The following is a 44,721-nucleotide window of genomic DNA, read 5'->3' on the forward strand; positions in this document are numbered from 1 at the left end:
CGACGTGGACGCCACGATCGCCAAGGCCATGGAGATCAACGACGTCCCGGTCGTCATCGACTTCGTGGTCCACCAGGACGCGATGGTCTGGCCGATGGTGGCGGCCGGCACCGGCAACGACGAGATCAAGATCGCCCGGGACATGGCGCCCGACTGGGAGAACGGTGACTGACTGAGATGAGCAGGCACACGCTTTCGGTGCTGGTCGAGAACAAGCCCGGCATCCTCGCCAGGGTCGCCGCGCTGTTCTCCCGGCGTGGATTCAACATCGACTCCCTCGCCGTCGGCACGACCGAGCATCCGGACATCTCCCGGATGACGATCGTCGTCAACGTCGAGGAGCTCCCACTGGAGCAGGTCACCAAGCAGCTGAACAAGCTGGTCAACGTCATCAAGATCGTCGAGCTGGACTCCTCGGCCTCGGTGCAGCGCGAGCTGGTGCTGATAAAGGTCCGCGCCGACGCCGAGACCCGCTCGCAGGTCCTGGAGACCGTCCAGCTCTTCCGCGCGAAGGTCGTCGACGTGGCCACGGACGCGGTCACGGTCGAGGCCACGGGAAGCAGGGACAAACTGGAGGCCCTGATCAGGGTCCTGGAGCCCTTCGGTATCAAGGAACTGGTGCAGTCGGGCATGGTGGCCATCGGCCGTGGCGCCCGCTCCATCACCGACCGCTCGTTGCGCGCCATCGAGCGCAGCGCGTGAATTTCAGAGAGGCAAAGGCAAGTGGCTGAGATCTTCTACGACAACGACGCCGACCTGAGCGTCATCCAGGACCGCCACGTCGCGGTGCTCGGGTACGGCAGCCAGGGACACGCGCACGCGCTGTCGCTCCGCGACTCCGGTGTGGACGTCCGCGTCGGCCTGCCGAAGGACTCCAAGAGCCGGGAGAAGGCCGAGAACGACGGCCTGCGCGTCGTCACGCCCGAGGAGGCCTGTGAGGAGGCCGACCTCACGATGGTGCTGATCCCGGACCACCTGCAGCGGCAGGTGTACGCCGACGCGATCGCGCCGTCGCTCGTCGAGGGCGACGCCCTCTTCTTCGGGCACGGCCTGAACATCCGCTACGGCCTCATCGAGCCGCCGGAGGGCGTCGACGTGGCCATGGTCGCGCCCAAGGGCCCGGGCCACCTCGTGCGCCGCCAGTACACCGAGGGCCGCGGCGTGCCGGTGCTCGTCGCCGTCGAGCGCGACGCCAGCGGCAACGCCTGGCCGCTCACCCTCTCCTACGCGAAGGCCATCGGCGGCACCCGGCCGGGCGCGCTGAAGACGACCTTCACCGAGGAGACCGAGACCGACCTGTTCGGCGAGCAGGCCGTGCTCTGCGGCGGCGTGTCCGAGCTCATCAAGGCGGGCTTCCAGACCCTCGTCGAGGCCGGGTACCAGCCCGAGGCCGCCTACTTCGAGTGCCTGCACGAGATGAAGCTGATCGTCGACCTCATGTACGAGGGCGGCCTGTCCAAGATGCGCTGGTCGATCTCGGACACCGCGGAGTTCGGTGACTACACCCGCGGCCCGCGCATCATCACCGACCAGACCCGCGAGGAGATGCGCAAGATCCTCAAGGAGATCCAGGACGGCACCTTCACCCGGGAGCTCGTGGAGGAGTTCGACGCCGGCCGGCCGAACTTCCTCAAGCGCCGCGAGGAGGAGCAGAACTCCCCGATCGAGCAGACCGGCGCCAAGCTCCGCCCGATGATGTCCTGGATCCAGGACTGAGCTGCAGGACTGAGCTCGCGGCCTGAGCCTCGACGGCCGATCCTCGCCCCGGCGCGTGCTTCCGCACGCGCCGGGGCGACGTCGTTCGAGGGGTTCGAAACTCGGCAACCGCCGGAGCCTCGCGGGTGGTCAATAGCACTTTGTAAGTCAGTGCTACGAATGCCGATTCAGGACGCGCCTCAACGTGATTCCGGCGCAGACCGGTGGCGGGAAGGAGGATACTGAGGGCGGCGAAATGGGCGGTTTCGACTCCGGTGGCATGGTTGCCCGGAGCCGTGCCGTGAGGCGCGAGAGCGGGACGGGCTCATGCGTAAGACATCTTTAGGATCTCCCAAGACCGAACTTCACGTACGCCGGGCCGACATCGACCCGACCGACTTCATTCCCCTCCTTGCCACCGACTTCGGCGGCATCTACCAGGTCTACCTCGCAGCCTCGGACGAGCGGCTGAAGATGCTCCGGTTCGCGATGAGCCTGCTGGCCGCGCCGTTCGCCGCGGTCGTCGCACTGGCGAGCGCCAAGGTCCTCGACCCGGCCGCGCTGACGTCCTGGCATCGCATCCCGCCGTACGTCTTCGCACTCACGGCGATCTTCGGGGCGATGGGCGTCCTGCCGTACCTCCGCCTGATCGAGGCGACGTCCCGGCACCTGCGCACGGCGCGCGCGGTCAACAACTTCCGGCTGCTGTACGTCGAGGAGCTCCGCGACCACTTCAGCCAGGTCGGCTGGGCGCCTAACCTGCCGGTGGACCCCGCCTACCCGGAGGCGTTCGCGCCGACGTCGAGCTCCGGCCTCACCGCCATCGGGCTCGCGGTCGTCGACGCGGCGTACATCTCGATCGGGCTGCTCGGACTGTCGGGCGCGCGGCCGACCGCGATCGTCGTGACGATCTGGATCGCGGTCACCGCCACGCTGCTGTTCCTCATCTACCACGTCCGTCTCGGCGCGGCCCGGCGGCGCCAGGGCCCGGCCAACCCGTACGGCTTCCCGTCGGTGGAGTCCTGAGGTGGAACGCTGGCACACGTGCGGAGAGGCGTGGATCGGCCTCATGCGGCACGTCTGGACGACGGGGGTGGCCGACCTCGACGACCGCGGCCCGGTCATCGAGGCGCCACCCCGGCTGTTCGAGATAGCGACGCTCGGCTGGGACGATCCGATCGTCCGCGCGTACGGCGACACGGAGGCCGTCGCCCGCTACACGGCGAAGTTCACCAGAACGGACGTCGTGCCGCCGTTCAAGTACAGCTACGGCGCGCGGCTGCGCGACGCGCTCGGCGTCGACCAGATCGACTGGGTGATCGAGCTGCTGCGGTCCCGTCCGTGGACGAAGAGCGGATGGATCTCCCTGACGGTCCCCGGCGAGCGGCAGGACGCCGTGCCGTGCCTCGCCGCCCTGGCGTTCCGCGTGCGGTCCTCGCGCGTCTCGATGACCGCGACGTTCCGCTCGCAGAACGCCTACACGAGCTACCTGAACTACCTGCCGCTGCGCGCGGTGCAGCTCGAAGTGGCCGGGGCGGTCGGCCTTCCCGCGGGGACGATGCGGGTCTTCGTCGACGTGCCGCACGTGTACATCGCCGACACCGGCGCGGTCACCGCCGTCCTGGCCCGTACCGCGATGCGCAGCGTGGCCTGACCGCGCCGCCGACGGGACCCCGTGCGCGGCCCCGCGGCCTGCTCCCGGCGAGCGATCGGTCAGCGCCGGACGACGTCGGCGTTCATCTCGGCGAGGAACTCCTCGCTCTCGGCGTCGGCGACGTGGGCGAACACGGGAACGTCGCTGCTCGGCAGCTTCTCCATGATCGCCTGCAGCAGCTCGTTGGCCAGCTGCGGGTCGGCGCCCTCGGAGAGCACGACGTGCAGCATGATGCCCTCCACGCCGCTCGGCATCCGGACGTCGGAGATCCAGACCCGCTCGACCGCGGGGTAGTCCGCCAGCCGCTCGGCGACGCCCGTCTTCAGGGGCGCGACCAGCTCGTGCTCGCTGGCGCGGAACGCCACCTCGACGTCCTCGTCGACGCCCATGCCCTGGGTGACGAGGTAGCCCTGGATGTCGCTGAACGGGATGAGCGCGGCGTCGTCGCTCTCCGGGTCGATCACCATCGCCTGGACCTCGCCGCTGCGGGCGATCTCCAGCAGCAGGGCCGCGTCGGCGTGCTGGAACTCCTCACTGTCGGACTTCTCGCTGTACGCCTCCGGGCGGGTGAAGGCGGCGAGCGCGACGCTCTCGTCCTCGAGCTGCCCCACCAGGACCGAGCCGTCGGGGTTCGTCACGATGAGGACCCCGCCGTCGACGAGCGAGCGCAGGATCTCCTCAGGTTCACCGCGCTGAGCGAGCACGTCGGCCAGCTTCGGGTTTCCATTAGCCATACGCCCGACACTAGTGCGTGGGGGGTACCCCATGGGCCGATCCTGGCCACGGGACCAGGTATTGGCCCGATCCCACTGGCGTGTTCACCGCCTGTAATTACCATCGTGTAGGGCGAGGTCACGCCGCGCGCGCTCCGGCGGACGCATGCCCCCACGCCGTGCAGCCACACGTAGGGGGTCGTGCCGTGACCGAGCGGGCACAGCACCGTGGTCATGAGGCCGACGAAGGAGGTCTCATGACAAGACCGGTGGTCCTCATCGCCGAACAGCTCTCGCCCGCGGGTCTGGCGCTGCTGGAGCCGGACTTCGAGATCCGCCACGTCGACGGCGCCGACCGCGGCGCGCTGCTCGCCGCGGTGGCGGACGCGGACGCGCTGATCGTCCGCAGCGCGACGACGGTCGACGCGCCGGTGTTCGCCGCCGCGCCCCGGCTCCGCGTCGTCGCCCGCGCAGGGGTCGGCCTCGACAACGTCGACGTCGAGGCGGCGACCAGGGCCGGCGTCATGGTCGTGAACGCGCCGACCTCCAACATCGTGACCGCCGCCGAGCACGCGATCGCGCTGCTGCTGGCCACCGCCCGGAACGTCCCGCAGGCCCACTCCTCGCTGAAGCGCGGCGAGTGGCGGCGCGCCGCCTACACCGGCGTCGAACTGCAGGACAAGACGCTCGGCGTGCTCGGGCTGGGCCGCATCGGCGTGCTCGTCGCGCAGCGGCTCGCCGCGTTCGGCATGCAGGTGATCGCCTACGACCCGTACGTCCAGGCGGCCCAGGCGGCGCAGTTCGGCGCGCGGCTCGTCCCGCTCGACGAACTGCTGCGCGCCAGCGACTTCATCACCGTGCACCTGCCGAAGACCCCCGAGACGCTGGGCCTGCTCGGCGACCGGGAGCTGCGGCTGGTCAAGCCGTCGGTGCGGATCGTCAACGCCGCGCGCGGGGGCATCATCGACGAGGACGCCCTCGACCTCGCGCTGAAGGAGGGGCGTGTCGCGGGCGCGGGCCTCGACGTGTTCGGCACCGAGCCGTGCACGGACAGCCCCCTCTTCCAGCACGACAACCTCGTGGTCACCCCGCACCTGGGGGCGAGCACGCACGAGGCGCAGGAGAAGGCCGGCACGCAGGTGGCGCGGTCGGTCCGGCTGGCGCTCGCCGGCGAGTTCGTGCCGGACGCGGTGAACGTACGCGGCGGCGTCGTCGCGGAGGACGTCAAGCCGGCGCTGCCGCTCGCGGAGAAGCTCGGGCGGATCTTCACCGCGCTCGCCGGCGGGCTGCCCGTGCGCGTCGAGGTCGACGTACGCGGGGAGATCACCGCCCATGACGTGAAGGTGCTGGAGCTGGCCGCGCTGAAGGGCGCGTTCACCGACGTCGTCGAGGAGGCGGTGACGTACGTCAACGCGCCCCTCCTGTCCCGCGCCCGCGGCGTCGAGGTGACGCTGACCACCAGCGCGGACAGCCCGGACTGGCGCAACCTCCTGGCGGTCCGCGGCACGATGCCCGACGGCGCGGTCGTCTCGGTGTCCGGCACGCTGACCGGGCCGCGGCACGTGGAGCGGATCGTCGAGGTCAACGGCTACGCCATGGAGATCGCCCCGGCGGCGCACATGGGCTTCTTCACCTACACCGACCGGCCCGGGATGGTCGGCGTGGTGGGCCGCCTGCTCGGCGACGCGGGCGTCAACATCGCCGGGATGCAGGTGGGCCGGCACGAGAAGGGCGGCCGGGCGCTGATCGCGCTGACCGTCGACTCCGCGCTGGCCCCCGAGCTCGTCGACGCGATCGCCGAGGAGATCGGCGCCGACCAGGGCCGCCGGGTCGATCTTTAGAAGGGAGATCCATCGTCAGGGGAGGGGCGGAAGAGTCTGCAGGTGGCAGGGGATCGCCCGGCAACGTGTCTTGAGATGTGAGATTCCTGGCCGCGACCCGAGACAGGGCGGGGCGCAGCGGGTAGCGTCGAGAAGGTCATGCGGCGCTGCGTACTCATCATTCGCTGCCGCGGCGGGGCCTGATCTTCGGGCAGGCCGGCGACCCGCCGCGGAGTTCGCCGCTGGCCGTGAGTCCCACCTGATCCGTTCGCCCTGATGACCATCTTCACGGAGACGAATCCCATGGACGCCACTTCCGCCTGGACCCCCGCCGACGACGCCGCCGAAGAGGCGGCCAGAGCCGTGCAGACCGCGCTGGACCGCCGCGACAACGGCGGCGCCGCCGGTCGCTAGGGTCTGATCTCAAAGCCCCACCGTCCTCCCACGGACGGGGACTTCGAGACAGGCCCTCGCCCTTCTCACGTGCGGTGCCTCGACGGACCCGCACGCGCCCGTACCCGTGTCCGCGACGGACCCGTACCTGTGTCCTCGACGGAACCGCACGCGCCCGCACTCGTGTCCGCGGCGGAGCGTCGCTCCGTCAGGTCGCCTGGAGGCCGAGCGCGACGGCACCGATCAACGCGGCGTCGTCGACGAAGCGCGCGGCCTCGACCGGCGGCGGGAAGGGCACGGCCCGGTCGACCGCCGCCCGTACGGCCGGCAGGAACGCCTCGGCCATCCCACCGCCGACGACGACGCGCTGTGGGTCGAGGAAGGTCGTCAGGTTGGCGACCGCCATCCCGATCGCCGCGGCGGCGTCGTCGAGCAGCGCCGCCACCGCCGGCTCGTCGCGCCGGGCGAACAGCCCCTCGGCCGTGACCTGCTCGCCGAGCAGCGCGGAGCCGCGGGCGGCCAGGCCGCTCCCGGAGGTGTACTCCTCCAGCGGCGCGCGCCCGTCCGCGTACCCCGGTTCGGCCGGGTCGCGCAGCAGGTAACCGATCTCACCGGCCGCGCCGTGCGTGCCGGGCACCACCCGGCCGCCGACCACGAGCGCCGCGCCGGTCCCGGTGCCGAAGTTGACGTAGAGGCCCACGTCGGCGCCCTGGAGCCGTCCCCAGCGCAGCTCCGCGGCGGCCGCGGCGTTCACGTCGTTGTCGACGCGCACGGCCGGCACGCCGAGCCCGTCCCGGAGCAGGGCGGGCAGCGGCAGGTCATCCCAGCCCGGCACGTTCGGCGCCAGACGGACCCGGCCCTCGCGGATCACCCCGAACGTCGACACGCCGGCCGCGACGAGGCGGCCGGGCGTCTCGGCGATGAGGCCGTGCGCCGCGTCCAGAACGCGGCGCACCACCTCCTTGGCGCCGTCGGCCGCGCGTGTCGGCAGGCGGGTGCCGCGCAGCCGGTCTCCGGTGACGCTCGCCGTCGCGAGCGCCACCTTCGTTCCCCCGAAGTCGATCCCGAGCACGAACTCGCCGACCGACGTTTCCCCCATCGTCATGCGGCGGCCTGCCCCTGAGGCTCGGCGGCCTCGACGAAGGACTCCCGGATCTCCTTCGGCCCGAACGGCCAGGTCCCCTCGGCGCGGGCCCAGATCAGGTAGGCGACGACGCCCAGGGCGAGCCAGCCCAGCGAGAGCAGGATCGGCTTGAGCCCGGCGGCCTGGTAGATGTAGATCCAGCCGGCCAGCGCGACGATGCTCGGCAGCGGGTAGAGCCACATCTTGTAGGGGCGGGGCAGGTTCGGCTGACGCCGCCGCAGCACGGTGAGCGCGACGATCTGCGCCACCGACTGAACGAGCACGAACGCCGTCGTGAGCATGCTGATCACATCGGTGAGGGTGAAGAGCGAGCCGATCGCGGTGATGACGCCCATCGCGTACAGGCCGGCGGTCGGGAAGTGCAGGCGCGGGTGCAGCCGCCCGAACCACGGCAGGAACACCTTGTCGCGCGCCGCGTTGAACGGCACCCGCGAGCCGCCGAGCAGCCCGGCGAACACGGACGCGAAACCCGTGATGATGATGCCGATCGTGAACACCTGGGCGACGCCCTTGCCCCAAGAGCGTTCCAACACCAGTGACGCGACCGAGCTGGACTCCTTGGCCTCCTGCCACGGCACGACGCCGAGCACGCCGACCTGGAGCAGGAAGTACAGCCCCATGATGCCGAGGATCGCGTAGACGATCGAGCGCGGGATGACGCGGCCCGGGTCGCGCACCTCCGCGCCGAGGTAGGCGCTGGTGTTGTAGCCGAGGTAGTCGTAGACCGCGATGACCAGGCCCGCGCCGAGCCCGCTGAAGAACTTCGAGCCCGCGTCGTGCGGGAAGCCGAAGGCCACGCTGCCGTGGAAGTGGGTGAACGCCGCGACGATCACGCCGAGCACCGTGACCAGCATGACGACGAAGAAGACCGAGGTCAGGCGGCCGATGTCGCCGATCCGGCGGTACAGCGCCAGGACGACGAGCACGACCACGCCGACCGCGAAGACGTGGCCGAGGCCCGACAGCCCGTTGCCGTGGACGAGCGCGGGCCACAGGTAGCCGGCGTACTGCACCACGCCGATCGCCCCGGTCGACATGATCAACGGGATGAACAGCACCGCCGACCACACGAAGAGGAACGGCATCAGCCGGCCCGTGCGGTACTGGAACGCCTCACGGAGATAGAGGTACGTGCCGCCGGCGCCGGGCATCGACGCGCCGAGCTCGGCCCACACGAGGCCGTCCGCGACCACGATGATCGCGCCGATCAGCCAGCCGAACATGGCCTGCGGGCCCTGCAGGGCACTGATCATGGCGGGGATGGTGAGGAACGGCCCGATGCCGCACATCTGAGTCATGTTGACGGTGGTGGCCTGGAACAGTCCGAGGCGTCGTTCGAACCCCGGCGCTGTGGGAGACGACATGGGCTCCCCACTCCCTTTCGTGGCGCGTGTTCCGCCTTCTCGCTGGTGAGCGACGTCTCAGAGAATGTAAGAGAGGCTCCCTAACAAATCAAGCCCGAGGGGGCATGGGAGACTCTGTGCAGCAGCCTACGGGGAGAGGATGACGGTGCCCAGCGGCGGGGAGACGGCCAACACCACGAGCGTGTTGCGCATCATGAACGAGCGGGCCGTGTACGAACGGATCCGCCTGCTCGGCCCGGTCTCACGACCGCAGCTGGCCGAGGCGACCGGACTGTCCAAGCCCACGATCTCGCTGGCCCTCGCCGACCTGGAGCGGGCGGCGCTCGTGCGCCCGGTGGGGCACCGGACCGGCAACGCGGGGCGGGCCGCGCTGCTGTACGAGATCCGCCCCGAGGCCGGCTGGGTGATCGGCCTGGACGTCGGCCGGCAGTGGGTGCGCGCCGCCCTGGTCGACCTCGGCGGGGAGATCGCCGTACGGGAGGACGTCTCCGCGCGCTCCGGCGACGCGGGCGAGCTGATCGACCAGCTCGCGGAGATCGTCGACACCCTCGCCGCGGCGTCCGGCGGGCAGATCACCAACATCGTGCTCGGCACGCCGGGCGTGTACGACCTGGACAACGAACGCCTGCACCTCGCCCCGAACATTCCCGGCTGGAACGAGCCGGGCGTCACCGCGAAGCTCGCCGAGCGGCTGCCCGCGCCGTTCGCGATCGAGAACGACATCGCCCTGGCCGCGCTCGGCGAGCAGGGCTACGGCCTCGGCGCCGACCTGCGGCACTTCGTCTACGTGTCGATCGGCACCGGCATCGGGATGGGGATCATCGTCGACGGCCGGCTCTACCGCGGCTCGCGCGGCGCGGCCGGGGAGATCGCGTTCCTGCCGATGGGGGAGACCGACCCCCTCGCGCAGGCCGCGGACTCCCGGCGGCACGGCATGCTGGAGTCGGTCGCCTCCGCGCCCGCGGTGGTCGCCACGGCGCGGCGGCTGGGCATCACCGGCGAGATCACCGCCAAGCGCGTCTTCGACGAGGCCCGCGACGGCGATCCGGTCGCGGTGCGCGCGGTGGCGCGGGAGGCCGACCACGTCGCGCACGCGCTGGCCGGCGTGGTCGCGCTGCTCGACCCCGAGCTCATCGTCCTCGGCGGCGGGATCGGCGGCCACGGCGCCGACGTCCTCCTCGACGAGGTCCGCGACCGGCTGGAGACGATGACCCCGCTGGGGGCGCCGCGCGTCGAGGTGTCGCCGCTGGGCGACGACGCCGTCGTCCTGGGCGCGCTGGCGACCGGGCTGGCGACCGCCCGCGCGCTGGTGTTCGACCGGGCCATCGCCGGCGCGGGCGACGTCCCAGGACGTGCGAATCGCCCATAGTTTGAGACGAGTTCTCATGAGGTGAGACGAACCGCTAAGGTACGTGCATGGCTTCCCGCAGCATCCGGCTGGCCGTCGTTCCGGGCGACGGCATCGGCCCCGAGGTCGTCGCCGAGGGGCTCAAGGTCCTCGGCGCGCTCGGCCTGAAGATCGAGCAGACGGCGTACGACCTGGGCGCGGCCCGCTGGCACAAGACCGGCGAGACGCTCCCCGACTCCGTGCTGGAGGAGATCCGGCAGCACGACGCGATCCTGCTGGGAGCCGTCGGCGACCCGAGCGTGCCGAGCGGCGTGCTGGAGCGCGGCCTGCTGCTGCGCCTGCGGTTCGAGCTCGACCACTTCGTCAACCTGCGGCCGGTCCGGCTCTACCCGGGCGTCGAGACGCCCCTCGCCGACACCCGGCCCGAGGACATCGACATGCTGGTCGTCCGGGAGGGCACCGAGGGGCCGTACGCCGGCGCCGGCGGCGTCCTCCGCAAGGGCACGCCGCACGAGGTCGCGACACAGGAGAGCCTCAACACGGCGTTCGGCGTGGAGCGCGTCGTGCGCTACGCGTTCGAGCAGGCGGCCCGCCGCCCGCGCAAGAAGCTCACCCTCGTGCACAAGAACAACGTGCTGGTCTACGCGGGCGACCTCTGGTCGCGTACGGTCGACGCCGTGGCCGCCGAGTACCCCGACATCGAGGTCGACTACTCCCACGTCGACGCCGCCACGATGTTCTTCGTCAGCCAGCCCGAGCGCTTCGACGTGATCGTCACCGACAACCTGTTCGGCGACATCATCACCGACCTGGGCGCGGCGGTGGCCGGTGGCATCGGGCTGGCCGCCAGCGGCAACATCAACCCGACCGGCGCGGCCCCGAGCATGTTCGAGCCCGTTCACGGCAGCGCCCCCGACATCGCGGGTCAGAGCAAGGCCGACCCGACCGCCACGATCCTCTCCGTCGCACTGCTCCTGGACCACCTCGGCCTGACCGAGGAGGCCCGCAAGGTCGAGCAGGCCGTCGCCGACGACCTCATCGAGCGCCAGGGCGCCTGGGCCGCGCGCTCCACCCGCGAAGCGGGCGACGACATCGCCGAGCGAGTAGCCGGCTAGGGCGCGCCTTTCCCCATAAGGAAAACCCTCCGGGCGCGCCCCACGGCGCGCCCGTTTTGGGCTGCCGTGCGGTAAGGAGACATGAACGCGACATAAGGCGACAATGGGTACGGAGCGGCGACGAGGCCGTACCGCGAGAGGACCTCAGATGAGCATCGAGTTCGACATCCGGCTCTCCGACCACCGCACGCCGGCGGACGAGCGCGAACGACTGCTGGAGAACCCGGGCTTCGGCCAGATCTTCACGGACCACATGATCACGATCCGGTGGGACGCGGAGCACGGCTGGCACGACGCGCGCCTCGAGGCGTACGCGCCGCTGACGCTCGACCCGGCGACGGCGGTGTTCCACTACGCCCAGGAGCTGTTCGAGGGTCTGAAGGCCTACCGCCGGGCCGACGGGTCGATCGTCGCCTTCCGCCCGTACGCCAACGCCGCCCGCTTCAACGCCTCCTGCGAGCGGATGGCGATGCCGCCGGTTCCCGAGGAGACGTTCGTCCGCTCCCTCGAACTGCTCGTCGACGCCGACCGTGACTGGGTCCCGACCCGGGAGGGGCACAGCCTCTACCTGCGGCCCTTCATCATCGCCACCCAGCGTGGCCTCGGCGTGAACAGTCCCTCGTCGTCCTACCTGTTCATCGTCATCGCCTCGCCCTCGGCCGCGTACTTCACCGGCGGGATCAAGCCGGTCTCGGTCTGGCTCTCGGAGGAGTACACCCGGGCCGCCCCCGGCGGCACCGGCGCGGCCAAGTGCGGCGGCAACTACGCCGCCGCGTTCGTCGCCCAGGCCCAGGCCGTCAAGGAGGGCTGCGACCAGGTCGTGTGGCTCGACGCCAACGAGCACCGCTGGGTCGAGGAGATGGGCGGCATGAACCTCTTCTTCGTCTACGGCTCCGGTGCGGACGCCCGCGTCATGACGCCCTCGCTGACCGGCACGCTCCTGCCCGGCATCACCCGGGACTCGCTGCTCAAGCTCGCCCCCGACCTCGGCGTCCCGGCCGCCGAGAGCCGCATCTCCACCGACCAGTGGCGCGAGGGCAACGCCTCCGGCGAGCTGACCGAGGTGTTCGCCTGCGGCACCGCCGCGGTGATCACTCCGGTCGGCCGGGTCAAGAGCGCCAAGGGCGAGTGGCTGATCGGCTCCGGCGAGCCCGGCCCGGTCACCATGCGGCTCCGTGAGGAACTCGTCGGCATCCAGTACGGCGACCGTCCCGACCCGTACGGCTGGATCCACAAGATCGCCTGACCCGGACATCGTTGCGAGGGCGCGCCTCACGAGGCGCGCCCTCGCTCACGTCAGCCGGCCGGTGTCGAGGGTCAGGTCCCACGGCTCCGGCAGGAGCAGCGGCTCACCGAGCCTGACGTCCAGTTCCTGCGCGTACCCGTCCTTGCCCGGGCGGCTGAGCAGCCGGGCCTTCCCCGCGAAGGCGTCGACCACCAGGTAGAGCGGGACGCTCCCACGCGCATTGGAAGATGCGGGTAAGGTGAATTCGCTGGTGAGCGGGCTGCGTCTCGGGGAGTGAGACGGATGTGTCCGTCGCGGCGGGGGTGTGGCAAACTCGGTGTCATCATGCGCAGCAGCCTGATCATTATCGGCTGGCGCGCCGGCACCTAGACGAGCATTACGCCGGCGCGCAGACCTCTCACGTCCCGTGAGGGGTCATTTTGTTTTACGGCGTCGGCGCACCATCGGGACTACCAAGGGGATACGACCCATGCGTGATGACGGCTTCCACGTCTACGACACGACGTTGCGCGACGGGGCCCAGCAGGAGGGCCTCAACCTCACCGTGGCGGACAAGCTGATCATCGCGCGCCGCCTCGACGAGCTGGGCGTCGGATTCATCGAGGGCGGCTGGCCCGGGGCCAACCCCAAGGACACCGAGTTCTTCCGGCTCGCCCGGACCGAACTCGATCTCAAGCACGCGCAGCTCGCCGCGTTCGGCGCGACCCGCCGGGCCGGCGCGAAGGCCGCCGACGACCCTCTGGTGGCCGCGCTGCGCGAGTCCGGCGCGCCGGTCGTGACCCTTGTCGCCAAGAGCCACGACCGGCACGTCGAGCTGGCCCTCCGCACGACGCTGGAAGAGAACCTCGCGATGATCCGCGACACGGTCTCCCACCTGCGTGCGGAGGGCCAGAGGGTCTTCCTCGACGCCGAGCACTTCTTCGACGGCTACCGGTCCAACCCCGCCTACGCCCTGGAGGTCGTGCGTACCGCCGCCGAGGCGGGCGCGGACGTCATCGCCCTGTGCGACACCAACGGCGGGATGCTGCCCGACGAGCTGGCCGACGTCGTCGCCGAGGTCGCGGGGTCCGGGGCGCGGCTGGGCATCCACTGCCACGACGACAGCGGCTGCGCCGTGGCCAACACCCTCGCGGCCGTACGCGCCGGCGTCACGCACGTCCAGGGCTGCGCCAACGGGTACGGCGAGCGCAGCGGCAACGCGAACCTCTTCACGGTCGTCGGCAACCTCCAGCTCAAGCGGGGGTACGACCTCGGCGTCGAGCTGCGGGAGATGACACGGATCGCGCACGCGGTCTCCGAGGTGACCAACGTCGCGCCCAGCTCCCAGCAGCCGTACGTCGGCATGTCGGCGTTCGCCCACAAGGCGGGGCTGCACGCCTCGGCGGTCAAGGTCGACCCGATGCTGTACCAGCACATCGACCCGGAGCTGGTCGGCAACGACATGCGCATGCTGATCTCCAGCATGGCGGGCCGGGCGTCGGTGGAGCTCAAGGGCCGGGAGCTGGGGTACGAGCTGAGCGGCGACAAGGCGCGGGAGGTGGTGGAGCGGGTCAAGGAGCTCGAGTCGGCCGGCTACACCTTCGAGGCGGCGGACGCGTCGTTCGAACTCCTGCTCCGCGAGGAGCTCGACGGAGAGCGCACCCGCTACTTCGACGTCGAGTCCTGGCGCACGATCGTCGAGCGCCGGCCGGACGGCGTCATGGTGAGCGAGGCGACCGTCAAACTGCACGCCAAGGGGGAGCGGATCGTCGCCACGGGCGAGGGCAACGGCCCGGTCAACGCCCTCGACCGCGCCCTGCGGCTGGCCCTGGAGCGGATCTACCCGGAGCTGTCCGCTCTGGAGCTCGTCGACTACAAGGTGCGGATCCTGGAGGGCGCGCACGGCACGGACGCGCGTACCCGGGTGCTCATCGAGTCCAGCGACGCCTCGGGCGAGTGGGGCACCGTCGGCGTCGAGGACAACGTCATCGCCGCCTCGTGGGAGGCCCTCGCGGAGTCGGTGACCTACTGCCTCCTCCGCGCGGGGTACACCGCCTCCTGACGCGCGGCCGGGCGGGTCACTCCTTCGGCGTGGCCCGCTCGACGATCTCGAAGGACCAGAGCTCGGAACCGCTCGCGGCCGGGCCGCCGTGCCCGTGCCCATGCCCGTGTCCTTCTCCGCGCTCCGCCGCGGCCTGGGCGTGTCCCTCCGTGAACGCGCGGCTCTCCGTCCAGCGCTGGAAGTCCTCTTCGCTGCGCCAGCGCGTGTAGACGAGATACCGGTCGGTCCCCTCGACCGGGCGCAGCAGCTCGAAGCCCTCGAATCCGTCGGCCTCCTCGACCAGCCCGGCGCGACCGGCGAACCGGCGCTCCAGCTCCTCCCGCATCGGCTCCGGCACGGTCAGTACGTTGATCTTCACGACGCTCATGGGGAGATCCTCTCTCGGAGTGCCCGCCGGCCCGCGCCAGGGGGCCTCCGAAGGCCCGGCGTGTCGTCCGTGCGGCGCACCTGCCGGAAATTAGAACGTGCTTCTGCACGTGCAAATGAACGCCCGAATGGGGCGGTCGGATCGGCGGTATGTCGGGGTTCCGCCTCTTTGTAGGTCCGTATCATGATCGCAATGGGCGATCGCTCTGAGCGAAGGAACCGTTCGGAATCTAATTTCGTTTCCGGTGGATCGCCGCAGGTGAGATGATCGCCCTTCCGTTAGCGTCTTCGTGAAGAGACCTTCGGGACACGGGAAAGTCACCCGAGGTTGGAGAATCGGTGGCGGACGAAGGTCATTAAGCGCCACACTCTCCCCGTACGGCCAGGGTCGTCGCCGCGGAAAAAAGCGACGGCCCCCTGCTGCAACAGGAGGCCGTCGACTTCGGAAAGTCCGAACTTTATGGAGGTTCAGACAGCCATGACTGTACGTGTCTTCGGCCGCGGTGGCCAGAGGAACGAGGCGACGGAGCCCGGTGAATCGGCGGCTCCGCGCGGCTCGCACTTCTCGCCGCGGACGGGGCTGATCGCCCTGTACGCCGTCGTCATCGCCGTGCTCGCCGGCGTGCTCACCTTCATCGGTGAGCACCGGCCGGCGGCGTCGGTGGCGGCGGGAGGAGTCGCCTTCGCCAGCGCTTTCATGTTCTTCGACAAGATCATCGGCGATTAGGAGGTCGCATGCTTCCCAAGCGACGTACGAACTCGCTGCGGTACGACCGCGACGCCGAGCTACGGCTGATCGCCGAGGCCGGCCACTGGCTGGCGGACGCCGGCCGCCGGCGGCCTGACGCCGTCCGGTCGATCACGGCGATGCTGGACCGGCAGCAGCGGCTCGCCGCCTGCCGGGCCCTCGACCGGCCGCTCGAGTCCTCGTAACCGATGAACCGGCGAGCGCCCGCGCGGAACCCGACCGCGCGGGCGCTCGCGCGTACTGAACCAACCCGGCCCGCCGATCGTCGAAATCCATGAGGAGAGGGAGGTGTCATGGCGATGGGTGACAGGGACGGCGAGGAGGTTCTTCCGCACCTGCGGACGACCGAGGAGATTCAGCGCCCCGCGCGGCCCATACCGGCGACCGACGTCCAGGTCGTGCCGGCGCCCGAGCCGCCGTCGGCCCCGCCCGCCGCGCCGGTGACCGTACAGGAGCGCGTCTCCATCCCGCCGCCCCCGTACGGCGCGCCGCCGACCGTGGAGCAGAGCGTCCCCGTCCTACCGGGCGGACCGCGGCGACCGGCGGGTCCTTCGCGGCCGGGCCGCCGGGTCCCGCGCCGACTCGGCCTGATCGCCGCGGCCGTCGTCGGCGTCCTGCTGGTGGCCGTCGTGGCCCTCCTGACCGTGTCCGGCACGTCGGCCGACGATCCCGATCAGCCGGCGACCACCCCCTGCCGGCACCTGCCGTGCGTGCCCTCGTCGAATCCGAGCACGGCCGCCCCGGCCGCGCAGGTCGCCTACCGCACCGTCGAACGCGACGCGGGCTACTTCGAGGGCACCGTCACGATCGCCAACCACGGGGACCGGCCGATGCCGTCCTGGACGCTGTCCTTCACCTATCCGGGCGCCGACATCCGCAACACGTGGGACGCCGTGCTGCAGCGGAGGGGAACGGAGACGGTCCTCACCGGGAAGACGACGTCGCCGCCGATCGCGCCCGGAGCGACGCTGCAGGTTCGCTTCGGTGGCTCCGGCTCGCCGTCCATGCCGACCGACTGCCGTCTCAACGGGGCGCCCTGCGCGTTCGTCGCCGGCTGAGCAGCCGCTCCCCGGTGACCGGGCCTGGTCGGACCGAGGGCGGGGGCGGTCGCACTGCCGTGGTGTCGATAGCCTCGTATCGTGCGTATCGCGAGGTTCACCAAAGACGGCGGCCTGTCCTTCGGCGTGGTCGAGGACGACGAGACCATCGCCACCATCGCCGCCCACCCGTTCGGTGAGATCCAGCTCACCGGGGAACGCCAGCCCCTGGCCGACGTGCGGTTGACGGCGCCGATCCTGCCGAGCAAGGTCGTCGCGATCGGCAAGAACTACGCCGAGCACGCCCGTGAGATGGGCGGCGAACCGCCCGCCGAGCCGGTCATCTTCATGAAGCCGTCCACCGCGGTGATCGGCCACCGCGAGACGATCTCCTACCCGAGCCTGTCCGAGCGGGTCGACTACGAAGGCGAGCTCGCCGTCGTCATCGGCCGGCTCTGCCGCGACGTTCCCGCGGCGCGGGCCGCGGACGTCATCCTCGGCTACACCTGTGCCAACGACGTCACCGCGCGCGACCTGCAGCAGCGCGACGGGCAGTGGACGCGGGGGAAGGGCTTCGACACGTTCTGCCCGCTCGGCCCCTGGATCGAGACGGACCTCGACCCGTCGGACCTGGCCATCACCACCACGGTGAACGGCGAGACCAAGCAGTCGTCCCGCACCAAGCAACTGCTGCACGGCGTCCCGGAGCTGATCGAGTACGTCAGCCAGGTCATGACCCTCCTGCCCGGCGACGTCATCCTCACCGGCACGCCCGAGGGCGTGGGGCCGCTGCAGGTCGACGACGAGGTGTCCGTGGCGATCGAGAACATCGGCACGCTCAGCAATACAGTGGTGTCCCGTGACTGACCCTTCTTCCCCGGAGCACGCCTCCGGCACCGTCAGAGTCCGGTTCGCGCCGTCGCCGACCGGCATGTTCCACGTCGGGGGAGCGCGTTCGGCGCTGCACAACTGGGTGTTCGCCCGCCAGCACGGCGGCGCGCTCGTGCTGCGCATCGAGGACACCGACGCCTCCCGCAACCGCCCGGAGTGGACCGAGGGGATCATCCGCGCCCTCGCCTGGCTCGGCATCGACGAGGATCAGTACGAAGGGCCGTTCTTCCAGTCGACCAACGCCGACAAGCACCGCGAGGCCGTCGAGCGGCTGCGCGCGGCCGGCCGCGCGTACTTCTGCGACTGCACGCGCGACGACGTGATCGCGCGGACCGGCGACTCGTACCGCGGCTACGACGGCCACTGCCGCGACCGCGGCCTCGAGCCCGGCCCCGGGCGGGCGCTGCGCTTCCGCACCCCGGACGAGGGCACGACCACGGTCGTCGACCTGATCCGCGACAAGCCGACGTTCGAGAACGCCACGATCGAGGACTTCGTCATCGCCCGCGGCGACGGCTCGGTGCTGTTCATGCTCGCCAACGTCGTCGACGACATGGTCCAGGGCATCACGCACGTCATCCGGGCCGAGGAGCACCTGTCCAACACGCCGAAGCAGCAGTTGCTGTGGGAGGCGCTCGGCGAGCAGCCGCCGATCTGGGCGCACGTGCCGGTCGTCGTGAACGAGAAGCGGCAGAAGCTCTCCAAGCGCCGGGACAAGGTCGCGCTGGAGGACTACCAGGCCGAGGGCTTCCTCGCCGAGGCCATGCGCAACTACCTCATGCTGCTGGGCTGGGCGCCGTCCGGCGACCGCGAGATCGTCCCGTGGAGCGTGGTCGAGGAGGAGTTCCGGCTGGAGGACGTCAACCCGTCGCCGGCCTTCTTCGACGTCAAGAAGCTCCGCGCGTTCAACGGCGAGTACATCCGGGCGCTGCCGGTCGAGGAGTTCACCGAGCGGTGCGCGCCGTGGCTCCGCGAGCCGTACGCCCCGTGGTCGCCCGAGCAGTACGACCCGGCGGTGTTCGCCCGGCTCGCGCCGCTGGCCCAGACGCGCGTCGCGGTGCTGTCGGAGATCACGGCGATGGTCGACTTCGCGTTCCTCGACGAGCCGGTGATCGACGAGGCGTCCTGGAACAAGGCGATGAAGGAGCCCGCCGCGGACATCCTCCGGGGCGCCCTCGAGGCGTTCCAGGACGCGGAGTGGACGGCCGAGGAGCTCAAGGCGCGGGCCGAGGAGATCGGCGCCCGCCACGGCCTGAAGCTCGGCAAGGCGCAGGCCCCGATCCGCGTCGCCGTGACGGGCCGTACGGTCGGCCTGCCGCTGTTCGAGTCGCTTCAGATCATCGGCCGGGACCGCACGCTCGCCCGCGTACGGGCGGCACTCGACCGGCTCACGGCGGCATAGCCGGACTCCTCACCGGGCATGGACGGTCTCGCCACGACCGTCCACGCCCGAAGGCCCGGTCCCGGGCCCGATCGAGGAGTGCCATGAGCGACCGGCCCGAGTTGTCGTTGATCGGCTTCGTCCTGGACGCGCCCGACGCCCGTGAGCTCGCCGACTTCTACCGGCGGCTGCTGGGCTGGGAGACCGTGCACGACGATCCCGAGTGGGTCAAGCTGGCCCCGCCCGGCGGCGGCCCGAGCGTGTCCTTCCAGACCGCCAAGGAGTACGTCCCACCGACCTGGCCGGCCGAGCCGGACCATCAGCAGATGATGGCCCACCTGGACATCCGGGTGCACGACCTGGGCGCCGCGGTCGCGTACGCGCTCGCGAAGGGCGCCGTCCTCGCGGAGCACCAGCCCCAGGAGCGCGCCCTCGTCTGCCTCGACCCCGCCGGCCACCCGTTCTGCCTGGCCCTACCCGGCTCCTGACCCCGTGGACGGCGTGACACCCGCCGGGCACGAGCCGACGGCGGCGGAATGGCTCACCACCGGTGGGGCATGACGGTCTCGCCCTGATCATCGCCCCCGCCCCGGGCCGGCCACCGGCCCGACACGAGGAGTGCCATGAGCGACAGGCCACGGCTGAGGCTGACCGGAGTCGTCCTCGACTCGCCCGACGCGCGGAAACTCGCCGACTTCTACCGGCGGCTGCTCGGCTGGGAGGCCGTGGAGGACGAGCCCGAGTGGGTGGTGCTGGCCGCGCCCGGCGGCGGGGCCGGCCTGTCCTTCCAGACGGAGCCGGACTACCAGCGGCCGTCCTGGCCGGCCGACCCGGGCCGCCAGCAGATGATGGCCCACCTGGACATCGAGGTCGACGATCTCGACGCCGCCGTCGCCCACGCCCTCGCGGAGGGCGCGGTCCTGGCGGAGCACCAACCCCAGCAGCACGTACGCGTCTGCCTGGACCCGGCCGCCCACCCTTTTTGCCTGTACGTGCCCGGCGCCTAGGAGCCCTGCCGGCCCCTTGCGCCTCAGATTTCAGTCGCCAGAACGACCGAAATCCTCGGCGTTGAGCGGCGCTCCTTAGTGGCGAGACGTGAGCGTGCGGGTCACCAGGGCGATCAGCAGTGCGGGGACGATCAGGTAGGCCGTGCGGAGGCTGACCGTGTCGGAGAGCCGCGCGAGGAGGAAGGGCGCGCCGCCGATCGCCAGCCCGGAGGCCATGGCCGCCCGCGCCGCCGCCTTGTCCGGCGCGTGCGGCCAGGCGGCGACCGTACGGCTCACGGTGGTCGGGTAGAGCAGCGCGACGCCCAGCCCCGCGACGGCGAGCCCGGCGCCCGCCAGCGGCAGCGTCGGGGCGGCCCAGAACAGCGCGAACCCGGCCGCGGCGACGGCCGTGCAGCCGAGCAGCAGACTCCGGTGCCTGCGCACCCGCCGGGTGATCGGAACGGCGAAGGAGCGGCCGGTGGCCATGCCGACCAGGAACAGCGCCGCGACCGCCGGGGCGAGGCCCGCCGAGGCGTGGTGCCAGTCGCCCACCGCCGAGGCCGCCCAGAAGACCATGCAGAACTCCACGCTGACCGCGAGCAGGACTTCGATCCACGGCCCGATCAGCGCCGCTCCGGAGCCCGTCGGCGCGTCGTCCGAAGCGTCGGCCGCGTTCGGCATTGGTACGTTCCACGACAGCGCCGCCACGATGGCCATCAGCACCAGCGGAGCCACCAGATAGCCGGCCCGCCAGCCGAGCCCGGCGGCGAGCGCCCCGGCCACCGCCAGCGGCGCCAGCACGGACGCGGCGCTCGCCAGCCCGTTGGCCTCGCCGACCGCGGCGGCCGGGGCATGCGGGTGCAGCGCGCCCAGCAGCGCGGGGATCAGCTGAATGAGCAGCGCCCCGCCGATCCCGAGGAGCAGCGCGCCGGCCATGGTCAACGACCGTACGGGCGTGGCCAGCAGCAACCCGCCCGCGATCATGCCCCCGATCGACACGCGGAGCGTCACCGCCCGGCCGAGGCGGCCGACGATGGGACCGCCCACCAGACCGATCAGGAGCAGCCCCGCCGCGAACAGCGTGGGGTAGAAGGCCACCTGCGCCCGGTCCACTCCGAGGTCCTTCTGCAGCGGCGCCAGCACCGCTCCCATCCCGTTGAGCAGGAAGCTCATACAGCTCAACACGGCGTACAGCACCCAGGTCGCGGTGTCGCGCGTCAACCCGCCCGTTCGATCCACATCGGAGATTATCCGCGCCGTACGCTCTCCGGCAGAAGGGGCATCTCGCCCCCGCCGGACCCGTCGCGGAGCCCGCCGCGCCGGATCGCGTTCGCGAGCACCGCGAAGGTCCGCTAAACTTCCTGAGGCGCTGGAGATCGGAAGATCCGCAGGCCAGTGGGGTATGGTGTAATCGGCAGCACGACTGATTCTGGTTCAGTTAGTCTAGGTTCGAGTCCTGGTACCCCAGCAAGTACCTGAACAGGGCGGGAGTCTCACGGAGACCCCGCCTTTTCTGTTCCCACGGCTCACTGAGAAACAGAACGATCTTGTCGGGTCGCCGCTGGTGAAATCGATCCCCGCAACCTGACTCGGCGGACCGGGCTTGCATGACGCCCCGCAAGCCGGCGGGTGCGTCCTGGCTCAGGCCTCCGCGATGGGCACACCCACCGAGACCGTCTTGCCCCGACCGTTCGGGGAGCTGTTCCACACTCCGGCCAGGCGCCGATGAGCGGCATCGGTCATGCGGTGGCGGAGCCGTCTGTGTGACGGCGAGAGTACCCTGAGCAAGCCCTGCTACGGCAGCCCCGCGACGGCGCGGGCGTTGCGCAGGAAGGTCTTGCGCGCCTTCGCCGACGCGGCTCTCGGACACTCCGCCTACCGGCTCGCTGCCGCCAAGCCCACTATCGTCCTGATCCACGGGGCCTGGGCGGGCGCTTCGAGCCTCGCTCCCGTGGCCTCCCGGCTCCAGCGCGACGGATACACCGTCCTTGACGCGCCGATGCCGGAACCTGCCCGCCGGCGTCGGTCGGCTCATTGGCGTCCCCGACCGGGCGGGCTGCCGTACGTGCTCATAGCCAGGTGATCTTGGTCGCTGCTACCGTGCCTGCGGCAGATCCTGGGCAGGGATGCACGAAACGGAGTCTCATGCGCAAGTCGAAGCGGACGATGGCCCTCGCGCTCAGCGGTTTGGGCATGGCTGCGGCAATGGTGTCCGTGGCCGCTCCGGCCGAAGCGGCCACGACGCCGAGCGGGGCGTGCGGGAGCGGTTATTACCAGATCGACCACCACGCCCTGGGTACGGTGGCCGACATCTACCTGTTCTACAACGGGTCGTCCAACTGCGCCGTCACCTGGGTGCGGAACCCGACCGGGACCAGGACGTACGACCTGCGAGTGCATATCGAGCGGCAGAGTGACCTCGTATCGGCCCCCGATGCCGGCTACTACCATTACTACGCCGGCCCGGTCAGACTCAGCGCTGCGAAAACCTGCATTTCATGGGGTGGCTTCGCGGAAGGCATTCAATGGGCGTCCGGCTGGTCGCACTGCGGCTGATCGATGAACGGCCAGGCGCGGCCGACCTCGGGACGGTGATCGTGGAGGCCGCCAGGTCGGCCAGGAGCGGTACGACCGGTGGAGAGTGGTCAGTGGAACCGGGCGGGTGCGCGGCCGAGGATGCTCGCGGCCGCGTACCGTCACCGGCTGACGGTGCAGGTGATGCCGACCGATGACCTCGGGGTGCTGCGCCGGTCTATCCATCGACACCATCCGACTCGAAGGGATCATCCCGATGGCAAAGGTCATCTCCACGCTGTTCATCTCGGCCGATGGTGTGGCCGAGATCGACCCGGATTGGCACTTCCCGTACTTCGACGAGAACATGGGCCGCGCCGTCGGCGAGGACTATGACACTGCTGACGTGCTGCTCATCGGCCGCGAGACCTACGACAGCTTCGCCGGAGCCTGGCCCGACCGCGAGGCTGCGGGTGGGGATGACGCACCGTTCGCCAAGCAACTCGGGGACGTGCGCAAGGTGGTCGTCTCGCGCCAGGCACTGGAGTTCTCCTGGCGCAACTCCGAGCTCATCAAGGGTGATCTTCTCGATGCCGTCACCTCGCTCAAGGCCGATGCCGGAATACGAGGCATCCTCATCCCCGGGTCGATCTCCGTGGTGCAGCAGCTGCTCGCCGCGGGGTTGATCGATGAGCTGCGCCTGCTGGTGCATCCGGTGGCGGCGCGTAAGGGCCGCAAGCTGTTCGACGACGGCGACGCGCCGTACCACCTGAGAATGACGGCGACGGAGGCGTTTCCGACGGGCGTGATCCGCGTGATCTACTCGCCGACTGTGGCACCAACCAAGGTCGGCTACGACGAGGCCAAGGACCAGATACCGGGAGGGAAATAGCCGCCGCCGTCGCGGGGCGCGTCCCATGACGGGCTTGGGTGGTACCCCGGCAAGTACCTGAGCAGGGCGGGGAGCCTCACGGAGACCCGCCTTCTTCGTTCCTCGGGCGGCTCCGGGTTTGGCGAGTGTCGGCGGGTTCGGCGACGCTGTGGGGATGCTGTTGCCGCTCACTCGGAACAAGGCCGAGCTCATCGAGGTCGTCCGGATCACGGACCCCGCCCGACACCTGATGTCCGATGAGCTGACGGGCGACACCGTCGCCATCTGGGAGGGGGACGACGTTCCGGAGGCTCTGGCGCTTGTGGCGGAGCTACCGGGCAGTGAGCCCTACCGGTGCTTCCTCCCCGGCTGGGGGATCCGGGCACACGGGTCCACCGGTCTGCTCTTCGAGATCGCCTTCTGTTTCCGCTGCCACGGCGCCCGCCTCTGGGGCCCGGATCTTCCTCCCGAGCAGCGAGGGCAGACGTTCGACGGAGGAAGCCCCACCGCCCTGGAACTCCTACGACGGTTCCGCTCCTGCCTGCCCGACTGAAGAAAGCAGGCGGTTGAAAGAGCCGGACCGCCCCTCTTGAGGCGGACCGGCTCGTTGTCATCCGCGCCAGGGCGTGGATGGGATTGGGTCAGTTGCCCTGACGCCGGAGGCGCTCGGCCTGTGTGCTGGCCCGCCTGGCCCGCCCCATGGCGAAGTTCTCCGCGTCGTAGTCGCCGATGTCGCGCATGATGTCGGCGTGCCTGCGGTGATCCGCCGCTTCCCGGCTCTTTTCGACTGAGGGCCGCGTTTCATTCGATCGCCTCATGGCCGATTCCTTTCTGCTCTTCTTCGCCCGCTCGGGCGTTGTGCCGCCGGGCGGCCGACCCTGTTGGGCCGGCATGGATGACCGTGCGAAAGCGGGTGGAATCGGCAAGTGTTCGCGCTGGTAGGCGGACGGCCCGCCGGGATTCCCGGCGGGCCGTCGCGTGAGGGGGGCGGAGGTCAGTCGTTGTCCGAGGACGGGATGTACGCGCCGGGGACCTGGTCCGGGGCGTAGATCTTGGTCTCGCCCGGGTAGGGCTTGGTCCACCCGTGCGCCTCGTACCACGAGAAGTGGTTCATCTGCTCGGGGTTGGCGGAGTCGGCCTTGGCGTTGGGCCCGGTGAACGGCTGCTTCGCCTTCCAGGCCTGCCACTTCGCCGCCACCGGCTGCTCGGCCGCCGGCACCTTCGCCGAAGGTACGGCCGCGGCCTTCGGGTTCTGCGCCGCCGGGGTGTCCAGGCCACAGCTGGGCGGGGTCGACAGGCCCAGGGTCAGCGAGGTCCGGTTGGGCAGCGCGGTGAACGGCGTGAAGTCGGGCTTGTTGGTGAACGCCGCGCTCATCGGGGTCGCGGCGCTGTCCTTCTGGTTCATCGGGTGGATCCCGAGGATCTGCTCGATGGTCCGGATCATCGTGATCTGCGAGTAGTAGTGGCTGTCGACGGTGCCGTGCTGGGACCAGGGGCTGATGATCTGGATCGGAGCCCGGTGGCCGTCGACGTGGTCGGTGCCGGCCTGGGAGTCGTCCTCGACCACGAAGATCGCGGAGTCCTTCCAGTACTTGCTGTGCGTGATCTCGTCGATGATCCGGCCGACGGCGAGGTCGTTGTCCGCGACCTGGGCGGGCCCGCTCGGCGGACCGCCGGTGTGGTCGCTGGAGAGCCAGAACATGTTGAGGTTGGCCGGCCCGTTCTGCTCGAAGTCACGCTTCCAGATCTCGTACCGGTAGATGTCCGGGACGCTGGTGTCGAACTTCGGGAAGCCGTGCACCGACACGTTGTTGAGCGACGGGATCGGCGAGGTCGAGTCCAGGGGGTAGGCCGTGTCCTGGCCGGTCGTCGCCATGTTCTTGGTGTCGCAGTACAGGTTCTGCCAGGTCGCTCCGGACGGCTTGGTCAGGAACTGCTGGAACTCACCGAAGTCTCGTACGGTCTTGCCCGCCGCCTGCGCACCGGTCCAGAGGAAACCGGTCCGCTGATGGCCGAGGGCGTCGTCCTCGGTGTCGTAGCTGCGGGCGTACTCACCGGCCGAGGACTCGGTGTACTCCGGGTTGTCGGCCTGCATGAGCCAGTTGTGACCCTCGGCGGAGTTCGTGCCGATGTCGTAGGTGTTGTCGTACAGCCCGAACTGCTTGGCCAGCGCGTGCTGGTTCGGCGTCACGTTCTCGCCGTACTGGGCCAGCGTCGGGTCGCCGTTGCCCTCCGGGATGTCACCGTAGACCTGGTCGTAGGTCCGGTTCTCCTTGACGAGCATGAAGACGTGCTTGATCGTCGAGGGGTCGCCGAGCCGCTGCGGGACGGCCACGGCGTGCGCGGAGTGGCCCTTGGCCACCTTGACGTCGTTGTTGCCCCAGCCGTTCTGCTCGAAGACCTTTCTCGTCTCCGACCGGATGACCTTGTCGCTCGGCAGCGTGAACCGCTGCAGGCTCGACGTGGTGTCGTGGGTGGCGTGCCCGGCGGCGGTGGTGGGGCGGCGGGCGTCGATACCGCGGGTGTTGGAGACCAGCACGTCGTCGCCGACGGTGGTGATCTCCGCGGGGAAGTAGTCCGTCGGGAGCAGGCCGACGTAGCTGACCGGCTCCAGCGGCTTCCGGAACCGGTAGACGGCGACGGCGTTGGCGCGGCCGAGCGTCACCAGCAGGTGGCCGTCGTCCGTGAGCGTCACCGCGTCGGGCTCGTAGCCCACCGACGCCTCCGGCCACGGCTGGGTGGCGATCGTCTGGACGACCTTGTTCTTGGCCGTGTCGATGACGGACACGCTGTTGGTGGCGGTGTTGGTGACGAACAGCGCCCCGTTCTTGGCGTACAGGGCGGTCGGGTGCAGGCCGACGTCGATGCTCGTGGCGGCGGCGGCCGGGTTCGCCAGGTCGATGACGCTGACCGTGCCGGTGGTGGTGGCACCGGTCGCCGGGTTGGCCGGCACCTGGGTGTTGTAGGAGTTGATCGTGGTCTCGCCGGGCTTCGCCGGGCGGCCGCCCTCGTTGCTGACGTAGAGCCTGCCGCCCACCAGCGCCAGGCCGCGCGGGGCGTTGCCCACGGTCCAGCTCTGCTGGATCGCGCCGGTCGCCGCGTCGATGGCGACCACGCGGTTCTGGCCGTTGACGGCGGAGTACACGGTCTTGCCGTCGGCCGAGAACACCGCCTGAGCCACCAGCGCGTGCTTGGGCCCGTCCACCGGGATCTTGATGGAGGTCGGGTTGGCGAGCGTGCCGTCCGGGTCCACGGTGAACCTGGTGTAGCCGTCGGTCTGGCCCAGCCACAGCTGCGAACCGTCGGGCGAGTACGTGGGGCCCTCCTGGCCCACGTCGTTGCCGCTGATCTTCAGATCGGCGGCCTTGTTGTTGCCGACGAGCTGCTGCACCTTCCAGTTCTTCAGGTCCAGGATGGCGAGCGCCATCCCACCGTCGGTGACCGCGGCCGCGACGTGGGTGCCGTCCGGACTGACCGAGGACGACATGATCTTGCCGTTGTTGATGACGAGGCGCTCGCCGATCGGGTCGAGGTACTGGTCGCTGGAGACGACCAGGCCCTTCTTGGTGGTCTGGCCGACCTGATCGGTGCCGAACATCTTGGTGGAGGCGTACGAGACGCCTCCGCTGGCGATGGCGAGAGCCGCGGTGCCGGCCGCCACGACGCGGATCCGGTGGGTGGTGCGTTTTTCGAAGAACCCGATACGGGACTTCTTGACGCGCTGGCGGGTCACGTGCATGAATCAATCCTTCGAAGCGCTTGCGAGCAGGTCGACGTTCCCGTCGAACTGCCACAGAGGGTTAGGTGCGTCCCCGGTGGGGGTGCGCACCTGGAAATAGCCGTTCACCTCCTTGGGGCCGTCTCCGTCGGCGACGTACCGCCCGTCCGCGGTCACGTCGAGCTGGTAGATGGCGCTGCCCACGGCGGTCGCGCCGGGAAGGTGCCAGGACACGACACATCGCCAGTCGTTGCCCGGACCCTGGTCGAGGACCCGGTCGCCGCCCTTGTCGCAGGACGCGGTGGCCCGCAGCTGCGCCTCGGTGACGTCCGGGCGATGGAGCTCCCGCGTCTGCACCCGGTAGAGGTGGGCGTACGCGGTGGCGAGCGAGTCCTGCACCTTGGCCTGCTCGATCCCGGAGCCCTTGGCCGAGGTCGCGCCGGTGAGCACGACGAAGGTGAGGGCGACCAGGCCGGCCAGCGGCAGCGCCCCCGCCAGGAGGACGCGGCGGCCTGACCCGTCGTACGTCAGGTCGGTGAAGTCGCGGCGCAGGAACAGGCGGTACGCCAGCGCGGTGGCGACGACCGCCCACGCCAGGCTCACCGCGAGACCGACGAGGAGAGGACCCACCTGCGCCGGGCTGGTGAAGAGCCCGCGCCAGGCGAAGAAGGCGTGGCTCGGCAGGGCCAGCCGTACGGCCACCGGCAGCGGCAGCAACTGCGCGAGCTGCAGCGCGAAGGCGAGGAGCGCGGGCATCAGCAGCCCCATCGTGGAGCGGCCCAGAGCGACCGAGCCGAGGAGGCCGATCGCCGCGAACGCCAGCGTCGGTGCCAGCACGCAGGCCCACGCGAGCAGGACCGTACCGGCCGCGTCCCCCGGGGCGAGGAGATGGCCGTCCAGACCGACGAGCGGCCGGTTGCCGACCGCTGCCAGGCCGCCGGCGATGCTCGACCCGGCCAGCCCCACCACCAGCAGCAGGAGCACGGTGAGGCTGGCGAGCCCCTTCGCCACGAAGATCCGCTTCGGCGAGCGAACGGCCACGAGGAGGTGACGCCAGGTGCCCAGCCGGTCCTCGGCCGCGAAGACGTCGCCGGCGACCAGCGCGGTCAGCAGCGGGAGCGCCCAGCTACGCGAGAAGTCCAGCACGACGAGCGACCCCGCCCAGCCGGTCGCGTGCATCCAGCGGCCGAAGACCGTGTCGGCGGGCAGCGTGCTCTGCAGGCTCACCGCGGCCACGAAGCCCGCGGGGGCGATCCAGCAGGCGAGCAGCAGGACGCGGGTCCGCCACTGGGAGAGCAGCTTCACCAGCTCGAACCGGTAGCCCCGCAGCACCGGCGCCGGCCGGGCCTCGACCGGGGGTGACGTGACGGTTACGGTCATGAGACCTCTTCCTCGTCGGTCTGCTCGGCCCCGGTGAGGGCCAGGAACGCGGCCTCGAGCGGCGACACCACCGGTGCCAGCTCTCGTACCGCCACGTCGGCCCGTACGAGCCGCACCACCAGTTCCTCGATGGCCGGCACCGGCCCGCGGACCACCAGTACGTCGGCGTCCGGCGGCTGGACGCCGCCGCGGCCGGGCGGTACGCCGAGCCCCGGCGTCTCCAGCGCCACCCGGTGGGCGGCCGCCGCGTCGGAGGTGACCAGCCGGTAGTCGAGTTCGCCGCTCTCGGCGGCGAGCTTGCTCACCGGCCCGGAGAAGACGACCCGCCCGGTGGCGAGGACGGTGACCTCGGAGCACAGCGCGGCGAGGTCGTCCATTCGGTGGCTGGAGAGGACCACGGCGGTCCCGTCCGCGGCGAGCCCGGTGATGACGCGGTGCACGTGGTGCTTGCCGGCGGGGTCCAGGCCGTTGGCCGGCTCATCGAGCACGAGCAGCCGCGGTCTGGTGAGCAGCGCGGCGGCCAGGCCGAGCCGCTGGCGCATGCCGAGCGAGAATCCCCGGATCCGGTCGTCGGCGACGTCGGTGAGTCCGACCTGCTCCAGTGCCGCATCGACGCCGCCGGTGCGACCCGCGTCGTACCCGCGCAGTGCGGCCAGGGCGGAGAGGTTCTGCCGCGCGGTGAGCGACGGGTAGAGCCCGGGCCCGTCCACGAAGCCCGCGACGCCGTCGGGGACGGCGAGCGTCCGGCCGACCGGCGTGCCGAGGATCTCGAGGCGACCGCTGTCCGGAACCGCCAGGCCCAGCAGCAGGCCCAGGAGCGTCGTCTTGCCCGCGCCGTTCGGGCCGACCAGCCCGTGGACCTGCCCGCTCGCCACGTTCAGGTCGACACCGTCGAGTGCGACCACATCACCGAAGGTCTTCTTGAGCCCGCTACCCCGGACTGCCGGGTTAATGTCCATGGCGGTCGCCTCCCGCTTGATCTTCGGCAAGAGGAAGCTAGAGATCAAGGTTTGACTTGGGGCGGCATACAGTCGAACTTTGGGCAAACGACGCCAAACCAGGTAATAGGCCTCAATCTAGCGATCACTCGGCCGTACGGATCAACACGTCGGATACGGCGCGCGATGGCGGGCGGACCAACCGATCAGGAATCAAGAAGCGCTGGTCAGCGCGTCCCACCTAGCGTCATGGGCATGGACATCACCATTCACTGGACCTTCCTCCCGCACGACGACCCCGAGGCCTCCCTGGCCTTCTACCGCGACACCCTCGGCTTCGAGGTCCGCAACGACGTCGGAAACGGCAAGATGCGCTGGATCACGGTCGGCCCCGCCGGCCAGCCCGCGACGTCCATCGTCCTGCACCCGCCGGCCGCCGAGCCCGGCATCACCGAGGACGAGCGCCGCACCATCACCGAGATGATGGCCAAGGGCACCTACGGGCGCATCGTCCTGGCCACCGCCGACCTCGACGGCACCTTCAAGCAGGTGCAGACCGGCGGCGCCGAGGTCGTCCAGGAGCCGACCGAGCAGCCGTGGGGCCTTCGCGACTGCGCCTTCCGCGACCCCGCGGGCAACATGATCCGCATCAACGAGCTGGGCTGACCCGGCCGCGTACCGCCTCAGCCGGCGTTCGGCAGGCGGACCCGCAGCACGCCGTCGCGTACGTCGGTTTCGAACGCGGGCTGCGGCGCGGTGGCGGGTCCGTGCGCGACGGCACCGTCCGACAGCCGGAAGACGCTGCCGTGCCAGGGGCAGGTGACGCACCCGTCGTCGACCTCGCCGTCCGAGAGCGGCCCCGACAGGTGGCTGCACCGGTCGGCGAGGACGTCGGCGTCGTCGCCGCGCCGGACGATCAGGAGCGGCACCTCGCCGAGCATCCTTCGGGCGGGCCGCCCGTCGGGGAGGCCGGCGATCGGGCCGAGGGCGTGCCAGCCGGGCTCGACCAGATGCGGCACCTCCTCGGCGTGGTTCACGCCGCCGGCCTGGCGGAAGGAGATGTGCCCGCCGAGCAGCGCACCGAGGCCCGCGGCGGTCAGGCCGGCGTAGCGCAGGGCCCTGCTCTTGCCGGCGGCGCGCGCCGCCAGGGACGCGCCGTACAGGCCGATGGCCGCGGTGTTGGTCGCCGCGTGGACGACTCCGACCCGCATCTGCTGCTCGTGCTGCTCGGCCCAGTCGGTGAGGCCGGCGAGCACGGCGGGCGCCGAGGCCAGCAGCCCGAACCCCGCGAGCCGGCGGGCGGCGCGGTCGTTCCCCGGCCGCAGGTCGAGGACGCCGGCGGACAGCCAGGCGCCGACGGACGCCTGGACGAGCATCGGGTGCACGGGGTGGCCCCACCACGTGCCGTGCAGGATGTCGCGGAACGCTCTCGGCCGCAGCCGTCGTGCGGCCTTCTGACCCGGCGCCACGGCGCGATCGAGGACCTCGGCGTTCTCCAGCCTGCTGAGTATGCCCATGGGCGGGCAGGCTTCCCCGGATATCGCGATCGAACCGTCCGCCGAAGCCGCGCGCATCGGACGCCTGGAGTCGTGATTCGGTCACGCGTCGGCGCGTTTCCGTTGTCGCTCGGGAGTATCGCGGTACCGATGGCCTCGATGGTCCCGGTGATCGGGCCATCGAGGATCGCGACTCAGGGGGATCAGTGATCAGAAAGCTCACCGCGACCGGAGTGGTCGCGGCGGCGGCCGCGGGATTCATGCTGCTCGGCGGCGCCGCTCAGGCCGAGCAGCACTCCGCCGGCCAGACGAACCACCGGCCGACCGCGTACTCGGCGCACCACTCCGGCTGGACGCCGAGGCGCCACCGGCACCACTGGCACGGTTGGGGCTGGTGGCGCCACCGGAACCACCGCGGGCACCACTTCCACGTCCAGCACTAGGCCGGAGCCCGGCTCCTGCCGCGAAGGTCGCCGTGGCCCGCCCGTCCCACGACGGGCGGGCCACGGCGCTGTCCGGGGCTTTGCTCGGTGGGAGGCCGATCGGCCGGACACGCCTTATGTCGTTGATGGCCGTGATCCGGGGGTAAGAGGGGCTCGCTGAGGTCTTTCGACAGGAGACGCCGTGAATGATGCCAAGACCGCGTTCGTACTGGGTGGTGGTGGGCTGCTGGGCGCCCACGAGGTCGGCATGCTGCGGGCGCTCGCCGAGGCGGGGATCCGGCCGGACCTGATCGTGGGGACCTCGGTCGGCGCCTTCAACGGGGCGTTCGTGGCTTCCGACCCGGCGAACGCCGCCGACCTGCTGACCAAGGCGTGGCAGGGCGAGGGGGCGGGCTCGGTCTTCGCCGGTTCGTTCCTCAGCCGCGTCTCGACCCTGATCCGTTCCGGCACGCATCTGCACTCGACGGATCTCCTGGCGACCGCGCTGGACGCGCTGATCCCCACCGACCGGATCGAGGACCTGGCCGTGCCGTTCCACTGCGTGGCGGCCAACATCGAACGCGCCGAGGCGCGGTGGTTCACCGGCGGTCCGCTCGTCCCGGCCGTGCTGGCCTCGTGCGCGGTCCCCGGCGTCCTGCCGCCGGTCCGCATCGGCGACGAGCACTACTACGACGGCGGCCTGGTGCACAGCATCCCCATCGGCCGTGCCCTGCGGGAGGGGGCCCGGACGGTGTACGTCCTGCAGGTCGGCCGGATCGAGACCCCCCTCACCGCGCCGACCAGGCCCTGGCAGGTCGGGCTGGTGGCCTTCGAGATCGCCCGGCGGCATCGGTTCGCCGAGGAGATGGCCGAACTGCCCGATGACGTCACCGTTCACGTCCTGCCCACCGGGTCGACCGGCCAGGCGGCGGGCCTGTCCCAGTTGCGCTACCGCGACTCCTCGCGGGTCGAGGCGCACATCGAGCGGGCGTACGAGGCGAGCCGCGAGTACCTGTCGGATCTGTCGGATAGCTGACCTCCCGTGCTCCCCCCGCGGTTCGTCAGGCGTCTGCTCTTCATCCCGCTGCTGTTCGCGGTGGCGGCGGTGGCGGTGGCGGCGGTTCCGGTGCTGCTGCTCGTCGGGGCGGTGGCCGCGCGCCGCCGCCACCGGTTCCTGCGGATCGCGGTCATCGCGGTCTGCTGGCTCGTCCTCGAGTGCGTCCTGCTCACGGCGTGCCTGGGCCTGTGGGTGGCCGGCGGGTCTCCCGAGGCGGTACGCGCGCGGCACTACGCGCTGTGCGGATGGTTCCTCACCCACATGTACGACGTCGCGGCCCGGATGCTCGGGCTCGTGGTCGAGGTCCAGGAACCGATCGACGCGGTCTCCGGGCGGCCCGTGATCGTGCTCAGCCGGCACGGCGGGCCGGGGGACTCCTTCCTCATCGTGCACTACCTGCTCAACGTGTACGGGCGGCGGCCGCGGATCGTCATGAAGGCCGCCCTGCAGCTCGATCCCTCGGTCGACGTGCTGCTCAACCGGCTGCCGAACCTGTTCGTGCCGGACGGCTCCGCGCCGCGCGAGCGGGTGGTCGACGAGGTCGGCCGCCTGGCGGCCGGGATCGGCCCCGCCGACGCGCTGCTCATCTTCCCCGAGGGCGGGAACTTCACGCCGCGCCGCCGGGTGCGCGCGATCCGCCGGCTGCGGCGGCAGGGCCGTCCGGACGCGGCCGAACGCGCCCGGAACATGGCAAACGTCCTGCCGCCGCGCCCGGCCGGCTCGCTCGCGGCGATCGACGCCGCGCCGGACGCCGACGTCGTCTTCGTCGCCCACACGGGTGCCGACGACCTCCTGACCGCCGGGGACATCTGGGGGCGGATCCCGTTGGACCGGCCGCTGCGCGCGCGGTGGTGGCGGGTTCCGCGCGAGGAGATCCCCGAGGACGACCGGGAACGATGGCTGTTCGACTGGTGGGAGCAGATCGACGCCTGGATCACGGACAACCGTCCGCGCCCCGCCGCCTAGGCGGACGGCGCGGTGCCGGAGCCGCGGCCGGGTCAGGCGGCGTCGTCGGTTCGCGCCGCGACGACCGCCACCGTGGAGTACGGCATCGTGAAGCCGCCGCCGAGCGCGTCGACGGCGGCTCCGACGCTCTCCAGTACCTCCGCCACCTTCTCCGGCGGAAGCCGGGTCATGTGCCCCTGGGTGGGGATCTGGTCCAGCCACTCGTCCCGCGTGTAGTAGTGCTCCCAGTCGAAACGCCACTGCTCCGGCTCGCCGAACCCGCCGACCTCGCGGATCCCGCCGGCGGCCTTGTCGATCATCATCTGGTAGGCGTCCAGGGCCGATCCGGTCGTCGGCATCCTGAAGGGGGAGTCGGGTGCCACCCGCCGGTAGACCGTGGCGAAGGCCTCCAGCACCTCGGCCGGGGGCTGGAACGCGTGCCAGAACGCCGCCAGCACTCCACCGGGACGCAGCGCCTGCGCCGCCTTGGCCGCCCCCGCGACCGGGTCGACCCAGTGCCAGGCCGTCGCGGCGACGACCGCGTCGAAGCGCCGCCCGGCGGGGTCCCAGGCCTCGACTGTCGCCACCTCGGTCTCGATCCCGCTGCGCCGCGCGAACTCGGCCATCCGCGCGTCGGGCTCGACGCCCAGGACGGTGCAGCCGGCCGCCTGGAACTGCCGGGCCGCCGTGCCGGTGCCGCAGCCGACGTCGAGGACGTCGCGCCCGGGAGCGGCGGCCACGATCCGCTCCACCAGGGCGTCGGGATAGCGGGGCCGGGTCCGGTCGTAACGTTCGGCGTCCACGCCGAAGGACTCCGCGACCTCTCGGGCTTGATGGGGCTGCCGCGAGGGGCCAGGCGCGTGTTCAGAAGGTAGAGTGGGCATGCGCCCACTATGAGTGGGCATTTGCCCACTCGTCAAGTCGTCCAGGGAAGGGCGGGATGCGCGGTGCCGACAGGTGTGGCCCTCCGCGATGTTCGTGAGCAGCTGTTCGACGCCGCCGAGCGAATCCTGTTGCGGGACGGGCCGAGCGCGCTGACCAGCCGGGCCGTCACCATCGAGGCGGGCTGCGCCAAGGGCGTCCTGCATCGCCACTTCGCCGACTTCGACGCGTTCCTCGCCGAACTCGTGCTGGACCGCGCCGACCGGATGGCCGGTCAGGCGGCGGCCCTGCGCGACTCGGCCGGGACCGGCACCGTCGTCGGCAACCTCACCGGCGCGCTGACCGGGCTGTTCGAGTCGGTCGCCGTGGCCATCGTCGCCCTCATCACCTTCCGCGACGAGCTGCGCGCCCGGCTGCGCGAGACCTGGCCGGTCGGCGTGCCGATCCTGACGGACGCCGCCACCATGATCGCCTCGTATCTCGCCGCCGAGCGGGAGCTGGGCCGCATCGCGGCCGACGCCGAGGTGGACGCGCTCGCGCCCACCCTGATCGGGGCCGGCCACCTGCTGTTCGCCGACCGGAAGGGCGTCCCGCCGGAGCCCGAGGCCGTCGAGAAGGTCGTCACCACGGTCATCGGCGGCGTCCTGCGAGAGCCGTCCTCATGACCGCCCGCAGGCCGCTCCGGCCGCCAGGTGGTCTCCGATGAGCCAGCCGAACCCCAGGGCGGCCAGGAGGCCGTTCCCGGACATGTAGCCCTCCGACGAGGCGCCGGAGATTCCGCAGGCCGAGCCGCCACCGGCGTACAGGCCGGGGATGACCCTGGACAAGAACGGCGAGACCGTCTCGCGGGGAACCGGCGCCGACTGCCTCGGCGGACCGCTCTACGCCGCCCTGTGGCTGGCCTCCACTCTGTCCGGCCTGGGCGACCCGCTGCGGGCCGGTGACATCGTCCTCACCGGTGCCCTGGGGCCGCCGTCCCGGGAGACGTCTTCGAAGCACGCATCGAGGGTCTCGGGAACGGCCGCACGACCCGTGGTCGTGCGGCCGTTCCGTGGCCGGTCTGCCGCCTGCCGTGAAGGATCACCTTCCGGTCAGCCGCCTGACGGGCCGCGAAGGATCACCTTCCGGCGCGGGAGATGAGCTGTCTCCAGGTGGCCGGGCCCACGACCCCGTCGACCGCCAGCGCCACCCGCTCCTGGAAGCGCCGGGTGGCGGTGTCGGTGTCGGGCCCGAAGACCCCGTCGACCTGCGCGGCGGACTTCAGGTCGCCGTGCTTGAGCAGCTCCGTCTGGGCCGCCTTGACGTACTCGTTCCGATCGCCCTCGCGGACGGTCGAGCCGATCGTCGTTCCGTCGGTCAGCCGCTGCCAGGTCGTCGGGCCGACGGCCCCGTCGACGGTCAGTCCAGCGATGCTCTGGAAGCCCCGTACGACGCTGTCCGTGGCCGGTCCGAACACCCCGTCGGCCGCGAGCGTGCGCCACTGGTCACGGGCGCCGCGCAGCAGGTACTGCAGCGCCGTCACGTCCGGACCCGTGCTGCCCTGTCGTAGGACCGGCCATGACACCGATGCCTGTTCGGTCATGCGATCCACCTCCCCATGGTGGTTCCCCCGCCGTTTCGCGGGGACATAGGGGAGACGCTCGCCTGACCAGCGAAGTTTCCGGTGGTCAATGACGAATCGCCGTTCGGTCAGCCGTTCCTGACCCTTCCGGAAGGCCGGACTTCGGGGGGACCGGCCGTCGACCGGTCGCCATTTCGGTCAGGACGGTTAATTCGCGACCATTCCGGCCGCAGGGCCTTGCGAACGGCCTCCCGTGGCGCGTACGGGCCGGGTCGCCTCCGGGCCGTACGCGCGGGCGCGATTCTGTCGTTGCCGAGTGCCAGGATCAGCCCATGTCGCCGGAAACGCTCAGGTCCGTCCTCCCCACCCCCCTGGAAGATCCCGCAGCCGAACCGGCCGGCGGTGAGCGACCGGCCGAGACCCCGCGGATCGTCGCGGCGGAGCAGGCGCTGGCCGGGCGGCTCGACGGCGGGACGGATCAGGCGCTGGCCCGGATCCGGGACCAGAGCTACGACTCCCGCCCGACCCCGGAGCACTGGGAACGGCTGGCGGACTCGCCGTACGCCGGGTTCGCGCGGACCGCGCTGGAGACCGCCGCCGCCCGGGCCACCGCGATCCAGGCGGGGGAGCTTCCCTACGTCGCCGACAGGGCGTTCAGCACCGAGGAGGTCGCGGTGCTCGGCCGGGCGTGCCGGGTCGCCCTCCTGCGCGACGAGCCCTGGCTGCCGGAGCTGTTCGACCGGCTCCTGCCGGCGATCGCGGTGGCGCCCACCCCGGCCCGCACCCTCCCGTCGCAGGCGCTGCTGTTCGAGCTGGCCCGGTCGGCGCAGGAGTTCCCGACGCCCGAGGCCGCGGCCGCGCTGCGCGCCGTCCGCGGCGTCGTCCGCCACGCCGGGGTGCCCAAGCAGCTCGACCGCAACCTGAAACGCGTCGACGCCGCGCTGAGCGAGCGCGCCGAGGTCGCCTTCCGGCTGCCCGACCTCGGATTCGGCCCCGACGGCGTGCACCGCTGTGCGGTCGGCGACTACGAGGCGCGGATCACGGTCGGCGAGGACGTGGCGCTGACCTGGCACCACCACGACGGGCGGGAGCTGCGCGGGGTGCCCGCCGCGGTCCGGCGTGACCACCCCGAGCGGCTCAAGGAGCTGCGGGAGCTCGTCAAACGGACCCGCGCCCACCTCACCACGCTCACCCGTGCCCTGGAGGCCGCGCTGCTCGCCGAGGCCGGACAGGCGTACGGCCGGTGGCGGGCGGAGCAGGCTGGGCACCCGATCGGCCGCCCCCTCATCGAACGCCTGCTCTGGGAGGTCGAGGTCGCCCCCGGGCAGTGGCGCGCCGGCCTGCCGGTCGAGGGCGGCCGGCGCTTCCTCGACGCCGCCGGGGAGCCGTGGGCCGCGGTGGACGAGGACGCCGTCATCCGGCTGTGGCACCCCATCCGCGCCACTCCCGAGGAGATCCGCGCCTGGCGCGACCACCTGACCGAGCGGCGGATCCGGCAGCCGTTCAAGCAGGCGTTCCGGGAGATCTACCTGCTCACTCCGGCGGAGCGGGAGACCCGGGGCTATTCCAACCGGTTCGCCGCGCACATCCTGCGCTTCCGTCAGCTGTACGCGCTGATGAAGGGCCGTGGCTGGGAGCCGCCCATGCTCGGCCCCTGGGACGGCGGGTACGAAGGGGAGGCGACGCGTGTGCTCCCCGGCCGAGGCTGGCGGGGACGCCTGTTCCTGGAGTACGCCGACCCCGCGCAGTACGAGGACCTGGCCGCCACCGACCAGGTCCGGTTCGAGCGCCGTACGGACGGCGAGTGGCGCGAGGCGGCGCCGGACGAGGTGCCGCCCGTGGTCTTCAGCGAGCTGATGCGCGACGTGGACCTGTTCGTCGGGGTCACCTCGATCGCCGCCGACCCCACCTGGACCGACCGGGGAGCGGACCGGCTCCGGGCCTACTGGCACGACACCGGCTTCGGCGACCTCGGCGCCACCGCCGAGGTCCGCCGGGACGCGCTGGCCCGGCTGCTGCCCCGCACCCGGATCGCCGAGCGCGCGGAGCTGACCGGCCGGTTCCTGCGGGTCCACGGGACGCGGCGCACGTACAAGATCCATCTCGGCTCGGCCAACATCCTCATGGAGCCGGACGACGCCTACCTCTGCATCGTCCGCTCGCCCGGCGACGCCACCGGGGACCTGTTCCTCCCCTTCGAGGACGAGCGGCTGTCGCTGATCCTCAGCAAGGCGTTCCTGCTGGCCGACGACGAGAACATCACCGACCCGGACATCCTCCGGCAGATCGAGCGGAGCGCCCCATGGCAGGCGTGACCTTCCGGGACGAGACGGCGACCGGCCGGCGATTCGACGAGATGTCCCTGCCTGGCCTGCCGGACCGGGTCACGGTCCGCGACCTGATCCGGCTCCGGGTGCGCGAGGAGGTCGCGCGGCACAACGGACGGCCCTCCCGCCACTTCCGTGGTCTCGTACGGCCCGAGGACGCGGAAGTGGAGCTGAACGGCTACCGGCTGCGCGAGCCGCGGCCGATCGACTGGGAGCGGCAGGCCGACCTGGCCGAGCGGGCCTTCCGGCGCAACGGCTTCTTCCTGCTGGTCGGCGACCGCCAGGCCGACGATCTGGACCAGGTCGTCGAGCTCTCGGCGGACACGGAGGTCGTCTTCATCAGGGTCGTCCAACTGGTCGGAGGCTGAGCCCGTCCGTCTGGTTTGGCGTCGAAGTGATCCCCCGGTAGAGTTACGGATGTCGGCAGGCGGGGACGGACCGGTCCGGACCTGGCAGGCCGACAGGGTCCCTCCGGGTGGCACCGGAAGCGACCCGCTTCTCATGTAGGGTCCGGGTTCGCCAAAACCCGGTTCGTACAAGGGGAGAACGTCCGCTAAGCTGGGCGTCGCCCGCACGGGAGACCGAGCAGGCAAACACGAGGTCCCGTCGTCTAGTGGCCTAGGACGCCGCCCTCTCAAGGCGGTAACGCCGGTTCAAATCCGGTCGGGACTACGCAGGTCGAAGGCCTGATCACCCTCGAGTGGTCAGGCCTTCGACGTTTTCCGGAGGCCGCCGGCTCGGGCGGGGGGTCGATCGTTCTCCGGCGGCCCCACCCGGGCGCGGGCTTCGCTTTTCCGCGACTCCCTGTTCGGGCGCGGGCGGAGGGCTACGCGTCGCCGGCCGCGGCGGTGAGCAGCGCGACGGCCTCCTCCCGCGACATGGCGGCGCCGCGGGCGCGCGCGGTGTCGAACGCCTCCGTGCCGATGAGCTCGCGCGCCCGGGCGGTGACACGGGCGACGTCCGGATCTCCCGCGAGGGAGAGGCCGCGCAGCGCGCTTCCGACGCCGAGGAGGAGGGCGGCCCGCTCGCCCTCGCCCCGGAGCACCGCCGACCCGGCCAGGGCCTCGGCACCGTGGGACAGGATCCGGAAGTCGCTCTGCGGGAGGCCGACGGCGAGCGCCTGACGGAACCGGGCCTCGGCCTCGACGGCATCGCCCGCGGCCTCGGCGATCCGGCCGAGCCCGGTCAGCGCCATCGCCCGGCTGTAGCGGACGATGAACCCCTCCGCCATGCACCTGTCCAGCGCGGCCTCGAAGTGACGACGCGCCTCCGCCGGATCGCCGCGGAGCCGGGCGACCTCCCCCAGGCCGATCAGGGTGTCCGCGATCGTCTCGGCCCCGCCCGACCGGCGGGAGAGGGCATGGGCGCGCTCGTAGTTCTCCCGGGCGGCGTCGAGGTCACCGCGGCGGATCAGCATCTCGGCGCGCAACTGCAGGCAGTCCGCCATGTCCTCGGCCGAGTCGAGCCGCCGGATGTGCTCGTACGCCTCGTCGAGCAGGGTCTGCGCCGCCTCCCAGTCACCGCGCCACACGGCGAGACGCGCGCGTTCCCCCAGCATCGCCGACAGTCCCCAGCGATCACCGAACGCGCGGAATCCCACCTCGCCCCGCGCGAACTCGCGCTCGGCCTCGGCAAGGTCGCCGACGAGGATCTGGCGGTACGCGTAACCGAAGTGGCGAAGGGCGCGGGACCACGGATCCCGGCCCATCCGCGCCTCCTGCAACTCGATGTTGGCCGCGGTGGGCCCGCCGTTGATCGCCCACAGGAGGGTCGACATCGGCCGCAGCGTCGGCCGGTCCGAGCCGAGGCCCGCCATGATCGAGTCGATCCGCCGCCGGTAGCCGTCCAGGGCCGGATCGTCGCCGCCGCCGTGCAGGGCGAGCATGACGCACAGCGCGTACTCCTCGCCCGCCCCGGCGGCCGGCGGCTCGTCGCCCATCAGGGCGAGCAGCTCGGTGGCCGTCGACCCGCCCTCGCTGCGCAGCCCGCGCAGCCACCAGTAGGCCGCCATCGCCGCCAGCATCCGCAGTGCCCTGGCATGATCGGTGCGCACCAGCAGGCGGAGCGCGGTCAGCAGGTTGCCGCGCTCGGTGTTCAGCCGGGCCAGCCACTCGAGCTGCTCGGCCCGGCGCAGGTGGGGTTCGGCCGTCTCCGCCAGCTCCAGGAAGTACGCGGCGTGCGCCGCGCGGACGCGCTCGGCCTCGCCGGCCTCGGCCAACCGCTCGGCGCAGAACTCACGGATGGTGTCGAGCATGCGGTACCGCCCGCCGTCGCCCTCGACGAGGGACTTGTCGGCGAGGTCGGTGAGCAGGTCGTCGACCTCGTCCTGGGCGAGCCCGCAGATCCGCGCCGCCGCCTCCGGCGTGGCGCCGCCCGCGAACACGGTCAGCCGCCGGGCGACCAGGCGTTCGTCCGCGTCGAGCAGGTCCCAGCTCCACTGCACCACGGCGCGCAGGGTGCGGTGGCGGGGCGCCTTGGTCCGGTCGCCCCGCGACAGCAGCCGGAACCGGTCGTACGGGGCCGCCCCGGAATCCTCGGCGCCCTCGGCCGCTCCGAGGCGGGCGGCGACCTCCTCGACGGTGAGCGTACGCAGCCGGGCGGCGGCCAGCTCGATCGCGAGCGGCAGCCCGTCGAGCGCGTCGCAGACGCGCGCCATGACGGCGACGGTGGAGGCGTCCAGCTCGAGACCGGGCCGTACGGCGGCCGCCCGATCGGCGAACAGCCGTACGGCGGGATAGGCGAGCGCGTCGGCCGGATCCGCGCCGAGCGGGGGCGCGGCGAGCGGCGTCAGCGGGCACAGAGCCTCGCCGGTGATGCCGAGGGCCTCCCGGCTGGTCGCCAGCACCCGCAGGCCGGGGCAGGCGCCGAGCAGCCGGTGCACGAGCCCGGCCGCCTCGTCGATCACGTGCTCGCAGTTGTCCAGGATGAGCAGGAGATCACGGTCGGTGAGGGCCTCGACGAGCCGTCCCGCCGGGTCGGGACGCGAGCCGAGGGGAGTGGCCATCAGGCCCGCCTCCCGTACGCCCAGCGCGTCGATGACCGTCTGCGCCACCGTGTCATCCGGGCCCGCGCCGTCCTCAGGGCGGCGCTTGACCGCCGCGAGGTCCACGAACCGGACCTCGCCCGGTGCCCGGCCGCCCGCCTCGACCGCCAGGCGGGTCTTGCCGGTCCCGCCCGGACCGACCAGCGTGACGAGGCGCTCGGCGGCGAGCAGGCCGCCGACGCGGGCCAGCTCCTCCCGGCGCCCGACGAAGCTGGTGAGCTGGGCGGCCAGCGTGCCGCGGGTCGCCGGGGCCGACGGACGCTCCTGCGGCCGGTCGGCCGTCAGGGACAGGTCGGCCCGGAGGACGGCGAGGTGGACCTGGACGAGTTCCGGCGAGGGGTCGGCGCCGAGCTGGTCGGCGAGCGTGTGCCGGGCGTCCTCGAACACCGCGAGGGCCTCGGCCTGCCGGCCGGCGCCGTACAGGGCGCGCATGAGCAGGCCGCGCAGGCGCTCCCGCAGGGGATGGGCGGCGACCTGCTCCCGGAGCTCGATCACCAGGTCACGGTGGTCGCCCAGCATCAGCCGCGCCTCGGCGTGGTCCTCGAACGCCTCCAGCCGGAGTTCCTCGAGCCGGGCGACCTGTGCCTCGGCGAACGGCGCGGCGGCCACGTCGGCCAGCGCCGGCCCGCGCCACAGGTCGAGGCCCGCGCGCAGCAGGGCGGCGGCGCGGCCCGGATCGCCGTCCGCCAGGGCGCGCCGGCCGTCCCGCGCCAGCCGTTCGAAGCGGAGGGCGTCCACCTGGTCGGGGTCGACCGCGAGACGGTATCCGGCGGGGTGGAACTCGACCAGGTCACGGGACCCGTCGGCGGCGCCGAGACCGCGCCGCAGCCGGGACACCTGGGACTGCAGGGCGTTCGACGTACCGGCCGGGGGCTCCACGCCGTACAGGCCGTCGATCAGGCGTTCGGCGGTCACCACGCGGCCCGCGTCGAGGAGGAGCAGGGCCAGCAGGGAGCGTACGCGCGGCCCTCCGACCGAGATGGGGGCGCCGTCGGAGGCACGGACCTGCAGCGGGCCCAGGATGCCGAATCGCATGCCCCTGATTGTCGCGGATGATCACATCGGCGTCGCCGCGGCGTTGACGATAATCAATGTTGACCGGTATCGACGAACGCGGCCAGCATCCCGATATGCCCTACGAAGATCTGGCCCGGCTCTTCGCGGCCGCACCGCGCCTGTTCGCGACCTCGCCGCTCTACGGGCGCCTCGGCGCGGTCGTCGCGGCGGACGAACGGCTGCTGGCGATCGCGGCGGAGGCCCGCCCCGGTCAGGTTCCGACGAACCTGCTGTTCGCGGCGGTGCACTACCTGCTGCTGCGGGACCCCTCGCACGAACTGGCCGCCTGGTACCCCACGACCGGTGCGGAGCGTGCGCCGGAGCGCGATCCGGGCCCGGCGTTCACCGACTTCTGCCTCGGCCGGCGCGCGGAACTCGTCGCGCTCATGCGCGGCCGCCTCGTCCAGACGAACGTCGTGAAACGGGCGACGGCCCTGCGGCTCGGCCTCGCCGCCGTCGCCCGCATGACCGAGCGGAGCGAGGGAATCGAAGGCGCAGCCCCTACGAGTCGCCCCTCCGAAGGGCCCCTGACCGACGAGCCCGTCACGCTGATCGAGGTCGGGTGCAGCGCGGGTCTGCTGCTGCGGTTCGACGAGTACCGCCATGACCTCGGCGGCCGGACGTGGGGCCGACCCGCCTCACCGGTCGAGATCCGGACCCGGTGGCGCGGAGCCGGGCCCGCGCCGGACCTCGGCCCCCTGCCGGCCATCGCCGACCGCGTCGGCATCGACCTGCACCCCGTCGACGTCACCGACCCGGACGAGCGGCTCTGGCTGCGCGCCCTGATCTGGCCGGAGAACCGCGCGCAGGCGGATCTTCAGGACGCGGCCCTGCGCGTGGTCGCCGCCGATCCGCCGCGGACGGTCGCGGGCGATGTCGTGGAGGTGCTGCCGCGGGTCGTCGCGGACGTGCCCGCGGGTACGCCGGTGGTCGTGTTCCACGCCGCCACGCGCCTGCACGTCGCGGAGGACCGGCGTGCTCGGTTCGACGAGGTGATCGCGGCCGTGGGACGGACGCACCGGCTGTTCCACCTGTCGCTGGAGGGGGCGCCGGAGTTCGACCTGCTCTGCTTCGCGGTGCGCCTGCGGCACGGGGACGGGGCCGAACGGCTGCTGGCGCTCGCCGACGGTCACGTCGAGTGGATCGCCGGACCGGAGGACGGGCCCCCGAGGGAGGACGACTGAGCGATGCGGCCGCCAGGCAACCGGAATGAGTACGGGCGTCAGGCGATGGAGAACGCGGCCCAGACGGCCTTGCCGCCGCCCAGCAGGGGAGTCCAGCCCCAGGCCCTGCTGATGGCGTCGATGATGTGCAGGCCGCGCCCGCTCTCGGCGACGTAGTCGGGCTCCCGCATGCTCGGGGCCCGGTCCGCCGGGTCGGTGACCATGCACACCAGGTGGCAGCGGTACCGGACGAGGACGAGCCGGAGGGCCTCCTCGGCGTCGACTCCGCAGCGCAGGCCGTGACGGATCGCGTTGGTCACGAGCTCGGACACGACTACGGACGCGTCGTCGTAGAACCGGGCCAGACTCCACTCCGCCAACGTCGTCTTCGTGACGTGCCGCGCGATCTTCGGCGACTCGGCCTCCGCCGGCAGATTTCGGGCGGCCACCCAGGGGCGGTCGGGGACCTGGTGCGGAGCGTTGTCGAGACGCGTCAGCCAGTCATCCCACCCTCGGTGTGCGAGGGGGATACCGGTGGTCTCGCGTAGCGGAGACTTGGTCATTGGCGAACCCTGGGGGAAGTCGTGTTCGTCGCGAGGCGCCCGGTGCGCCGCTTCCGCTATCTTGCTCCTCAAGTCGTGCATATGCAAGCACGCTTGCACACTCAGATGCACGTGCATCTGAGTGTGCAAGCGCGTGGGGGAGCGGGCGTCCGGCCGGCGCCATCAAGGTGCGACCGGGCATTCTCGACAGCGGCCAGGAGGGGCGAGGATGTATCAGGCCTACAACGGAATGTCGGCGTCGCTGCTGCGGGAGGTCAGCTGGCTGAAGAGCCGGGCCAGCAACCCGAGCGGCAACTGCGTCGAGCTGGCGGAACTGCCCGACGGCGCCATCGCCGTACGGAACTCCCGGTTCCCGGACGGACCGGCGCTGCTCTACACCCGCGCCGAGATCGACGCGTTCATCAAGGGCGCCAAGGACGGAGAGTTCGACCACATGGTCCTCTGAGGGAACTCATGTCCCGTTGAACTGACCACTTTGCAATCGGCGGCCCCGGTGGGACACTGGGCGGATTCCGGTGTCCTGAGGGGAGCGCATGATCGGTTCTGCGCCTGATGGCGAGAAGGCTGTGAGCAGCATGTTCGGTCATCATCGTGGTGGGCCGACGGTGCTGCGTATTGTGCTGGGGTCGCAGTTGCGGCGGTTGCGTGAGGCGCGGGGGATCACGTGTGAGGAGGCCGGTGAGGCGATCCGGGCGTCGCATTCGAAGATCAGCCGGATGGAGTTGGGGCGGGTTCGGTTCCGGTCGCGGGATGTGTCGGATCTGCTGAGTTTGTATGGGGTCGCCGATCAGAAGGAGCGGTCGGCGATGTTGGCGTTGGCGGAGCGGGCGAATGAGCCGGGGT

General features: G+C 71.5%; 47 protein-coding genes and 2 tRNA genes (1 of these 49 running past the window's edge). 33 read left to right on the top strand and 16 right to left on the bottom strand.

Going from position 1 to position 44,721, the window contains the following annotated elements; all coding sequences use genetic code 11:
* The 5 genes from ABD978_RS21840 to ABD978_RS21860 form a co-directional block, all read left to right on the top strand.
* On the top strand, window positions 1–172 hold the 3' end of the coding sequence (locus ABD978_RS21840; protein ID WP_345357367.1) for an acetolactate synthase large subunit. It extends 1,673 nt beyond the left edge of the window; 172 of the gene's 1,845 nt are visible here — the last part of the coding sequence; its start codon lies beyond the left edge, outside the window; the stop codon is at window positions 170–172.
* Window positions 173–177: 5 nt separating this feature from the next.
* A complete protein-coding gene (ilvN, locus tag ABD978_RS21845) occupies window positions 178–702 on the top strand; it encodes an acetolactate synthase small subunit (RefSeq protein ID WP_345357370.1) in 525 nt (174 codons plus the stop codon).
* A gap of 30 nt (window positions 703–732) precedes the next feature.
* Window positions 733–1,716 (top strand): ketol-acid reductoisomerase, encoded by a 984-nt coding sequence (ilvC, locus tag ABD978_RS21850; RefSeq protein WP_345357520.1) that lies wholly within the window; start codon window positions 733–735, stop codon window positions 1,714–1,716.
* A gap of 306 nt (window positions 1,717–2,022) precedes the next feature.
* A complete protein-coding gene (locus tag ABD978_RS21855; protein WP_345357373.1) occupies window positions 2,023–2,721 on the top strand; it encodes a hypothetical protein in 699 nt (232 codons plus the stop codon).
* A gap of 1 nt (window position 2,722) precedes the next feature.
* Window positions 2,723–3,349, top strand: a complete 627-nt coding sequence (locus ABD978_RS21860; RefSeq protein ID WP_345357376.1) for a thymidylate synthase — start codon at window positions 2,723–2,725, stop codon at window positions 3,347–3,349.
* A 59-nt stretch (window positions 3,350–3,408) separates the two neighbouring features.
* Here ABD978_RS21860 and ABD978_RS21865 read toward each other — a convergent pair whose 3' ends face one another.
* A complete protein-coding gene (locus ABD978_RS21865) occupies window positions 3,409–4,083 on the bottom strand; it encodes a hypothetical protein (protein ID WP_345357379.1) in 675 nt (224 codons plus the stop codon).
* A 236-nt stretch (window positions 4,084–4,319) separates the two neighbouring features.
* Here ABD978_RS21865 and serA point away from each other — a divergent pair, with 236 nt between their 5' ends.
* Entirely contained in the window at window positions 4,320–5,903 is a 1,584-nt protein-coding gene (gene serA, locus ABD978_RS21870) for a phosphoglycerate dehydrogenase (protein WP_345357382.1), read from the top strand.
* Between the two features lie 580 nt (window positions 5,904–6,483).
* Here serA and ABD978_RS21875 read toward each other — a convergent pair.
* The gene (locus tag ABD978_RS21875) at window positions 6,484–7,380 is read right to left on the bottom strand and encodes an ROK family protein (protein WP_345357384.1); all 897 of its coding nucleotides are present in this window, start codon (window positions 7,378–7,380) and stop codon (window positions 6,484–6,486) included.
* On the bottom strand, window positions 7,377–8,783 hold the full coding sequence (locus ABD978_RS21880) for an APC family permease (protein ID WP_345357386.1): 1,407 nt from the start codon (window positions 8,781–8,783) through the stop codon (window positions 7,377–7,379). The genes ABD978_RS21875 and ABD978_RS21880 overlap by 4 nt, the downstream gene beginning before the upstream one ends.
* A gap of 139 nt (window positions 8,784–8,922) precedes the next feature.
* Between ABD978_RS21880 and ABD978_RS21885 the strand changes: the two genes are divergently transcribed.
* From ABD978_RS21885 to ABD978_RS21895, 3 genes are all read left to right on the top strand, one after another.
* Window positions 8,923–10,152, top strand: coding sequence for an ROK family transcriptional regulator (locus tag ABD978_RS21885; RefSeq protein ID WP_345357388.1), 1,230 nt, complete (start codon window positions 8,923–8,925; stop codon window positions 10,150–10,152).
* 47 nt (window positions 10,153–10,199) lie between these two features.
* Entirely contained in the window at window positions 10,200–11,246 is a 1,047-nt protein-coding gene (locus tag ABD978_RS21890) for a 3-isopropylmalate dehydrogenase (RefSeq protein WP_345357390.1), read from the top strand.
* 148 nt (window positions 11,247–11,394) lie between these two features.
* A complete protein-coding gene (locus ABD978_RS21895) occupies window positions 11,395–12,492 on the top strand; it encodes a branched-chain amino acid aminotransferase (protein ID WP_345357392.1) in 1,098 nt (365 codons plus the stop codon).
* Between the two features lie 45 nt (window positions 12,493–12,537).
* Here ABD978_RS21895 and ABD978_RS21900 read toward each other — a convergent pair whose 3' ends face one another.
* Window positions 12,538–12,684, bottom strand: a complete 147-nt coding sequence (locus tag ABD978_RS21900; RefSeq protein ID WP_345357395.1) for a hypothetical protein — start codon at window positions 12,682–12,684, stop codon at window positions 12,538–12,540.
* A 277-nt stretch (window positions 12,685–12,961) separates the two neighbouring features.
* Between ABD978_RS21900 and cimA the strand changes: the two genes are divergently transcribed.
* Window positions 12,962–14,533, top strand: coding sequence for a citramalate synthase (cimA, locus tag ABD978_RS21905; protein WP_345357398.1), 1,572 nt, complete (start codon window positions 12,962–12,964; stop codon window positions 14,531–14,533).
* Between the two features lie 16 nt (window positions 14,534–14,549).
* Here the strand turns inward: cimA and ABD978_RS21910 are convergent, their stop codons facing one another.
* Complete coding sequence (locus tag ABD978_RS21910) at window positions 14,550–14,900, bottom strand: antibiotic biosynthesis monooxygenase family protein (RefSeq protein ID WP_345357402.1); 351 nt, start codon at window positions 14,898–14,900, stop codon at window positions 14,550–14,552.
* Window positions 14,901–15,377: 477 nt separating this feature from the next.
* Here ABD978_RS21910 and ABD978_RS21915 point away from each other — a divergent pair, with 477 nt between their 5' ends.
* The 7 genes from ABD978_RS21915 (at window position 15,378) to ABD978_RS21945 (ending at window position 19,963) form a co-directional block, all read left to right on the top strand.
* Window positions 15,378–15,626 (top strand): hypothetical protein, encoded by a 249-nt coding sequence (locus ABD978_RS21915; RefSeq protein WP_345357405.1) that lies wholly within the window; start codon window positions 15,378–15,380, stop codon window positions 15,624–15,626.
* An 8-nt stretch (window positions 15,627–15,634) separates the two neighbouring features.
* On the top strand, window positions 15,635–15,832 hold the full coding sequence (locus ABD978_RS21920; RefSeq protein WP_345357408.1) for a hypothetical protein: 198 nt from the start codon (window positions 15,635–15,637) through the stop codon (window positions 15,830–15,832).
* A 108-nt stretch (window positions 15,833–15,940) separates the two neighbouring features.
* Complete coding sequence (locus ABD978_RS21925) at window positions 15,941–16,705, top strand: cellulose binding domain-containing protein (RefSeq protein ID WP_345357411.1); 765 nt, start codon at window positions 15,941–15,943, stop codon at window positions 16,703–16,705.
* 81 nt (window positions 16,706–16,786) lie between these two features.
* Window positions 16,787–17,551, top strand: a complete 765-nt coding sequence (locus ABD978_RS21930; RefSeq protein WP_345357414.1) for a fumarylacetoacetate hydrolase family protein — start codon at window positions 16,787–16,789, stop codon at window positions 17,549–17,551.
* Window positions 17,544–18,977 (top strand): glutamate--tRNA ligase, encoded by a 1,434-nt coding sequence (gene gltX, locus ABD978_RS21935; RefSeq protein WP_345357417.1) that lies wholly within the window; start codon window positions 17,544–17,546, stop codon window positions 18,975–18,977. Before ABD978_RS21930 ends, gltX begins: the two co-directional genes overlap by 8 nt.
* Window positions 18,978–19,060: 83 nt before the next feature.
* The gene (locus ABD978_RS21940) at window positions 19,061–19,444 is read left to right on the top strand and encodes a VOC family protein (RefSeq protein ID WP_345357420.1); all 384 of its coding nucleotides are present in this window, start codon (window positions 19,061–19,063) and stop codon (window positions 19,442–19,444) included.
* A 135-nt stretch (window positions 19,445–19,579) separates the two neighbouring features.
* Window positions 19,580–19,963, top strand: coding sequence for a VOC family protein (locus ABD978_RS21945; protein WP_345357423.1), 384 nt, complete (start codon window positions 19,580–19,582; stop codon window positions 19,961–19,963).
* 75 nt (window positions 19,964–20,038) lie between these two features.
* On the opposite strand, the gene ABD978_RS21950 is transcribed toward ABD978_RS21945, so the two are convergent.
* On the bottom strand, window positions 20,039–21,181 hold the full coding sequence (locus tag ABD978_RS21950; protein ID WP_345357426.1) for an MFS transporter: 1,143 nt from the start codon (window positions 21,179–21,181) through the stop codon (window positions 20,039–20,041).
* 157 nt (window positions 21,182–21,338) lie between these two features.
* Here ABD978_RS21950 and ABD978_RS21955 point away from each other — a divergent pair.
* The 4 genes from ABD978_RS21955 (at window position 21,339) to ABD978_RS21970 (ending at window position 23,880) form a co-directional block, all read left to right on the top strand.
* Window positions 21,339–21,410, top strand: a tRNA-Gln gene (locus ABD978_RS21955).
* A 677-nt stretch (window positions 21,411–22,087) separates the two neighbouring features.
* Window positions 22,088–22,498, top strand: a complete 411-nt coding sequence (locus ABD978_RS21960; RefSeq protein ID WP_345357429.1) for a hypothetical protein — start codon at window positions 22,088–22,090, stop codon at window positions 22,496–22,498.
* Between the two features lie 235 nt (window positions 22,499–22,733).
* Window positions 22,734–23,348 carry a dihydrofolate reductase family protein gene (locus tag ABD978_RS21965; RefSeq protein WP_345357432.1) on the top strand — a complete coding sequence of 205 codons (615 nt, stop codon included), beginning with the start codon at window positions 22,734–22,736 and terminating at the stop codon, window positions 23,346–23,348.
* A 154-nt stretch (window positions 23,349–23,502) separates the two neighbouring features.
* A complete protein-coding gene (locus tag ABD978_RS21970) occupies window positions 23,503–23,880 on the top strand; it encodes a hypothetical protein (protein ID WP_345357435.1) in 378 nt (125 codons plus the stop codon).
* Window positions 23,881–23,968: 88 nt separating this feature from the next.
* Here ABD978_RS21970 and ABD978_RS21975 read toward each other — a convergent pair whose 3' ends face one another.
* The 4 genes from ABD978_RS21975 to ABD978_RS21990 form a co-directional block, all read right to left on the bottom strand.
* Window positions 23,969–24,145, bottom strand: a complete 177-nt coding sequence (locus ABD978_RS21975; protein WP_345357438.1) for a hypothetical protein — start codon at window positions 24,143–24,145, stop codon at window positions 23,969–23,971.
* Window positions 24,146–24,321: 176 nt separating this feature from the next.
* On the bottom strand, window positions 24,322–27,066 hold the full coding sequence (locus ABD978_RS21980) for an alkaline phosphatase family protein (protein WP_345357441.1): 2,745 nt from the start codon (window positions 27,064–27,066) through the stop codon (window positions 24,322–24,324).
* A gap of 3 nt (window positions 27,067–27,069) precedes the next feature.
* Complete coding sequence (locus ABD978_RS21985) at window positions 27,070–28,425, bottom strand: ABC transporter permease (RefSeq protein WP_345357444.1); 1,356 nt, start codon at window positions 28,423–28,425, stop codon at window positions 27,070–27,072.
* Window positions 28,422–29,384, bottom strand: a complete 963-nt coding sequence (locus ABD978_RS21990) for an ABC transporter ATP-binding protein (protein WP_345357446.1) — start codon at window positions 29,382–29,384, stop codon at window positions 28,422–28,424. Before ABD978_RS21990 ends, ABD978_RS21985 begins: the two co-directional genes overlap by 4 nt.
* A gap of 234 nt (window positions 29,385–29,618) precedes the next feature.
* On the opposite strand from ABD978_RS21990, the gene ABD978_RS21995 reads away from it, so the two are divergent.
* Entirely contained in the window at window positions 29,619–30,029 is a 411-nt protein-coding gene (locus tag ABD978_RS21995; protein ID WP_345357449.1) for a VOC family protein, read from the top strand.
* A 17-nt stretch (window positions 30,030–30,046) separates the two neighbouring features.
* Here ABD978_RS21995 and ABD978_RS22000 read toward each other — a convergent pair whose 3' ends face one another.
* Complete coding sequence (locus ABD978_RS22000; RefSeq protein WP_345357452.1) at window positions 30,047–30,880, bottom strand: Rieske (2Fe-2S) protein; 834 nt, start codon at window positions 30,878–30,880, stop codon at window positions 30,047–30,049.
* A 185-nt stretch (window positions 30,881–31,065) separates the two neighbouring features.
* Here ABD978_RS22000 and ABD978_RS22005 point away from each other — a divergent pair, with 185 nt between their 5' ends.
* The 3 genes from ABD978_RS22005 to ABD978_RS22015 all read left to right on the top strand — a co-directional run bounded on the left by ABD978_RS22005 (window position 31,066) and on the right by ABD978_RS22015 (window position 33,304).
* On the top strand, window positions 31,066–31,302 hold the full coding sequence (locus tag ABD978_RS22005; RefSeq protein WP_345357455.1) for a hypothetical protein: 237 nt from the start codon (window positions 31,066–31,068) through the stop codon (window positions 31,300–31,302).
* 181 nt (window positions 31,303–31,483) lie between these two features.
* On the top strand, window positions 31,484–32,317 hold the full coding sequence (locus ABD978_RS22010) for a patatin-like phospholipase family protein (RefSeq protein WP_345357457.1): 834 nt from the start codon (window positions 31,484–31,486) through the stop codon (window positions 32,315–32,317).
* A 6-nt stretch (window positions 32,318–32,323) separates the two neighbouring features.
* Window positions 32,324–33,304 (top strand): 1-acyl-sn-glycerol-3-phosphate acyltransferase, encoded by a 981-nt coding sequence (locus ABD978_RS22015; protein WP_345357460.1) that lies wholly within the window; start codon window positions 32,324–32,326, stop codon window positions 33,302–33,304.
* Between the two features lie 32 nt (window positions 33,305–33,336).
* Here ABD978_RS22015 and ABD978_RS22020 read toward each other — a convergent pair whose 3' ends face one another.
* Window positions 33,337–34,167 (bottom strand): class I SAM-dependent methyltransferase, encoded by an 831-nt coding sequence (locus tag ABD978_RS22020; RefSeq protein WP_345357463.1) that lies wholly within the window; start codon window positions 34,165–34,167, stop codon window positions 33,337–33,339.
* Between the two features lie 63 nt (window positions 34,168–34,230).
* Between ABD978_RS22020 and ABD978_RS22025 the strand changes: the two genes are divergently transcribed.
* Window positions 34,231–34,830: a TetR/AcrR family transcriptional regulator gene (locus ABD978_RS22025; RefSeq protein ID WP_345357466.1), complete on the top strand. Its 600-nt coding sequence runs from the start codon at window positions 34,231–34,233 to the stop codon at window positions 34,828–34,830.
* On the opposite strand, the gene ABD978_RS22030 is transcribed toward ABD978_RS22025, so the two are convergent.
* Window positions 34,825–34,992, bottom strand: a complete 168-nt coding sequence (locus ABD978_RS22030) for a hypothetical protein (protein WP_345357469.1) — start codon at window positions 34,990–34,992, stop codon at window positions 34,825–34,827. The genes ABD978_RS22025 and ABD978_RS22030 overlap by 6 nt on opposite strands.
* On the opposite strand from ABD978_RS22030, the gene ABD978_RS22035 reads away from it, so the two are divergent.
* Entirely contained in the window at window positions 34,979–35,305 is a 327-nt protein-coding gene (locus ABD978_RS22035; RefSeq protein WP_345357472.1) for an FAA hydrolase family protein, read from the top strand. The genes ABD978_RS22030 and ABD978_RS22035 overlap by 14 nt on opposite strands.
* Here ABD978_RS22035 and ABD978_RS22040 read toward each other — a convergent pair.
* Window positions 35,283–35,747: a peptidoglycan-binding domain-containing protein gene (locus ABD978_RS22040; RefSeq protein ID WP_345357475.1), complete on the bottom strand. Its 465-nt coding sequence runs from the start codon at window positions 35,745–35,747 to the stop codon at window positions 35,283–35,285. The two genes, ABD978_RS22035 and ABD978_RS22040, sit on opposite strands and share 23 nt — an antisense overlap.
* 311 nt (window positions 35,748–36,058) lie before the next feature.
* Between ABD978_RS22040 and ABD978_RS22045 the strand changes: the two genes are divergently transcribed.
* The 3 genes from ABD978_RS22045 to ABD978_RS22055 all read left to right on the top strand — a co-directional run bounded on the left by ABD978_RS22045 (window position 36,059) and on the right by ABD978_RS22055 (window position 38,725).
* The gene (locus ABD978_RS22045) at window positions 36,059–38,041 is read left to right on the top strand and encodes a DUF4132 domain-containing protein (RefSeq protein WP_345357478.1); all 1,983 of its coding nucleotides are present in this window, start codon (window positions 36,059–36,061) and stop codon (window positions 38,039–38,041) included.
* The gene (locus ABD978_RS22050) at window positions 38,029–38,421 is read left to right on the top strand and encodes a hypothetical protein (protein WP_345357481.1); all 393 of its coding nucleotides are present in this window, start codon (window positions 38,029–38,031) and stop codon (window positions 38,419–38,421) included. Before ABD978_RS22045 ends, ABD978_RS22050 begins: the two co-directional genes overlap by 13 nt.
* Window positions 38,422–38,652: 231 nt before the next feature.
* Window positions 38,653–38,725, top strand: a tRNA-Glu gene (locus ABD978_RS22055).
* Window positions 38,726–38,879: 154 nt separating this feature from the next.
* Here ABD978_RS22055 and ABD978_RS22060 read toward each other — a convergent pair.
* Complete coding sequence (locus tag ABD978_RS22060) at window positions 38,880–42,131, bottom strand: AfsR/SARP family transcriptional regulator (RefSeq protein ID WP_345357484.1); 3,252 nt, start codon at window positions 42,129–42,131, stop codon at window positions 38,880–38,882.
* A 95-nt stretch (window positions 42,132–42,226) separates the two neighbouring features.
* Here ABD978_RS22060 and ABD978_RS22065 point away from each other — a divergent pair, with 95 nt between their 5' ends.
* Window positions 42,227–43,336: a DUF2332 domain-containing protein gene (locus tag ABD978_RS22065; protein ID WP_345357487.1), complete on the top strand. Its 1,110-nt coding sequence runs from the start codon at window positions 42,227–42,229 to the stop codon at window positions 43,334–43,336.
* A gap of 38 nt (window positions 43,337–43,374) precedes the next feature.
* Here the strand turns inward: ABD978_RS22065 and ABD978_RS22070 are convergent, their stop codons facing one another.
* Window positions 43,375–43,878 carry an ATP-binding protein gene (locus ABD978_RS22070; protein WP_345357490.1) on the bottom strand — a complete coding sequence of 168 codons (504 nt, stop codon included), beginning with the start codon at window positions 43,876–43,878 and terminating at the stop codon, window positions 43,375–43,377.
* A 208-nt stretch (window positions 43,879–44,086) separates the two neighbouring features.
* Between ABD978_RS22070 and ABD978_RS22075 the strand changes: the two genes are divergently transcribed.
* Together ABD978_RS22075 and ABD978_RS22080 are read left to right on the top strand one after the other, a co-directional pair.
* Complete coding sequence (locus ABD978_RS22075) at window positions 44,087–44,323, top strand: DUF397 domain-containing protein (RefSeq protein WP_345357493.1); 237 nt, start codon at window positions 44,087–44,089, stop codon at window positions 44,321–44,323.
* A gap of 88 nt (window positions 44,324–44,411) precedes the next feature.
* Window positions 44,412–44,721 (top strand): helix-turn-helix domain-containing protein (locus tag ABD978_RS22080; RefSeq protein WP_345357496.1); only part of this gene is annotated, 310 nt, incomplete at its 3' end.

The sequence above is a fragment of the Actinoallomurus liliacearum genome (genome assembly GCF_039542035.1).
In the GTDB taxonomy this organism is placed as follows: domain Bacteria; phylum Actinomycetota; class Actinomycetes; order Streptosporangiales; family Streptosporangiaceae; genus Actinoallomurus; species Actinoallomurus liliacearum.

What these genes read in the sequence shown, in the direction of transcription:
- ABD978_RS22050 (WP_345357481.1), top strand. Translation starts at nt 38,029, where the DNA reads ATGGCAGGCGTGACCTTCCGGGACGAGACGGCGACCGGCCGGCGATTC.
- ABD978_RS21985 (WP_345357444.1), bottom strand. Translation starts at nt 28,425, where the DNA reads ATGACCGTAACCGTCACGTCACCCCCGGTCGAGGCCCGGCCGGCGCCG.
- ABD978_RS22070 (WP_345357490.1), bottom strand. Translation starts at nt 43,878, where the DNA reads ATGACCAAGTCTCCGCTACGCGAGACCACCGGTATCCCCCTCGCACAC.
- cimA (WP_345357398.1), top strand. Translation starts at nt 12,962, where the DNA reads ATGCGTGATGACGGCTTCCACGTCTACGACACGACGTTGCGCGACGGG.
- ABD978_RS21925 (WP_345357411.1), top strand. Translation starts at nt 15,941, where the DNA reads ATGGCGATGGGTGACAGGGACGGCGAGGAGGTTCTTCCGCACCTGCGG.
- ABD978_RS21960 (WP_345357429.1), top strand. Translation starts at nt 22,088, where the DNA reads ATGCGCAAGTCGAAGCGGACGATGGCCCTCGCGCTCAGCGGTTTGGGC.
- ABD978_RS21920 (WP_345357408.1), top strand. Translation starts at nt 15,635, where the DNA reads ATGCTTCCCAAGCGACGTACGAACTCGCTGCGGTACGACCGCGACGCC.
- ABD978_RS21980 (WP_345357441.1), bottom strand. Translation starts at nt 27,066, where the DNA reads ATGCACGTGACCCGCCAGCGCGTCAAGAAGTCCCGTATCGGGTTCTTC.
- ABD978_RS21940 (WP_345357420.1), top strand. Translation starts at nt 19,061, where the DNA reads ATGAGCGACCGGCCCGAGTTGTCGTTGATCGGCTTCGTCCTGGACGCG.
- ABD978_RS22045 (WP_345357478.1), top strand. Translation starts at nt 36,059, where the DNA reads ATGTCGCCGGAAACGCTCAGGTCCGTCCTCCCCACCCCCCTGGAAGAT.
- ABD978_RS21890 (WP_345357390.1), top strand. Translation starts at nt 10,200, where the DNA reads ATGGCTTCCCGCAGCATCCGGCTGGCCGTCGTTCCGGGCGACGGCATC.
- ABD978_RS22035 (WP_345357472.1), top strand. Translation starts at nt 34,979, where the DNA reads ATGACCCTGGACAAGAACGGCGAGACCGTCTCGCGGGGAACCGGCGCC.
- ABD978_RS21915 (WP_345357405.1), top strand. Translation starts at nt 15,378, where the DNA reads ATGACTGTACGTGTCTTCGGCCGCGGTGGCCAGAGGAACGAGGCGACG.
- ABD978_RS21885 (WP_345357388.1), top strand. Translation starts at nt 8,923, where the DNA reads ATGACGGTGCCCAGCGGCGGGGAGACGGCCAACACCACGAGCGTGTTG.
- ABD978_RS21965 (WP_345357432.1), top strand. Translation starts at nt 22,734, where the DNA reads ATGGCAAAGGTCATCTCCACGCTGTTCATCTCGGCCGATGGTGTGGCC.
- ABD978_RS22065 (WP_345357487.1), top strand. Translation starts at nt 42,227, where the DNA reads ATGCCCTACGAAGATCTGGCCCGGCTCTTCGCGGCCGCACCGCGCCTG.
- ABD978_RS21875 (WP_345357384.1), bottom strand. Translation starts at nt 7,380, where the DNA reads ATGACGATGGGGGAAACGTCGGTCGGCGAGTTCGTGCTCGGGATCGAC.
- ABD978_RS21855 (WP_345357373.1), top strand. Translation starts at nt 2,023, where the DNA reads ATGCGTAAGACATCTTTAGGATCTCCCAAGACCGAACTTCACGTACGC.
- ABD978_RS21995 (WP_345357449.1), top strand. Translation starts at nt 29,619, where the DNA reads ATGGACATCACCATTCACTGGACCTTCCTCCCGCACGACGACCCCGAG.
- ABD978_RS21990 (WP_345357446.1), bottom strand. Translation starts at nt 29,384, where the DNA reads ATGGACATTAACCCGGCAGTCCGGGGTAGCGGGCTCAAGAAGACCTTC.
- ABD978_RS21910 (WP_345357402.1), bottom strand. Translation starts at nt 14,900, where the DNA reads ATGAGCGTCGTGAAGATCAACGTACTGACCGTGCCGGAGCCGATGCGG.
- ABD978_RS21865 (WP_345357379.1), bottom strand. Translation starts at nt 4,083, where the DNA reads ATGGCTAATGGAAACCCGAAGCTGGCCGACGTGCTCGCTCAGCGCGGT.
- ABD978_RS22000 (WP_345357452.1), bottom strand. Translation starts at nt 30,880, where the DNA reads ATGGGCATACTCAGCAGGCTGGAGAACGCCGAGGTCCTCGATCGCGCC.
- ilvN (WP_345357370.1), top strand. Translation starts at nt 178, where the DNA reads ATGAGCAGGCACACGCTTTCGGTGCTGGTCGAGAACAAGCCCGGCATC.
- ABD978_RS21880 (WP_345357386.1), bottom strand. Translation starts at nt 8,783, where the DNA reads ATGTCGTCTCCCACAGCGCCGGGGTTCGAACGACGCCTCGGACTGTTC.
- ABD978_RS22020 (WP_345357463.1), bottom strand. Translation starts at nt 34,167, where the DNA reads ATGCCCACTCTACCTTCTGAACACGCGCCTGGCCCCTCGCGGCAGCCC.
- serA (WP_345357382.1), top strand. Translation starts at nt 4,320, where the DNA reads ATGACAAGACCGGTGGTCCTCATCGCCGAACAGCTCTCGCCCGCGGGT.
- ABD978_RS21895 (WP_345357392.1), top strand. Translation starts at nt 11,395, where the DNA reads ATGAGCATCGAGTTCGACATCCGGCTCTCCGACCACCGCACGCCGGCG.
- ABD978_RS21945 (WP_345357423.1), top strand. Translation starts at nt 19,580, where the DNA reads ATGAGCGACAGGCCACGGCTGAGGCTGACCGGAGTCGTCCTCGACTCG.
- ABD978_RS22075 (WP_345357493.1), top strand. Translation starts at nt 44,087, where the DNA reads ATGTATCAGGCCTACAACGGAATGTCGGCGTCGCTGCTGCGGGAGGTC.
- ABD978_RS21975 (WP_345357438.1), bottom strand. Translation starts at nt 24,145, where the DNA reads ATGAGGCGATCGAATGAAACGCGGCCCTCAGTCGAAAAGAGCCGGGAA.
- ABD978_RS21970 (WP_345357435.1), top strand. Translation starts at nt 23,503, where the DNA reads ATGCTGTTGCCGCTCACTCGGAACAAGGCCGAGCTCATCGAGGTCGTC.
- ABD978_RS22060 (WP_345357484.1), bottom strand. Translation starts at nt 42,131, where the DNA reads ATGCGATTCGGCATCCTGGGCCCGCTGCAGGTCCGTGCCTCCGACGGC.
- ABD978_RS22040 (WP_345357475.1), bottom strand. Translation starts at nt 35,747, where the DNA reads ATGACCGAACAGGCATCGGTGTCATGGCCGGTCCTACGACAGGGCAGC.